The 50,392-nt window shown below is 63.0% G+C and carries 45 protein-coding genes; 27 read left to right on the top strand and 18 right to left on the bottom strand.

Features of this window, described 5'->3' with window-relative positions; all coding sequences use genetic code 11:
- Positions 1–92: 92 nt before the first annotated feature.
- From msrQ to FFS13_RS18010, 6 genes are all read right to left on the bottom strand, one after another.
- Positions 93–719 (bottom strand): protein-methionine-sulfoxide reductase heme-binding subunit MsrQ, encoded by a 627-nt coding sequence (gene msrQ / locus FFS13_RS18035; protein ID WP_137820434.1) that lies wholly within the window; start codon positions 717–719, stop codon positions 93–95.
- Positions 719–1,726, bottom strand: coding sequence for a protein-methionine-sulfoxide reductase catalytic subunit MsrP (msrP, locus tag FFS13_RS18030; RefSeq protein ID WP_137820433.1), 1,008 nt, complete (start codon positions 1,724–1,726; stop codon positions 719–721). The genes msrQ and msrP overlap by 1 nt, the downstream gene beginning before the upstream one ends.
- Before the next feature lie 65 nt (positions 1,727–1,791).
- Entirely contained in the window at positions 1,792–2,607 is an 816-nt protein-coding gene (gene pssA, locus FFS13_RS18025) for a CDP-diacylglycerol--serine O-phosphatidyltransferase (protein ID WP_137820432.1), read from the bottom strand.
- A gap of 152 nt (positions 2,608–2,759) precedes the next feature.
- On the bottom strand, positions 2,760–3,776 hold the full coding sequence (gene ilvC / locus FFS13_RS18020) for a ketol-acid reductoisomerase (RefSeq protein ID WP_119956150.1): 1,017 nt from the start codon (positions 3,774–3,776) through the stop codon (positions 2,760–2,762).
- A gap of 46 nt (positions 3,777–3,822) precedes the next feature.
- Complete coding sequence (gene ilvN / locus FFS13_RS18015; protein WP_108099957.1) at positions 3,823–4,314, bottom strand: acetolactate synthase small subunit; 492 nt, start codon at positions 4,312–4,314, stop codon at positions 3,823–3,825.
- Between the two features lie 3 nt (positions 4,315–4,317).
- A complete protein-coding gene (locus FFS13_RS18010) occupies positions 4,318–6,042 on the bottom strand; it encodes an acetolactate synthase 3 large subunit (RefSeq protein ID WP_137820431.1) in 1,725 nt (574 codons plus the stop codon).
- Positions 6,043–6,446: 404 nt separating this feature from the next.
- Between FFS13_RS18010 and FFS13_RS18005 the strand changes: the two genes are divergently transcribed.
- Complete coding sequence (locus tag FFS13_RS18005; protein ID WP_137820430.1) at positions 6,447–6,884, top strand: DUF4124 domain-containing protein; 438 nt, start codon at positions 6,447–6,449, stop codon at positions 6,882–6,884.
- An 18-nt stretch (positions 6,885–6,902) separates the two neighbouring features.
- On the opposite strand, the gene FFS13_RS18000 is transcribed toward FFS13_RS18005, so the two are convergent.
- The 3 genes from FFS13_RS18000 to mrcB are packed head-to-tail and all read right to left on the bottom strand — an operon-like array spanning position 6,903 to position 10,300.
- Positions 6,903–7,232, bottom strand: coding sequence for a YqcC family protein (locus FFS13_RS18000; RefSeq protein WP_137820429.1), 330 nt, complete (start codon positions 7,230–7,232; stop codon positions 6,903–6,905).
- Complete coding sequence (locus FFS13_RS17995) at positions 7,232–7,957, bottom strand: M48 family metallopeptidase (protein WP_137820428.1); 726 nt, start codon at positions 7,955–7,957, stop codon at positions 7,232–7,234. The genes FFS13_RS18000 and FFS13_RS17995 overlap by 1 nt, the downstream gene beginning before the upstream one ends.
- Positions 7,958–7,972: 15 nt before the next feature.
- Complete coding sequence (gene mrcB, locus FFS13_RS17990) at positions 7,973–10,300, bottom strand: penicillin-binding protein 1B (RefSeq protein WP_137820427.1); 2,328 nt, start codon at positions 10,298–10,300, stop codon at positions 7,973–7,975.
- A gap of 118 nt (positions 10,301–10,418) precedes the next feature.
- On the opposite strand from mrcB, the gene FFS13_RS17985 reads away from it, so the two are divergent.
- From FFS13_RS17985 to FFS13_RS17965, 5 genes are all read left to right on the top strand, one after another.
- Complete coding sequence (locus tag FFS13_RS17985; RefSeq protein ID WP_137820426.1) at positions 10,419–11,981, top strand: AAA family ATPase; 1,563 nt, start codon at positions 10,419–10,421, stop codon at positions 11,979–11,981.
- 89 nt (positions 11,982–12,070) lie between these two features.
- On the top strand, positions 12,071–12,415 hold the full coding sequence (locus FFS13_RS17980) for a pentapeptide repeat-containing protein (protein ID WP_137820425.1): 345 nt from the start codon (positions 12,071–12,073) through the stop codon (positions 12,413–12,415).
- Between the two features lie 4 nt (positions 12,416–12,419).
- Complete coding sequence (locus FFS13_RS17975; RefSeq protein ID WP_137820424.1) at positions 12,420–13,172, top strand: class I SAM-dependent methyltransferase; 753 nt, start codon at positions 12,420–12,422, stop codon at positions 13,170–13,172.
- 36 nt (positions 13,173–13,208) lie between these two features.
- Positions 13,209–13,481 carry a TfoX/Sxy family protein gene (locus FFS13_RS17970; protein ID WP_137820423.1) on the top strand — a complete coding sequence of 91 codons (273 nt, stop codon included), beginning with the start codon at positions 13,209–13,211 and terminating at the stop codon, positions 13,479–13,481.
- A 105-nt stretch (positions 13,482–13,586) separates the two neighbouring features.
- The gene (locus FFS13_RS17965; protein WP_137820422.1) at positions 13,587–14,387 is read left to right on the top strand and encodes a cyclic nucleotide-binding domain-containing protein; all 801 of its coding nucleotides are present in this window, start codon (positions 13,587–13,589) and stop codon (positions 14,385–14,387) included.
- Between the two features lie 296 nt (positions 14,388–14,683).
- On the opposite strand, the gene FFS13_RS17960 is transcribed toward FFS13_RS17965, so the two are convergent.
- The 6 genes from FFS13_RS17960 to FFS13_RS17935 form a co-directional block, all read right to left on the bottom strand.
- The gene (locus FFS13_RS17960) at positions 14,684–15,580 is read right to left on the bottom strand and encodes a ChaN family lipoprotein (protein WP_137820421.1); all 897 of its coding nucleotides are present in this window, start codon (positions 15,578–15,580) and stop codon (positions 14,684–14,686) included.
- Positions 15,581–15,589: 9 nt separating this feature from the next.
- Positions 15,590–16,357: a heme ABC transporter ATP-binding protein gene (locus FFS13_RS17955; RefSeq protein WP_137820420.1), complete on the bottom strand. Its 768-nt coding sequence runs from the start codon at positions 16,355–16,357 to the stop codon at positions 15,590–15,592.
- Positions 16,357–17,340, bottom strand: a complete 984-nt coding sequence (locus FFS13_RS17950) for an iron ABC transporter permease (RefSeq protein ID WP_171006512.1) — start codon at positions 17,338–17,340, stop codon at positions 16,357–16,359. Before FFS13_RS17950 ends, FFS13_RS17955 begins: the two co-directional genes overlap by 1 nt.
- Positions 17,341–17,390: 50 nt before the next feature.
- The gene (locus FFS13_RS17945) at positions 17,391–18,290 is read right to left on the bottom strand and encodes a hemin ABC transporter substrate-binding protein (protein WP_137820418.1); all 900 of its coding nucleotides are present in this window, start codon (positions 18,288–18,290) and stop codon (positions 17,391–17,393) included.
- 90 nt (positions 18,291–18,380) lie between these two features.
- Positions 18,381–19,451, bottom strand: coding sequence for a hemin-degrading factor (locus tag FFS13_RS17940; protein ID WP_137820417.1), 1,071 nt, complete (start codon positions 19,449–19,451; stop codon positions 18,381–18,383).
- 22 nt (positions 19,452–19,473) lie between these two features.
- Positions 19,474–20,166 (bottom strand): energy transducer TonB, encoded by a 693-nt coding sequence (locus FFS13_RS17935; protein ID WP_137820416.1) that lies wholly within the window; start codon positions 20,164–20,166, stop codon positions 19,474–19,476.
- Between the two features lie 137 nt (positions 20,167–20,303).
- Between FFS13_RS17935 and FFS13_RS17930 the strand changes: the two genes are divergently transcribed.
- Together FFS13_RS17930 and FFS13_RS17925 are read left to right on the top strand one after the other, a co-directional pair.
- The gene (locus FFS13_RS17930; RefSeq protein WP_137820415.1) at positions 20,304–22,499 is read left to right on the top strand and encodes a TonB-dependent hemoglobin/transferrin/lactoferrin family receptor; all 2,196 of its coding nucleotides are present in this window, start codon (positions 20,304–20,306) and stop codon (positions 22,497–22,499) included.
- 53 nt (positions 22,500–22,552) lie between these two features.
- Positions 22,553–22,876: a Rieske (2Fe-2S) protein gene (locus FFS13_RS17925; protein WP_137820414.1), complete on the top strand. Its 324-nt coding sequence runs from the start codon at positions 22,553–22,555 to the stop codon at positions 22,874–22,876.
- Between the two features lie 48 nt (positions 22,877–22,924).
- Here the strand turns inward: FFS13_RS17925 and sfsA are convergent, their stop codons facing one another.
- Together sfsA and FFS13_RS17915 are read right to left on the bottom strand one after the other, a co-directional pair.
- Positions 22,925–23,632, bottom strand: coding sequence for a DNA/RNA nuclease SfsA (sfsA, locus tag FFS13_RS17920; protein ID WP_137820413.1), 708 nt, complete (start codon positions 23,630–23,632; stop codon positions 22,925–22,927).
- On the bottom strand, positions 23,632–24,804 hold the full coding sequence (locus FFS13_RS17915; protein WP_137820412.1) for a pyridoxal phosphate-dependent aminotransferase: 1,173 nt from the start codon (positions 24,802–24,804) through the stop codon (positions 23,632–23,634). The genes sfsA and FFS13_RS17915 overlap by 1 nt, the downstream gene beginning before the upstream one ends.
- Before the next feature lie 196 nt (positions 24,805–25,000).
- Between FFS13_RS17915 and dksA the strand changes: the two genes are divergently transcribed.
- From dksA to FFS13_RS17820, 19 genes are all read left to right on the top strand, one after another.
- The gene (gene dksA / locus FFS13_RS17910; RefSeq protein WP_137820411.1) at positions 25,001–25,441 is read left to right on the top strand and encodes an RNA polymerase-binding protein DksA; all 441 of its coding nucleotides are present in this window, start codon (positions 25,001–25,003) and stop codon (positions 25,439–25,441) included.
- A 52-nt stretch (positions 25,442–25,493) separates the two neighbouring features.
- The gene (gene gluQRS, locus FFS13_RS17905) at positions 25,494–26,381 is read left to right on the top strand and encodes a tRNA glutamyl-Q(34) synthetase GluQRS (RefSeq protein WP_137820410.1); all 888 of its coding nucleotides are present in this window, start codon (positions 25,494–25,496) and stop codon (positions 26,379–26,381) included.
- Positions 26,382–26,534: 153 nt separating this feature from the next.
- Positions 26,535–26,711, top strand: a complete 177-nt coding sequence (locus tag FFS13_RS17900) for a hypothetical protein (protein ID WP_137820409.1) — start codon at positions 26,535–26,537, stop codon at positions 26,709–26,711.
- The gene (locus FFS13_RS17895; RefSeq protein WP_137820408.1) at positions 26,695–29,667 is read left to right on the top strand and encodes a sensor histidine kinase; all 2,973 of its coding nucleotides are present in this window, start codon (positions 26,695–26,697) and stop codon (positions 29,665–29,667) included. Before FFS13_RS17900 ends, FFS13_RS17895 begins: the two co-directional genes overlap by 17 nt.
- Before the next feature lie 4 nt (positions 29,668–29,671).
- Positions 29,672–31,099, top strand: coding sequence for a sigma-54 dependent transcriptional regulator (locus FFS13_RS17890; protein ID WP_137820407.1), 1,428 nt, complete (start codon positions 29,672–29,674; stop codon positions 31,097–31,099).
- Between the two features lie 711 nt (positions 31,100–31,810).
- Complete coding sequence (locus FFS13_RS17885) at positions 31,811–33,217, top strand: polynucleotide adenylyltransferase PcnB (protein ID WP_137820406.1); 1,407 nt, start codon at positions 31,811–31,813, stop codon at positions 33,215–33,217.
- Positions 33,217–33,696, top strand: a complete 480-nt coding sequence (gene folK / locus FFS13_RS17880; protein ID WP_137820405.1) for a 2-amino-4-hydroxy-6-hydroxymethyldihydropteridine diphosphokinase — start codon at positions 33,217–33,219, stop codon at positions 33,694–33,696. Before FFS13_RS17885 ends, folK begins: the two co-directional genes overlap by 1 nt.
- Before the next feature lie 134 nt (positions 33,697–33,830).
- Positions 33,831–34,631 carry a 3-methyl-2-oxobutanoate hydroxymethyltransferase gene (gene panB, locus FFS13_RS17875; RefSeq protein WP_137820404.1) on the top strand — a complete coding sequence of 267 codons (801 nt, stop codon included), beginning with the start codon at positions 33,831–33,833 and terminating at the stop codon, positions 34,629–34,631.
- Positions 34,628–35,488: a pantoate--beta-alanine ligase gene (gene panC, locus FFS13_RS17870; RefSeq protein WP_137820403.1), complete on the top strand. Its 861-nt coding sequence runs from the start codon at positions 34,628–34,630 to the stop codon at positions 35,486–35,488. The genes panB and panC overlap by 4 nt, the downstream gene beginning before the upstream one ends.
- A gap of 83 nt (positions 35,489–35,571) precedes the next feature.
- Positions 35,572–35,952 carry an aspartate 1-decarboxylase gene (panD, locus tag FFS13_RS17865; protein ID WP_119956178.1) on the top strand — a complete coding sequence of 127 codons (381 nt, stop codon included), beginning with the start codon at positions 35,572–35,574 and terminating at the stop codon, positions 35,950–35,952.
- Positions 35,953–36,038: 86 nt separating this feature from the next.
- On the top strand, positions 36,039–37,703 hold the full coding sequence (pgi, locus tag FFS13_RS17860) for a glucose-6-phosphate isomerase (RefSeq protein ID WP_137820402.1): 1,665 nt from the start codon (positions 36,039–36,041) through the stop codon (positions 37,701–37,703).
- A 307-nt stretch (positions 37,704–38,010) separates the two neighbouring features.
- The gene (acs, locus tag FFS13_RS17855; protein WP_137820401.1) at positions 38,011–39,948 is read left to right on the top strand and encodes an acetate--CoA ligase; all 1,938 of its coding nucleotides are present in this window, start codon (positions 38,011–38,013) and stop codon (positions 39,946–39,948) included.
- 109 nt (positions 39,949–40,057) lie between these two features.
- Positions 40,058–40,936 carry an oxygenase MpaB family protein gene (locus FFS13_RS17850; protein WP_137820400.1) on the top strand — a complete coding sequence of 293 codons (879 nt, stop codon included), beginning with the start codon at positions 40,058–40,060 and terminating at the stop codon, positions 40,934–40,936.
- Positions 40,937–41,036: 100 nt separating this feature from the next.
- The gene (locus tag FFS13_RS17845; protein ID WP_137820399.1) at positions 41,037–42,218 is read left to right on the top strand and encodes an acetyl-CoA C-acetyltransferase; all 1,182 of its coding nucleotides are present in this window, start codon (positions 41,037–41,039) and stop codon (positions 42,216–42,218) included.
- 130 nt (positions 42,219–42,348) lie between these two features.
- Positions 42,349–43,365, top strand: a complete 1,017-nt coding sequence (locus tag FFS13_RS17840) for a class I SAM-dependent rRNA methyltransferase (RefSeq protein ID WP_137820398.1) — start codon at positions 42,349–42,351, stop codon at positions 43,363–43,365.
- An 82-nt stretch (positions 43,366–43,447) separates the two neighbouring features.
- Positions 43,448–46,408, top strand: a complete 2,961-nt coding sequence (locus FFS13_RS17835) for a DUF748 domain-containing protein (RefSeq protein WP_137820397.1) — start codon at positions 43,448–43,450, stop codon at positions 46,406–46,408.
- A 188-nt stretch (positions 46,409–46,596) separates the two neighbouring features.
- Positions 46,597–46,902, top strand: a complete 306-nt coding sequence (locus FFS13_RS17830) for a DUF2845 domain-containing protein (protein WP_137820396.1) — start codon at positions 46,597–46,599, stop codon at positions 46,900–46,902.
- Positions 46,903–46,963: 61 nt separating this feature from the next.
- Positions 46,964–47,266, top strand: coding sequence for a DUF2845 domain-containing protein (locus FFS13_RS17825; protein WP_256657942.1), 303 nt, complete (start codon positions 46,964–46,966; stop codon positions 47,264–47,266).
- Between the two features lie 28 nt (positions 47,267–47,294).
- Positions 47,295–48,749 (top strand): rhomboid family intramembrane serine protease, encoded by a 1,455-nt coding sequence (locus FFS13_RS17820; protein WP_137820394.1) that lies wholly within the window; start codon positions 47,295–47,297, stop codon positions 48,747–48,749.
- 44 nt (positions 48,750–48,793) lie between these two features.
- Here the strand turns inward: FFS13_RS17820 and FFS13_RS17815 are convergent, their stop codons facing one another.
- The gene (locus tag FFS13_RS17815; RefSeq protein ID WP_137820393.1) at positions 48,794–50,209 is read right to left on the bottom strand and encodes a hypothetical protein; all 1,416 of its coding nucleotides are present in this window, start codon (positions 50,207–50,209) and stop codon (positions 48,794–48,796) included.
- Positions 50,210–50,392 lie beyond the last annotated feature (183 nt).

The raw sequence follows: 50,392 nt of genomic DNA, 5'->3' as shown, positions 1-50,392 counted from the left end.
AAAGCTAACTTCTTGTTATCTAAGAAGTTTTCCGAGAGGTCTGCGCCGGAAGTGGTGCGCATTATAGGCCCAGCAAATTAACCGTCAAGCACTTATTGAAAGCTTTTTGTCATTTTTTCCTGAGCCCGTAGTGAAAGCCTGGGAAGTCGCCTCGCAATGGCCGGCATCCGCAGCATTAGCAGAAGCGCAGCAACGACCGCACACCAAAGCCATTCCTCCAAATCAGCCCGCACTACCCAGAGCATGTGCAGTAGAACCAGGCCCAATACCGGGTAAACCGCACGATGGAGCGCTTTCCAGCGCTTACCAAGCTTACGGATACTAAAGCGATTAGAGGTCACGGCCAGAGCTAGAAGCCCAATAAAAGCCAGCGCTCCCACAAAGATGTAAGGCCGCTTGCGCAGATCGATCAGCAATTGCGCGCCATCCAGCCCCAGAACGAACACCGCATAGGCGCAAAGGTGAAGGGCGACATAGCTAAAGCACCACAAACCCAACTGGCGGCGGACAGCGATCCAACCACCCCACCCCGTCAAACGCTGCAGCGGCGTCATCGCCAGCGTGATCAGCAGAAGCGTCAACGCCCCCAACCCCAAGCGATCGACCAGAACTTTGCCAGGGTCTGCGCCGAGGGCGAAACTCCAGCCCTGATACAGCCAGAACAGCGGCGGCAATAGCGCCACGGTGAAGACCGCTATGCGCCAGAGTCGATAACGCATCAGTAGTTTTCCCGCAGGTCGAGTCCACTGTAGAGGCTTGCAACCTCGTCATAACCGTTGAACAGGCGCGTCGGGATGACATTGGGGCTGAACAGACCGCTTGGCAGGCGCCGCTCGCGGGCCTGAGTCCAGCGCGGGTGATCCACCGCCGGATTAACGTTGGCATAAAAACCATATTCACTCGGTGCCAATGCCTGCCAGGTGTTCTTCGGCTGCTCGCGGGTCAAGCTGATACGGACTATCGACTTGATACTCTTGAATCCGTATTTCCAGGGCACCACCAAGCGCAACGGCGCACCATTCTGATTGGGCAGCACCCGCCCATACATCCCCACGGCGAGAATGGCCAGCGGATGCATCGCCTCATTCAGGCGCAGCCCTTCCACATAAGGCCAGTCGATCAGGGAAAAGCTCGAACTCTGGCCAACCATGCGCTCCCGATCGACGACCGTTTCGAAACGAACGAACCTGGCCTGGCCAGTCGGCTCGACCCGTTTGAGCAGATCACCCAGCGAAAAGCCCAGCCAGGGAATGACCATAGACCAGGCCTCAACGCAACGCAGCCGATAAATGCGCTCTTCGAGTTGCTGCGGTTTGAATAAATCATCCAGAGAGTAACGACCCGGCTTCGCGACCTCGCCATCCACCAACACAGTCCAGGGCTCCGCCTTGAATTGCGCGGCATTGCGCGCGGGATCGCCTTTATCAGGCCCAAACTCATAGAAGTTGTTGTAGTGACTGGCATCTTTGAACGGCGTCAGCGCCTCACCCCCCGCGGTCACTGCTTGCCAGCGAGTGCCCGCCAGCTTTTCTCCGAACCAGGCCGGAGCGGCTGCGGGCTCGACATCGGCATAGCGGGATACCGCGGCCCGGGCAGCGCCCGGCCAGACCACCGCAGCCGCCAGGCCACCGGCAGCGGCCAACAGGCTACGGCGTGACAGATAAACAGATTCGGGAGTGACGTCAGATTCGCGAGACGATGAGGCGGGAGGGATCTGGATCAGCATTGAAACTCCGCGGCTATTTAGGTGACTGGTGCGCCAATAGACCGCGGAGCCAGGGGGAAATTACATCACTCGACGGTTTTGCGGCGACGCAGTTGCAACAGGTATTGCACCGGCCCGGAAGCCGCATAGGCGAGGAAGATCAGCAGCAGGATACGCGGCGGGTCACTGAAGACCACTGCGAACACCAACACCACCGCGAGGATCGCCACAAAAGGCACGCGCCCCTTGAGGTCGAGATCCTTGAAGCTGTGGTATTTGATATTGCTGACCATCAGCATGCCTGCGCCCGCTACCAGCAAGGCAACCACAAAGGACATGTTGGAGCCCTGGATACCGAAATCACTGAAAGCCCACACCGTCCCCGCTACCACACCCGCAGCCGCCGGACTCGCCAAACCAATAAAGAAGCGCTTATCCGCCGTACCCACCTGGGTATTGAAGCGCGCCAACCGCAAGGCAGCGCCCGCGACATAGATGAAGGCCACCATCCAACCGACCTTGCCCATACTGCCCAGCGCCCACTCGAACGCGAGCAATGCCGGCGCCACGCCGAACGCGACCATATCGGACAGCGAATCGTATTCGGCACCAAAGGCACTCTGGGTATTGGTCAAGCGCGCCACCCGACCATCCAGGCTATCCAGCACCATGGCGACGAAGACCGCAGCCGCAGCAACGTAGAAGTTGCCGTTCATGGCATTGATGATGGCGTAGAAGCCAGCGAACAGATTTGCCGTGGTAAAGAGGTTGGGCAGCAGGTATATGCCACGGTGCCGGACTTTGCGCCCTTCGGCGTCATGCCCTTCTTCAACATGCTCATCAACTGGCAGCAGGCTTTCTGCGTCGGAGGCCGGTTTCGGCTCCTCGGGACGTTCGTTCATGAACAATACCTTGCAACGGTTCGGAAAGTTTTCGACAAAAATGGCGATTCAGGCTTCACAACCCCGCCACAGCACCCTGGCTTTATACCAGAAGCCTCAGTCTAGAATGAAAAAACGCGGCCATGGCCGCGTTTTTTCTCACATCGCAGACCTTAGTTCTTGGTCTTGTCGACGATCTTGTTGGCAGCGATCCACGGCATCATGGAACGCAGCTTCTCACCAATCACTTCGATACCGTGGGCGGCGTTGTTGCGGCGCTTGGCGGTCATCGATGGATAGTTGGTCGCGCCTTCGCTGATAAACATCTTGGCGTACTCGCCGTCCTGGATGCGCTTCAGAGCATTGCGCATGGCCTGGCGGGATTCGGCGTTGATGATTTCCGGGCCGGTCACGTACTCGCCGTATTCGGCGTTATTGGAGATCGAGTAGTTCATGTTGGCGATACCGCCTTCGTACATGAGGTCAACGATCAGTTTCAGTTCGTGCAGGCACTCGAAGTAAGCCATTTCCGGCGCATAGCCGGCTTCAACCAAGGTTTCAAAACCGGCTTTGACCAGCTCGACGGTGCCGCCACACAGGACTGCCTGCTCGCCGAACAGGTCGGTTTCGGTCTCGTCCTTGAAGGTGGTTTCGATGATGCCGGTACGGCCACCGCCGACGCCACTGGCGTAGGACAGGGCAACATTCTTGGCGTTGCCGGAAGCATCCTGATAGATCGCGATCAGATCCGGGATACCGCCGCCTTTGACGAACTCGGAACGCACGGTGTGACCCGGAGCCTTAGGCGCGATCATGATCACGTCGAGGTCGGCACGCGGTACGACCTGGTTGTAGTGAATCGCGAAGCCGTGGGAGAAGGCCAGGGTCGCGCCTTTCTTCAGGTTCGGCTCGACTTCGTTCTTGTACAGCTGCGACTGGAACTCGTCCGGGGTCAGGATCATGACCAGGTCGGCAGCAGCAACGGCGGACGGCACGTCGGTTACTTTCAGACCGTGCGCTTGGGCCTTGGCCACAGTGGCGGAACCAGGACGCAGGCCAACGGTTACATCGACACCGGAATCTTTCAGGTTGCAGGCCTGGGCGTGACCCTGGGAGCCGTAACCGATGATGGCGACTTTTTTGCCCTGGATGATCGAAAGGTCGCAATCTTTATCGTAATAAACTTTCATGAATTTCCCCTATTTACTGAGGCCGCTCGGGCCGCTCGCTAAATGTTTAGATGCTCAGCACTTTGTCGCCACGGGCGATGCCGGTGACGCCACTGCGTACGGTTTCCAGGATTGAGCTAGTGCCCACGGCCTGGATGAAACTGTCTAGCTTGTCGCTGGTTCCCGCAAGCTGGATGGTGTAGACGCTACTGGTCACGTCGACAATCTGCCCACGGAAGATGTCGGTAGTGCGCTTGATCTCAGCACGCTGAGCACCGGTAGCCTTGACCTTGACCAGCATCAACTCACGCTCGATGTGCGCGCTTTCCGACAGGTTCACCAGCTTGACCACTTCGATCAGCTTGTTGAGGTTCTTGGTGATCTGCTCGATCACCTCATCGTGGCCGACTGTGGTCAAGGTCAGACGCGACAAGGTCGGGTCTTCGGTCGGCGCCACGGTCAGACTTTCGATGTTGTAGTTACGTTGCGAGAACAGACCGACCACGCGGGACAATGCGCCGGGCTCGTTTTCCAGCAGCAGGGAGATGATGTGTCGCATGGTTTAAGTCCGCTCCGTCTTGCTCAGCCACATGTCACGCATGGCGCCATCTTTGATCTGCATCGGGTAGACGTGTTCGCTGGTGTCCACCTGAATGTCGAGGAACACCAGGCGATCTTTCATCGCGAAGGCTTCTTCCATTTTCGGCTTCAGATCTTTCAGCTCGGTGATGCGCATGCCGACATGACCATAGGCCTCCGCCAGCTTGACGAAGTCCGGCAGCGACTCCATGTAGGAGTGCGAGTGACGGCTGCTGTACATCATGTCCTGCCACTGGCGCACCATGCCCAGCGCGCCGTTGTTCAGGTTGACGATTTTCACCGGCAGGTCGTACTGCAGGCAGGTCGACAACTCCTGAATGTTCATCTGGATGCTGCCCTCGCCCGTTACGCAGGCGACGTCGGCATCCGGGAAGCTCAGCTTTACGCCCATCGCCGCCGGGAAACCAAAGCCCATGGTGCCGAGGCCGCCTGAGTTGATCCAGCGATTGGGTTTGTTGAAGCGGTAGTACTGCGCCGCGAACATCTGGTGCTGGCCCACGTCGGAAGTGATGAAGGCATCGCCATGGGTCACTTCGCTGAGGGTTTCAATCACCGTCTGCGGCTTGATGATGCTGCCGTCGCCCTTGTCATAAGGGAAGGTGCCATGACCGGCACGCCATTCATCAACCTGCTTCCACCAGCTGGCCACCGCGTCTTTATTCGGGGTTTCGCCGATTTCCTTGAGGATCGCGACCATCTCGGTCAACACGCTATCCACCGGACCAACGATCGGCACGTCGGCCTTGATGGTCTTGGAGATCGAAGCAGGGTCGATATCGATGTGGATGATCTTGGCGTTCGGGCAGAACTTGGCTGGGCCATTGATGACCCGGTCATCGAAGCGCGCGCCGACGGCGAGAATCACATCGGCATGATGCATCGCCAGGTTGGCGGTGTAGCTGCCGTGCATGCCGAGCATGCCGAGGAACTGACGATCGGTGCCCGGATAGCCGCCAAGGCCCATCAGGGTATTGGTGACTGGCAGGTTAAGCATCTGCGCCAACTCGGTCAGCGGCGCCGCGGCGCCACCCATGATCACGCCACCACCCGAATACAGAATTGGCCGTTTGGCCGCCAGCAGCATCTCGGCCGCCTTGCGGATCTGCCCCGAATGGCCACGCACGGCCGGGCTGTAGGAACGCAGCTTGGCTTTCTTCGGATAGACGTACTCGAACTTCTCGGCCGGGTTGGTCATGTCCTTGGGAATATCGACTACCACCGGGCCTGGGCGGCCGGACTGGGCGATATAAAAGGCCTTCTTCATGACCTCGGGGATTTCCGACGGGTGCTTGATCATAAAGCTGTGCTTCACGATCGGCCGGGAGATACCGATCATATCGGTTTCCTGGAACGCATCGGTACCGACCATGTTGCTCGGCACCTGCCCCGACAACACGACCATCGGGATCGAGTCCATGTAGGCGGTGGCAATCCCGGTGATGGCGTTGGTCGCGCCAGGACCGGAGGTCACCAGGACCACACCGGCCTTACCGGTAGCACGGGCATAGCCGTCGGCCATATGGGTAGCCGCTTGTTCGTGACGAACCAGGATGTGGGTCACTTCCGGTTCTTTGAACAAGGCATCGTAAATATGCAGGAGGGCACCACCGGGGTACCCGTAAATATGCTTAACGCCTTCGTCACGCAAAAAGCGGACGACCATTTCAGCGCCAGATAAAAGCTCCACGTTGTTCACCTCTAAAACGCCAGAGAACCGCCCACAACTGAACGGTCTGAATAGGTTTACTGCCAAGCAGAGCATGAGCGACGGTGGTCGCCGACTACGTCAGCTACTACTGAGCAAGTATTGGGAATGCCCCAAAGTGTTGCGGGGTTTTCCCACCCAGCGCGAGGTAACGCGTTGCGGGTGTAACAGGTCGGCGCGGGTGTGCGCCTCATGTCTACTGAGCTAAAGCCTGCTTGCGGCGGACTCCACTACAGCGAACGTTGAATTGTTCGGATTAGGCCGCAGCAAGTCAAGTCATCCGTAGCGGATTCTTCAATCTACTGCTGTGACCTAACGCAGGATGACGATTCACGACTTTTGGTTATAGTAGGTGCCAGGTTCCGCAGCTAACAAAAGGACACAGTATGCGACGCATGATTCTCACGGGCAGTTTGCTGCTCGCCCTAAGTGCCACGGCCATGGCCAGCCAGGTCTACAAATGGGTCGACGCACAAGGCATTACCCACTTCGGTGCGCAACCACCGCAAGACCAGGACGCCACCTCGATCAACACCGTCGCAGCGCCGCCCAAACCACCAGCTCCGCCAGCACCGCCCAAGCTCGACAGCCAAATCGAGGCCGACAAGCAAAAAGCCATCGATGACAAAGTCAAAAAGGATGTGGCAACCCAGGAGACCGAGCGCAAGAAGTATTGCGAGACCGTGCGCACCAACTTGGCTCAGCTACAGAACAACCCGCGGCTCCGCGCTGAGGTCAATGGCGAAACCCGCCGGCTGACCGAAGAGGAGCGCCAGGGTCGTATCACGGAAAGTGAAAAAGCCATCGCCGAAAACTGCAAGTGATCCGCCCCGAGGTGCGGCCTACGCCGCACCTCCGATCAAGCGATCGAACTCGCCGAGTATCTCCAACAAGGTCTTGGCCTTAGCGCTGCGCTCGCTATAGACCACCTCCGCCATCGGCCGGATGCCTGAAGTCGTAGGCAGTGGCTTGCCACACTCCACGATCAGCTTCATTCGCGGCAGGAAAACCCACTGCAGCCACTCCTCGAAAGCCAGGCTATCGACGCAAAATGGCTGCTCGCTAGCCAGGGCTTCAGCGCTAGGTGGCGTTGCTGCCCACCAGCCTTGCAGGCGCAGCTCACGCTCAATCAGCAGCAACTGCTCGGCCAACAGCGGCAGGCGAGCATCCATCAGAGATTGACTCGGGCACGCTCGCGGGCTTGTAGCGCACCCGCCGCATTGCCCTGCCGCTCACGGGCTTGCGCGATCAGCCCCCACAGGCTCGCCTGCAAGGCTGGACGACCATTCGCATAGGTCAGGCCACGCTGGGCGAATTGCTCCGCCTGGGACGCATCCCCTTGTGCCAGACGCACCTGGGCCAAGCGGTAGAGCACCTGCGGTTCACGCGGAGCGATACGTTGGGCGCGCTCCAGGCTGGACGAGGCGCCGTTCAAGTCGCCATTGCTCTGCTGTTGCTGAGCGGTAGTCAACAGTGCCAGCACCGGCCCATCGAGTTGCTCATCCGCCGCCAAGCCGCCGGCGGCAGGAATTCCGCTCGGCAGCACAGGCGCCGGCACCGTATAGCCACCGCTGGTCAGCGGCGCAGTGCTGATAGGGCCGGGGCTAATCGGCGCACTACCGCTCGAGCCGCCCATCGGCGCACTGGTTGCCGGGAAGGTCTGGATTGGCGCCGAGCTACCGCCCGCCCCTGGCACCATCACCACGACCCCGGAGTCCTGTGGAACCGCTTGCGGCTGCGCGGGACCTGGGCGATAAACACCGCCACCACCGACAGCAGGCCTATCGGCGGACAGCGGCGCGCCGGAGTCCACGACCGGAATAGCGCCGCGCGGCACATTGGCACAACCCGTCAGCAGGGCGGTGGCCGCTAACGCTGGAATCAACCACTTATTCACTGAGCACCTCTTCACTTAATTCATCCAGCCGCGCACCCAGTCCATGACTTCGTCCACTGGCGCCTGGATACCGCAGGCAGCCCCAGGGGGCGGTTCACTACCGCGAATATACGGCATCTGCACGGCATTCGGGCAGCTCGAATCGGAGCCCTGACCGCTATTGGCATCGACCCAAGCCTGAACGACATTATCCGGCAACGGCATGTTCAACGGCAGCGGATCGGCCTTACGCATGAAGCCGGTCCAGACCTGCAACGCACCGGTAGCGCCCGTCAGTGGCGTCGAGCCGTTATCGTCGCGTCCGAGCCAGACCACCGCGAGCAGATCCTGGCTGAAGCCGGCGAACCAGCTATCTCGCGAATCGTTACTGGTGCCGGTTTTGCCGGCCAGATTCAGCGAACTGGGTAGCTGGCTGTAGACCGAGCGCCCGGTGCCTTCGCGCATCACGCGCTGCATGGCGTTTTGCACCAGATAAATCGCGCCCGGATCGAAACGCTGCTGAATCTGGAACGGATAACGCTTCAGCGGCTCCCCTTCGGCAGTCAAGACACTGCGAATGCCACGCAGCGGGGTGTTGAAACCGCCGTTGGCCAGGGTCTGATACATGGTCGCCACTTCGATCGGGCTCAGCGCACCGGCGCCGAGCAGCATCGAGGGATAGGCCGGCCACTCGCGCGAGACGCCAAGCCGTTCCAGGGTTTTCAGCACCGTCGGCACGCCCAACTCCAGGCCGAGCTTGGCCGTGGACAGGTTGTAGGAGTTGGTCAGGCCCTGATACAGGTAAATAGTGCCATGCGCCTTGCGATCGTAGTTTTGCGGGCGCCACACCTGGCCATCCTGACCTTTCACCGAGAACGGTTCATCGACCAGCCAACTGGTCAGGGTGTACTGACTCGGGCGTTCCAGCGCGGTCAGGTAAACCGCCGGCTTGATCAGCGAGCCAATCGGCCGTACCGCATCCAACGCCCGATTGAAACCGGCGAAACGCGGCTGACGGCTGCCAAGCATGGCTTGGATTTCACCGCTTTCGGGGTTGGTCACGACCATCGCCGCTTCCACCTGATCGACCCCCTTGCGCCCAGACAGCCCCGTCAGCGTCGAGTTGAGCGCGCCTTCGGCCTTTTGCTGGAGGATGGGATCGAAGCTGGTGAAAATGCGCAGACCTTCCTCGGTCAAGTCCTCGTCCCGATAGTCCTGACGCAACTGACGCTTAACCAAGTCGAGGAACGCCGGGTAAGAGCTGTCGGCCAGACTGCCGCGCTTGGTCACCCCCAGCGGCATCTTCTTGGCTGCGGCGGCCGCCTCTGGAGTCACCACGTTCTGCGCCGCCAACAGGTCAATGACCAAATTACGCCGCTCCAACACCCGCTCCGGAAAGCGCCGCGGGCTGTAGTAGGACGGCCCCTTGACGATACCGACCAACAGCGCCACTTGATGCAATTTCAGCTCGGCCAGCGGCTGGCTGAAGAAATATTGGCTGGCCAGGCCGAAGCCATGCACCGCGCGCTGGCCGTCTTGACCAACGAACACCTCGTTGAGGTAAGCCTCGAGAATCTCCTGCTTGTCGTAATGCAGCTCGAGCAGCAACGCCATCAGCGCCTCGGTGGCCTTACGGCTAAGGCTGCGCTCGCTGCTCAGGTAGAAGTTCTTCACCAACTGCTGGGTCAGCGTACTGCCGCCCTGGCGCATTTCCCCGGCACTGGCATTGACCCAGAAGGCGCGGGCGATGGACTTCGGTGACACCCCGAAGTGATGGAAGAACTCCCGGTCCTCCACCGCCACCAGGGTTTCCACCAGATAGGGCGGCACCTGATCCAGCTTGATCAGGATGCGATCCTCGTGGTGCGCCGGATAGAGGCCGCCGATCAGCAACGGCTCCAGCCGCGCCACGGCGAGCTCCTTACCGCTGGCCTGGGTAAGTCCTGCAACATAGTCACCGGAGAACTTCACCCGAATTCGTTGGGCCGGCTCGGCACCTTCATAAAACTGAAAGCCGCGAGTATTCAGCTCGACGTTATTGCCCGCCACCGCCGCCGCGCCCGGGCCATTGGCGGCGCTTTCGCGCCGGTAGCCAAGGGCGTCCAACTCCGTCAGGAAGTCGTTCTTGGCCAGCTTCTGACCGACGAACAGCTCCAACGGGCGAGCGTAAACCTTGGCCGGCACCGTCCAGCGCTTGCCGGAGAATTTCTCCTGCACCACGGCATCCAGATAAACGGCGAAACCGGCCAACACCACTAGGCCGACCAGGCTGAGCTTTAGCAGCCAACCAAGCCACGGGCGCATGCCGCCAGAACGGTGTTTGCGGCGCGAACGAGAAGAACGAGGGGATCGAGTACGAGTCATGGCGGCGCATTATACGCACTTTAACTAGCGCAGGCAGGCGCCTCCTGGCGGTTTGCAGAGCCGCGCACAGCCGCCATAATGACGGCCTTCTAACCCATCCGTAATTCAAGGATAGACCGTGAGCCAGCCCCTGATCGCCGCCCTGCAGAACCCGGCCCTTTACCCACACCCGGTGGACGGTTTCCAGGTCATCGAGACGCATATCTCCTGGGTGCTGCTAACCGGCCCCTATGCCTACAAGATCAAGAAGCCGGTGAATTTCGGCTTTCTCGACTTCACCGACCTCAGCGCGCGTCAGCACTTTTGCAACGAAGAGCTGCGCCTTAATCAGCGCCTGACCCAAGGCCTGTACCTGGAAGTCCTGCCGATCAGCGGCAGCCTCGAGGCGCCACAGCTGGGCGGTGATGGCCCGGTCATCGAATATGCCCTGAAGATGCGCCAGTTCCCGCAGAGCCAACTGCTCGGCGAAGTTCAGGCCCGCGGCGAACTGACCACTGCGCATATCGACGCCCTCGCCCGGCAGATCGCCAGCTTCCACCTGGTCGCCCCACGGGTCGCCCTCGAGCATCCGCTCGGCACCCCGACCGCGATCATGGCGCCGGTCACCCAGAACTTCGAACAGGCCCGCGCCATGCTCTCCGAAAAGGCCGACCTGCAGCAGTTGGATGCCCTGCAGGCTTGGGCCGAAAGTAGCTTCGCGCGGCTCGAGCCGTTGCTTGAACGGCGCAAGGCCGAAGGTTTCATTCGCGAATGCCATGGTGACATCCACCTGGGCAATGTCACCCTGCTCGATGGCGAAGTGGTGCTGTTCGACTGCATCGAGTTCAACGAACCGTTCCGCCTGATCGACATCGCCTCGGATGCCGCCTTTCTCGCCATGGACCTGGAGGACCGTGGCCTCAAGCCGCTGGCGCGGCGCTTCGTCAGTGCCTGGCTGGAACAGACCGGTGACTACGCCGCACTGGAGTTGCTGAACTTCTACAAGGCCTACCGCGCCATGGTGCGCGGCAAGGTCAGCCTGTTCCGCCTCGGCCAGGAACAGGATGCCGTGCAGCGTGCGGTGATCCTGCGCCAGTACCGCAGCTATGCCGCCTTGGCGGAAAGCTACAGCGCAATTCCTTCGCGCTTCCTCGCCATCACCCACGGGGTTTCCGCCGTCGGCAAAAGCCATGTGGCCATGCGCCTGGTCGAAGCACTCGGCGCCATCCGCCTGCGCTCGGATGTGGAGCGCAAGCGTTTGTTCGGTGAGCAAGCCGTCGTTGACCAAGGCCAACTGACCGCCGGCATCTATAGCCAGAACGCCGGTGTGGCCACTTATCAGCGCCTGCACCAACTGGCTGATGCCGCGCTGCATGCCGGCTTCCCGGTGGTGATCGACGCCACCTACCTAAAGCACGCTCAGCGCGAAGCCGCCTGGCAGGTCGCGGAGGAAACCGGCGCGCCATTCCTGATCCTCGACTGCCAGGCCCCGGAAAGCGTTATCACCAACTGGCTGGCACAACGCCAGAGCGCCGGTCAGGACCCGTCCGATGCCACTTTGGAAGTCATCCAGGCCCAGCAGGCCAGCCGCGAGGCCCTCGATGCCGAAGAGCTGGCCCATAGCAAGCGCGTCGAGACCCATGAGAGCGCCAGCCTGGACAGTTTGATCGCGCGGATTCGCCAACGCCTGCCGGGGCTCTAAGCAGTCCCGGGGTTAGCCAGAAGAGCCGCGGCGAGCAGAGCGCGCCGTGGCCTCTATACTGCCGGTGAACCCGTCACCGGAAACCCGCCATGAGCCAGCCGCGTCAGCTTGATCATCCGCTTTACCGTTTCCTGCATGACGAAGACATCCCCGGCCTCAACGCGCACAAGCCCCAGAGCGGCGAAATCGACCTCTCCAATGGTGATTTCCGCGGCCTCGATGTGCGCGCCTTGAACGCCGATGGCATTAACTTTACCGATGCCTACTTTCGCGCTGCCGACTTGCGCGGTCTCGACCTCCGGCAAGCCCGCATGGAAGGCGCGAGCCTGGCGCACGCACAGATCTCCGGGGCTTATTTTCCGCTTGAGCTGAGCGCCGACGAGATCCTCATGTCGCTCAACTTCGGCACCCGCATGCGCTACCGAGCGACCTAATCGCATGAGTGAAATTGCCCGTTTATTCGGCGCCCGAGCGGGCGCTTACGCCAGCTTCCGTCCGGAATATCCGGCCGAACTCTTCGCCTGGCTGGCCGAACACAGCCCCGCACGGCAACACGCGCTGGATATCGCCTGCGGCAACGGCCAAGCCAGCCGCCCACTGCTCGCGCATTTCGAGCAGGTACTCGCCTGCGATGCCAGCGTCGAGCAACTGGCGGCCAGCCAGGAGCTGCAAGGAGTTGAGCTATTTGCCGCGAATGCCGAGGCACTGCCCTTAGCCGCCAGCAGCCTGGACTTGATCGTAGTCGCACAAGCCCTGCACTGGTTCGCCACCCCCGTGTTTTTCACCGAGGTACGCCGCCTCCTCAAGCCCGGCGGACTGTTCTGCGCCTGGTGTTACAGCTTGATGCGCATCGACCACGCACTCGATGCGGTGATCGACGAGTTCTACCACAACAGGCTCGGCGGCTATTGGCCACAGGGGCGCGCCAGCGTAGATGTCGGTTATCGCGACCTGCAGGCACCCTTCCCCCTCACCCAGCTGCCGCCTTTCGCAATTGCAGTGGAATGGAGTTTCGAGCATCTGGCCGGCTATCTGCGCACCTGGTCGGCCGTCCAGCGCTGGGAGCGTCAACACGGCCGCGACCCGGTGGCCGAACTGACGCCGGCGCTGCAACAGGCCTGGGGCGATGTCGATCAGCCACGCTTTGTCCGCTGGCCGCTACACTTTCTTGCAGGCTTCCCGACTCACTAAATCTTGGGTAGCAATGCCCCATCGCAAGGAGGCAGGATGAACGACGAACTGCAGCACCTGAAGAACCTGGGCAAAACCTCGGCGCAGTGGCTGCACGCCGTCGGTATCCACAGCGCCACCGACTTGCGCCGGCTAGGTGCGGTCGGCGCCTACCGAGCGGTGCAGGCACGCGGCTTTCGCGCCTCGAAAGTCTTGCTGTATGCGATCGAAGGCGCGTTGCTCGATGTGCATTGGAATGAGTTGCCTCCCGCCCATAAAGCGGCGTTGAATGGCCAGCTGGATGCCACGCTGTCGCACAATAAGAGCTAGCTCACAACCTCTGCGCGCGGTGATTTACGTAAGTCTTGGCGCAACCTATTGTCTCAGGGACGTTCGTGCGTTCTCGTCAGCCCAGCCAGCTCAAGGAATTACTCTATGTATCTACTCGGGGAGCAACCGGCCTACGCCGATCAGCTGATCAACCGACTGCAAGGCATCCCCACCCAGCTGCTGGAGGGCCTGGAACCTAGCGGTGCCCCGCTGCGCCTTGAGCGGGTCGAAGACCTGGCGCAGATACTGCCGGGCAAGCAGCTGTTTATTATCGAAAGTGGTTTGCTGCATGGGCTGGTTGACGAGCGCCCGCTGTTCTACCTGCAGGAAGGTGACTTGGTTGGCCTGCGCCAGGGCATCGAACTGCCCCGCTGCCGTTACAGCAGCGAAGAACCACTGAGCCTGACTCCGTATCTGCGCGCCGATGTGTTTAAGCACATCTATGCCAGCGAGCATCGCCAAGAGCTGTTCATCCAATACCTGATCGGCCATACCGCCCTGCTCTCTGACGCTCTAGCGCGCCTGAAGCAGCCGGAAATTCGCCCGGCTACGGGCTTCCAGCATTTTGCCGCGGGCGAAGAATTGATCCACCAAGGCGACGAGGCCGATCACGTCTTCATCATTATAGAGGGCCGCGCCGAAGCCTATGTCGACGGGCACAAAGTCGGCGATGTACAGAAGGATGAGATCTTCGGCGCCATGGCCGTGTTTACCCGCGAGAAGCGCAGCGCCACGGTATTGGCCAGTGAGCCCTGTACCGTGATGGCGATTCCCAAAGAGCAATTTCTCAGCCTGATGCAGAGCAACCCGCGGATCGCCCACAGCCTGGTCGAGAGCATGGCGCGCCGCATCGACCTGCTAAACAAGGAAGTCACCCGGCTGCGGCTACCGCGCAGCGAGACGTAGAGCCCGCTCTGCCCACCAAGAACCCGGCCCTGCGCCGGGTTCTTGGCTTCTGTGAGCCGGATTGAGCCGAGTTAGAAAAAGTTGCAAACGGAGTGTTGACATACAAATGAGAATTGTTATTATTACCACAGCTGGTCGCGAGATCAGCCGGTAAGCTGAGAGACCATTCAGTCGGACTTTTCAGATTATCTCCTCATCAGGCTAATCACGGTTTTGACCCGGCTCTGCCGGGTCTTTTTTTGCCCGCAGATTTTACCGCGACAGCGACGGGTAAGAAAAAGCCGCCCGAGGGCGGCTCAGTTCTGACTCGACGACTGACGCCGCAGTTTGGCGCAGTGGTCCTGCTCCGGCTGCGCCGCGCTGTACCAGACAAAATCGGCGGTCCCGGCAGCCACCGGTTTACCGACCTCAGCCAATATCAGCACCAGGCTGCCCTGCGCGGCGCCCAGATCGGCCAGGTGCAGCGGCACCCCCAGATCACGCCGCACATGGAAGGCGCCGGCGAACAAGATCGCCGGCTCTAGCGCAGCCAACAGCCGCTCGGCCATCCGCCGATCGCGCCGTTGCTGCACGGCGAGCATGGCCGGCAACTGATCCTCAGGCAGTAGCCCGCAATGCGACTCGCGAATTTGCGCCAGCAATGCGGTGCGCACCGCCGCCGCGGTCGAGGCCGTGCCACTGAGCGCCGGCCGCGCGGCGTAGATCTGCATGATTTCACTGCGGTCCAGATTGGCCGACAGCACCGGATAAGGCTGAGCCAAGGCATAACGCAGGATCGGCCCGTACAACGCCCAATCCCAGTTCTGCTGCCAAGCTAAGGCGCCCGGCAGATCGGCCAGCGGCTGGCCTGCCGCCATGGCCGCCCGTGCCTGCTCGACCTTGGTCTGCTGGTCCGGATTGAGCATTTCCAGCAACAGGCTGCCTTGCGCCCGCTGCGCCGCCAGCGCCTGCAACAACCACAATTGCAAAGCATGGTGATCCGGGTTGTCGTGCTGCTCGCCGACCAACACCCGCGGAGCTTTTGCCAGACGCTCGAGCAGTTGCCGTGGGGTCAGTTGCTCACCACTGCGCAGATCGCGGATCACGCCGAGGTCGGCATGTTCAAGCCCTTCGGGACTCTGCCAGGCCGGCAGCGGCGGCACCGACTGGCAGGCCGCCAACGCCAGCAAACCCAGCAATACAATGAAGCGCATCGAATTTCCTTAGCGGGCAATGATCAGGGGATGACCCCGTTCCGGGTGGCGCTGCACCAGCACCTCCAGGCCGAACACCGCTTGCAGCGGCTCGGCCCGCAGCACCTCATCCGGGCAACCTAGCGCATGCGGACGGCCACGCTCCAGCAGCAGCACGCGGTCGCAATAACGCGCCGCCAGGTTCAGGTCATGCAGAATCACCAGCACCGCCGCACCGCGCTCGGCAAAGGTGCGCGTCGCCTGCAGGGTGGTGTGTTGATGCAAGGGGTCGAGCATCGAGGTCGGCTCATCCAGCAACAGGCTCTGCCCCGCCGCACCGGGCCACAGCTGCGCCAGGACCCGGGCCAGATGCACGCGCTGGCGCTCACCGCCGGACAGTTCCAGATAGCTACGCCCGGCCAGGTGCATGGCATCCGCCGCGACCAATGCTGCATCGATGATCTGCGCATCCCTCGCACGGCCACTGGCGTGCGGCAGGCGGCCCATGCCGACCACCTCCTCGACCCGGAAAGCAAAGTTCAGGGTCGAACTCTGCGGTAACACGGCCAAGCGCCGGGCGCGCTCGGGGCCGGGCCACTCGGCGAGCGGGCGCCGATCCAGCAGAACCTGCCCATGGGTCGGGCTCAATTCGCCAGCCAGCGCGTCGAGCAAGGTGCTCTTGCCCGCGCCATTCGGGCCGAGCACTCCGAGCACTTCGCCCGGCTGTAGTTCGAGGTTGATATCCGTCAGCACGAGCTTAGCGCCACGCCGCACTGCCAGACTTTCTGCACGCAGCATCAGGCACGTCCTCGCAGCAATAGATAAAGGAAGAACGGCGCACCCAGCAGCGCGGTGACAATCCCGATCGGCAACTCCGCTGGCGCCAGGGCCAAGCGCGCCAGCACGTCCGCGAAGAGCAACAGGCTTGCCCCCGCCAATGCCGAGGCAGGCAGCAGCACGCGGTGATCCGGCCCGACCAGCAAGCGCAACAGGTGCGGCACCACCAGGCCGATAAAGCCGATCATCCCCGCCGCCGCCACCGCGGCGCCGACGCCCAGCGCGGTACAGAACACCAACTCGCGCTTCAAACGCTCGACCTCGAAGCCCAGATGGCGTGCCTCGGACTCACCGAGCAGCAAGGCATTCAAGGCCTTGGCCCGGCGCGGCAACCACAGCCCGACACCGGCAGTGACCAGCAACAACGGCCACAGCCGCGCATAGCTGGCGCCGTTGAGGCTGCCGAGGTTCCAAAAGGTCAGGGTGCGCAGCGTCGCGTCATCGGCCAAGTAGGTGAACAGGCCGATGGCCGCGCCAGCCAGGGCCGTCAGGGCGATACCGGCCAGCAGCATGGTCGCGACGCTAGTCTGGCCATCCCGACGACCGAGGCGGTAGACCAGCGCGGTCACACCCAAGCCGCCAGCGAAAGCACAGAGCGACAGCAGATAGGGCGCGACAGCCTCCGGCAGACCGCCGAACGCGGCGCCACCGACTATGGCAAGCGCCGCACCGAGGGCCGCGCCACTGGAGACACCGACCAAACCGGGATCCGCCAAGGGATTGCGAAACAACCCCTGCATCGCCACCCCGGACAACGCCAGCACCGCGCCAACAGCCAAGCCCAACAGGGTTCGCGGCATACGGATTTGCCCGAGGATCAACTCGGCCTGCTCCAGCCCCAGGCCAGACAACGGCACGCCAAGCAGACGTAGCGCGGCGCGCAGGGTGTCGGCCAGCGGCAAGCTGACCGGCCCCAAGGCCAGCGACAGCCAGAGCGCGAGCACCAGCAACAAGCCCAGGGCGATAAACAGTGAGCGCGATTGAACTACAGGATTCATGGTTGCGGCTTAGCTTCGGCGGTCAGGGCTTGCGCGGCAGGATAGAAGGCTGCGCTCAGCACTGCCAGCCCAGCGGGAATCCGCGGGCCCAGCCCGCCGACCAGCAGGGTCGGATCCAGCTCCAGCAAGCGGCCAGCGCGCGCCGCGCGGGTCGCAGCCAACGCCGGGTTGTGTTTGAGCAGTGCCTGCTTGGCGGCAGCCCCGGCCAAGCCGCGATCGGCGAAGATCAGCACCTCCGGGTCCAGTGCCAGCAGCGCCTCGGTCGACAGCGCCTTGTAGCCGGCATGCGTGGTCACATTGCGCCCACCGGCCTGCTCGATCAGCCAGGCCGCAGCGGTATCGCGCCCCGCCGCCAGCGGGCTACTGCCCGCGTGACCGAGCAGCAACAGGACCCGCGGCGCCGGCTGGCTGCGCTGTGCCGCCGCAACCCAGCGCGCCTGCGTCTGCAGACGCTGCCGGTAGGCGGCCAGCACCTGAGCCGCACGCTGCTGCGCGCCGAGCAGCGCCCCGATACGCGTCAGGCTGTGCTCCAAGGTCGGCAAATCGGCCTGGGTCGACAGTGCCTCGATACGCACCCCGGCCCTCTTGACCTGCTCCAGTACCGGCGGCGGGCCCACTTCCTCACTGCCCAGTAGCAGGTCAGGCTTCAGGCTGAGGATGCCCTCGGCGGCCAGTTGCCGCTGATAGCCAAGGCTCGGCAGGGCTTTCAATCGCGCAGGGTGCTGACTGGTGGTATCCACGCCGACCAGCTTGGCTTCACCGCCCAGCTCGACTATCCATTCGCTCAGCGAGCCCCCCGCGCTGACCCAGCGTTGCGGCAAGGGTTCGGCGGCGCAGGCCAACTGACTCAGCAGAAAACCGCCGCAAAGGCTGGCAAGACAGGCTGTAAGGCGCATGGCAAATCGACTCCATCAACATTCGATATCCCGCTGGGCCTGCCGTTGGAGCAGAGCCAGCGGGTTGAAAACAACCTAGGTGAGCGGCGCTTAGGCATCCAAGGCCGCGGCGGTTTCGGCCAGCGTGCGCCAGTCGTCCCGCTCCGGGATGCCCGGCTTGCGCACGCCGAAGAGCTGGACGATCAACTCGCCCTCCGCATCGAAGGCTTCCCAACTGGTGATCACGCCATCCGTGCTCGGTTTGCGCACCCGCCACAACTCGGCCACCGACGGGCTCTTGAGGTGCAGATTGAACTCGGGGTCGAGCACGTTGAACCAGCTGTCCAGCCAGCGCAGGTTGCGCACCGGGCCGCTGTGGATCTGGATGCAGTGGCGGTTGCCGACAAACAGCATCAGCGGCACTTGGGCCGCGCCCGCCGCCTCCAGCAACTTCGGCAGCTCGGCCGGTGCGAGGGGTTCGGCCCAGTCGCGCCCGGCCAGCCGCAACGCCTGGGTGCGTGTCGCGCCGTGCTGTTTCAATAGCGCAAAGAAGTGGTGAGTGTCTTTCAAGGTCGACCAGCCGACGCGCAGCGAATTGACGTCGATCAAGCCGTCCGCCGTCGGCGCCGCGCGCACCGGTTGCGGTTGCAGGTCGAGTTCGGCGCTCTGCTCGGCCGCGCGAAAGCGCTCGAGCAGCGGCGCCCAGGCCTTGAGCTCGCTGTCCTCGGTGAGAAACACCTTATGCACCGCCACGCCCTGGCGGTCAAAGACCTGGATACTGCGCTGGACGCCTTTGCCGGTGGGCTCCTCGATGGCAAACACACTGGCCCAACCAGCGAGGAACAGCCGCAGGTCGATGTCGGCCGACACCACCAGGCCCATCTGCCCATTCGGCGTCACCGTCACTTCGCGGTAATAGCCCTTGCGCTCATGCACGCAGTGCTCGTTACGGGTCAGCGCCATCACATAGCCCAGCTCGCCGAGGGCTGGCAACAGCGCCGGCCAGTCGGGTTGCAGCCGCTGGGTATCGACGCCCAGCCGGCTGGCGATCAGCTCCGCCTCGCTGACCGCCAGACGCTCGGCGGCATCCCGCGCGCGCAGACGTGGCTGCTCGGTGCGCAGCACCTGCCAGGCCAGGTAAAGGTCATTGGCCACCGCGGCGGCTTGGGTCTGAGTGCTCATGGATGGAACTCCTTCATCACAATCAACGGCTCGCCGTCAGGGCGAACTCGACAGGTATTTGTACGCGGCTGGGTACGGCGCGGCCGTCCTCGGTTTCCGGGCGGAAACGCCAGGCGGCGACGGCCTGCACAGCGGCCGCATCCAGGCTGGCGACCCCAGAAGAACGCAGCACCTGCAAGGCCCGCTGCCGGCCTCGTTCGTCCAGCCGCACTTCGAGCAACACCACGCCCTGCTGATTTCGTCGCTTTGCCTGCGCCGGGTAACGCGGCGGAACGGGCGACTGCAGAAATGCCGGCGCACTACTGAACACTTCTCGGCTGGCCGGCTGCATCGGCACCGGTGCCGCCGCGGCCGTCAACGCCAGAGTTGCACGCTCACCGCGGCTGACCGCCGGCGCGGTTTTCGCCGCCAGCCGCACGGGCTTGGGCGGCGCCGGTGGCCGCTGCGGCGAGGCTTTTGCCGGCACTCGCGCCGGCACCTTGGCGCGCGCCAGTGCAGCTGGTGCCACGGCTGCAGGCGCTTGCACAACAGGCGCCGGCGGCGTAGCCGATGGCGCTAGCGAAAGCATTCGGGGCGCTGCCTGCAACTGAATCGTCATCACCGCCACCTCCGCCACCTGCGGCCGCCCCAGACCGAGAGTCGAGTCGCGCAGCAGCAGGCCCGCGAGTGCATGCAGCGCCAGCGACAGCAGGAAATACAGCGAGAAACGCAACATCGAAGGGCTGACCTTATCAAAACAAATCTATTTGATAATTATTTGCATCTGCATGTCAATCTCGCTACCGTCTGCCGCCGATGCCAAACCGGTGGCCACCGAAGTCACCTGCACGTTCTCGCTTCAGGAGCCCGTCCATGTCCAAACACCCACCCTTCTCCCGCCGTTCCTGGCTCGCACTGCTTCTGCTGTCGCCATCAATGGCCTCTGCTGCAGAAAAAGCCGCGACCCAGTTCGATACCGTCACGGTCACCGCTACGCGTAACGAGCAGACCCTCGATCAGGTGCCGAGTACCGTTTCGGTGCTGACCGAGCGCGACATCGACCAGCACAACGTGAAGAACATCAAGGATCTGGTGCGCTATGAGCCGGGGGTTTCGGTGGGCGGCAGCGGCAGCCGCTTCGGCCTGTCGGGCTTCACCATTCGCGGCATCGGCGGTAATCGGGTGTTGACCCAGGTCGATGGCGTGAGCCTGCCGAACACGTTTTCCTTCGGCGGCTTCCTCAGCGCCCAACGCGACTACGTCGACCCGAATAGCGTGAAGCAGGTGGAAATCATCCGCGGGCCCGCCAGCTCGCTGTATGGCAGCGATGCCATCGGCGGCGCGGTGAGTTTTCTGACCAAGGATGCAGCGGACTACCTGGAGGACGGCAATGACACCTACGCTCGCCTGAAAACCGGTTACGACGGCTCGGATGACAGCTGGCTGCGTAGCACCACCCTGGCCGGCCGCCAGAATCAGGTCGACGTGCTGCTGCATCTGGGCCGACGCACCGGCCAGGCGCTTGACACGCACGGCGGCAACGACGGGATTGGCAGCGCACGCGAGGAGGCCAATCCGCTCGACTACAGCACCGACAACCTGCTGGGCAAGCTGGGCTGGGACTACGCCGAAGGGGCGCGCCTGCAACTGACCTACGAGCGCTATCAGGATGAGGTCGACACCCGGGTGCTGAGCAATTACAGCTCCAGCGCCACCATTCGCACGCAGGACGCCAGGGACAGCGTCGACCGCGAGCGCTTCTCGCTCAATCACAGCCTGCAACTCGACAGCCCGCTGGCTGACCGGGTGCAATCGCAGCTCAGCCATCAAGACAGCCAGACCCGCCAGCGCACCTACGAAAACCGGATCGTCGGCGCACAACCGCGCTTTCGCACCCGTGATTCGCACTACAACGAGAAGCTCTGGGTGTTCAACAGCCAACTGGACAAAGGCTTTGCCCTGGGTTCGAGCCAGCATGACCTTACCTATGGTGTCGACCTCAAGCGCTTGAACAACTCCGATCTACGCGAAGGCGGGGAAACCGTGCTGGCTACCGGCCGCACCACCCCGGTGCTGCCCACCAGCGACTTCCCCGACCCGACCACCAATGAGTACGCGCTGTTCGTCCAGGACAGCATCGCCATCGGCCGCTGGACCCTGCTGCCAGGGGTGCGCTATGACCGCTACGAGATGCAGCCACACGTCACCGACGAGTACCTGAACAGCCAAGCGACCGATGCCAACCCCAGCGATTTCAGCGACTCGGCCATCTCGCCGAAATTCGGCGTGACCTACCAGGTCGACGACTTCCATAGCCTCTACGGCCAGTACGCAGCCGGCTTCCGCGCCCCCCAGGCGGTGGAAATTTTTGGCGAGTTCGTCAACCCCGGACTGTATCGCACCCTCGCCAACACCAACCTGAAAGCCGAGAGCAGCGACAGTTACGAGCTGGGCTTGCGCGGCCAATACCACGTCGGCAGCTTCGGCGTGGCGCTGTTCTATAACCGCTATGAGGACTTCATCGAACAGATCAACCGCCCCTCGACAGTGTCCGGCTTCCCCTTCGGCGAGTTCCAGTACATCAACCGCGATCGCGTGACCATCCGTGGCGCCGAGGCCAAGGGCGAGCTGTTCCTCGATCAACTGGGGCTGCTACCGGACGGCTGGAAAGCCATGGGTGCCGTGGCCTATGCCCGCGGCAAGGATGAAGGCAGCGGCGAGCCGATCAACAGCGTCGACCCGCTCAAAGGCGTATTCGGCCTCGGCTATACCGCACCGAACAGCCAGTATGGTGGCGATCTGAGCTGGACTCTGGTGGCCGCCAAACAACGGGTGGACGAAACCCAGACTGCCAACCAATTCCAACCCTCCGGCTATGGCCTGCTCGACCTCAACGGCTGGTGGCAAGTGACCGATGAGTTTTCGCTCAACGCCGGCTTGTTCAACCTCACCGACAAGGAGTACTGGCAGTGGGGCGATGTGCGCGGCCTGACCTCCCTCAACCCAGGCATCACCCGTTTCTCGCAACCGGGCCGACACGCGGCGATCAACCTGATCTGGGAAATCTGACTTTCGCCCAACCCACGCGAGCGGGATAATCCGCCGCTCACGTGGAGGCGACCATGGCATTTCTCTGCGCCCCGGAACAGCTGGCTGAAGGCCAGAGCCGGGGCTTCTTACTGGCTGGACTCAAACTCTTGGCGGTGCGCAAGGACGGCCAGGTGTATGCCTATCAGAATCGCTGCCCGCACCGCGGTGTGCCGCTCGAATGGCTGGAGGATCAATTCCTCGACCACAGCGGTAGCCTGATCCAATGCGCCACCCACGGCGCACTCTTTCTGATCGACTCCGGCGAATGCGTGGCCGGCCCCTGCGCCGGGCAAGCGCTCGACGCACTGGCCTGTCACGAGGACGCCGCCGGTATCTGGGTCGAATTGCCGGCATAGGGCAGTACCGCGTTGGGCTGGCTCGAGCCGTTTGCGCAGAAATCCAGCTTACAGCCGCACCTCGAGCCGCCGGGTGAGGCGAATCTCTTGCGTCGACAACTCGGCGGCATAAGCCAGCACCTCGACGCCCGCCGCCTGCGCCTCGCGCAACGCGGCGGCGTAAGCCGGGTCGATTTCCGCCGCCGGACGCACCGCGTCGATCCCCGACAGGTTCACGCAATACAGCTGCACCGCGCGCACGCCCTGACGCGCCAGGGCCGCCAGCTCGCGCAGGTGCTTGGCACCGCGTTCGGTGCGCGCGTCGGGGAAGGCTGCGAGCGCCGAACCCGTAAAACCCAAGGTGACGCTCTTCACTTCGACGAAGGCCGGGCCGCTCGGGTAGTCCAGGCGAAAATCGATCCGGCTGTTTTCCTGGCCGTAGGCCACCTCACGCTTGAGCGCGGTGAAGCCGGCCAGCTCGGCAATCACGCCAGCCTTCAGCGCCTCCTCGACCAAGGGGTTGGCCCGTGCGGTATTCACACAGGCCAGCCGCCCTTGCGGGGTTTCGCTGAGCTCCCAGGTACCCGGCAGCTTGCGCTTGGGATCATTCGAGCGACTGAACCAGACCGCCCCGCCCTCGACCATGCAATTGAGCATCGAGCCGGTGTTCGGGCAGTGGATGGTCAATGGCTCGCCATCGGCGGTTTCGATATCGGCGAGGAAACGCTTATAGCGGCGCAACAGCCGGCCTTGCTGCAGCGCCGGAACGAAACGCATCAGGGCCGCCAGCTCTTCAGGCCGCGGGCAATCCGCTCGACCGCCTCCTGTAGCCGCGGCAGGCTCTGGGTGTAGGCGAAACGCACATGATGACCGGCCTGGTAGCGACCGAAATCCAGCCCCGGGGTAAAGGCGACATGTTCGGTTTCCAGGAAGTGTCGGCAGAAGGCAAAGGCATCACCGCCGAAAGCGCTGATGTCCGCATATAAATAGAAGGCGCCCTCCGGCTCGACCGCGATAGCGAAACCCAGCTCGCGCAAGGCCGGCAGCAGGAAGTCGCGCCGCCGGGCGAACTCGCCGCGGCGCTCTTCGAGGATCGCCAAAGTAGCGGGCTCGAAGCAGGCCAGCGCCGCATGCTGGGCCATGCTCGAGGCGCTGATATAGAGGTTCTGTGCCAGCTTCTCCAACTCCGGCACCGCTGCCGGTGGCGCCACCAGCCAGCCGAGGCGCCAACCGGTCATGCCGAAATACTTGGAGAAGCTGTTGAGGACGAACGCCTCGTCATCCACTTCCAGCACGCTGGCCGCCTCTACGCCGTAGGTCAGGCCGTGGTAGATCTCGTCCACCACCAGGTGGCCGCCGTGCCCCTTCAACGCGCTGGAGAGCGCGGCCAGTTCGTCGCGCTGTAGCAGGGTACCGGTCGGGTTGGCTGGCGAGGCGACCAGCGCACCGACACTGTCATGATCCCAATAGCGCTCGACCAGCGCCGGGGTCAATTGATAACGCACCTCTGGCCCCACCGGCACCAACTGCGCGGCGCCTTCGACCAGACGCAGGAAATGCCGGTTGCAGGGATACCCTGGATCGGCCAGCAACCAATGCTTACCGGGGTCGACCAACAGGCTGGTGGTCAACAACAAAGCACCGGAGCCACCGGGAGTAATGAGAATGCGTTCGGGGTCTATGCTTAACCGATAGCGTTGCGCATAGAAGCCGGCGATGGCTTCACGCAGCGCCGGCAAACCCCGCGCCGCGGTGTAACGGGTATGCCCAGCGGCTAGCGCGGCTTGGCCCGCGGCGATGATCGGCGCGGCGGTGGTGAAGTCCGGCTCGCCGATCTCCAGGTGGATGACGTCGTGACCATCCGCCTGCAATTGATTGGCCCGAGCGAGTAGTGCCATCACGTGAAAGGGTTCGATCGCGCGGCTGCGAGCACTGTAGGACGGGATCATGAACCTTCCTTTATATGAGTTAAGAAGGCGATTCTAACCAACCATCCGGGTAAACAGCAGCAACCACGACATCCGGGAGTGGCGCGGCCGGGGGCGATCTGGTAAGTTCGCCCGCTTGCAGCCGCAGGGCCGGCAAAATGACGGCAATGGACATCATCCTGCGCAGTGGATTAGAGAGATTAAGAGGCGGTCATCCATGCCCACCAAAGCAAAAGCAAAGAACGACCTGAATCGTGGCTTCGAACCCTATAAAGAAGTGAAGGGCGAGGAGTACATGAGCGACCCCATGCGCGCCCACTTCACCAATATCCTGGAGAAGTGGAAGCTGGAGCTGATGCAGGAAGTCGATCGGACTGTGCATCATATGCAGGACGAAGCCGCCAACTTCCCGGACCCGGCCGACCGCGCGAGCCAGGAAGAAGAGTTCAGCCTGGAACTGCGTGCCCGTGACCGTGAACGCAAGCTGATCAAGAAGATCGACCAGACCCTGCAGTTGATCGAAGACAACGATTACGGCTGGTGCGACTCCTGCGGCGTCGAGATCGGCATCCGTCGCCTGGAAGCCCGTCCTACCGCCACCCTGTGCATCGACTGCAAAACCTTGGCGGAAATCAAAGAAAAGCAGATCGGTTCCTGATCTCTGAACGGGGCGCTCAAGCGCCCCGCTTCGTTTCTAGCAGTCCCTGCGCATGAACACGCCTGCCTATATCGGGCGCTTCGCCCCGACTCCCAGCGGTTACCTGCACTTCGGCTCTCTGGTCGCGGCGCTGGCGTCCTATCTCGACGCCAAAGCCTGTGGCGGCACCTGGCTACTGCGCATGGAGGATCTCGACCCGCCCCGGGAAGTGCCGGGCGCGCAGGCGGCCATCCTGAAAACCCTGGAAAGTTACGGCTTCGAGTGGGACGGCGAACTGATCCGTCAAAGCGAACGGTATGCGGCCTACACCGCGGTACTCGATCGCCTGTTCAGCCAGGGCCTGGCTTACGCCTGCACCTGCTCACGTAAACAACTGGCAGACCATCACGGCATCTACCCCGGCTTCTGCCGCACTGCCGGGCATTCCCGGCACGACGCGGCTATCCGCCTACGCGTACCGGAGCTGGAGTATCACTTTGCCGATCGCGTGCAGGGCGAGTTCCGCCAGCATCTCGGCCGCGAGGTCGGTGACTTCGTGATCCGTCGCCGCGACGAGCTCTACGCCTATCAATTGGCCGTGGTCATCGACGATGCCTGGCAAGGCGTGACCGATGTGGTCCGCGGCGCCGATCTGCTCGACTCGACACCGCGACAACTCTACCTGCAGGAACTGCTCGGCCTGCCACAACCGCGCTACCTGCACATACCGCTAATTATCCAAGCGGACGGCCATAAGCTCGGCAAGTCCTACCGCTCACCGCCGCTGCCCGCGGATCAGGCCGCACCGCTGTTGATCCGCGCCCTGCACAGCCTCGGCCAAAGCGTCCCTGGCGAGTTGAGTGACGCCCGCCCCCATGAGCTGCTGAGCTGGAGCATCCAGCATTGGGACGCCAGCCGCATTCCGCGCAGCCGCACCTTGGCCGAAGCGCAGTTGCACTGACGCTGTCGGTTGCATACCGCAACCTGTTACGAGCCATCGCCCTAACCAAGGACGAATCAATCCCGGCACGATTTATCCGCCCTACTGCGCCAATGCTTCCAGCTTCCAGCGTCCTTCCGTTAACATCGCAGCATCCCTGACACGAGACACGGCATGTACATCTACCGATTGGTCTTACTTCTGGTGGTGGGGATCTATCTGTTCTCCCCCGCCATCATGGACTGGTGGATCGACCCTACCGGTGCCTGGTACCGCCCCTACCTGCTGTGGCTGATCCTCATCGTGGTGACCTTTATCCTGCAGAGCCAACCCGATGCTGACGAGCTTTAGCCTAAGTCAGCTGATTCTGATCAGCGCCGCCTATCTGCTGGTGCTGTTTGGCGTCGCCTGGACCAGTGAACGCGGGCTGATACCGCGCTGGGTCATCACTCACCCGCTGACCTACACCCTCTCGCTCGGGGTCTACGCCAGCGCCTGGGCCTTTTATGGCACCGTGGGCCTGGCCTATCAGTACGGCTTCGGCTTCCTCGCCAGCTACCTCGGGGTGTCCGGCGCCTTCCTGCTGGCGCCGGTACTGCTCTACCCGATCCTGCGCATTACCCGCACCTATCAACTGTCGTCACTGGCCGACCTGTTTGCCTTTCGCTTTCGCAGCACCTGGGCCGGCGCACTGACCACGCTATTCATGCTGATTGGGGTATTGCCGTTACTGGCGCTGCAGTTCCAAGCGGTGGCCGACTCGATCGGCATTCTCACCCGCGAACCGGTGCAGGCGCGCGTGGCCCTGAGCTATTGCGCGCTGATCACGCTGTTCACCATTTTGTTTGGAGCCCGGCATATCGCCACCCGCGGCAAGAACGAAGGCCTGGTATTCGCCATCGCCTTCGAATCGGTGGTCAAGCTGGTGGCCCTCGGCGGCATTGGCCTCTACGCACTCTATGGAGTGTTCGGCGGGCCGCATGAGCTGGAGCTCTGGCTGCTGCAGAACCAGGCCACCCTCGCCGCCCTGCACACGCCGCTGCAGGAAGGCCCCTGGCGAACCCTGCTGCTGGTGTTCTTCGCCTCGGCCATAGTGATGCCGCACATGTATCACATGACCTTTACCGAGAATCTCAACCCGCGCGCCCTGGTCAGCGCCAGCTGGGGGCTGCCGCTGCTCCTGCTGCTGATCAGCCTGGCGGTGCCGCTGATTCTCTGGGCCGGACTGAAACTCGGCGCCACCACCAATCCCGAATACTTCACCCTCGGCATCGGCATCGCGGTGAACAACGACACCCTGGCCTTGCTCGCCTATGTCGGGGGCCTATCGGCGTCCAGCGGGCTGATCATCGTCACCACGCTGGCGCTCTCCGGCATGGCGCTCAACCATCTGGTGCTACCGCTGTATCAACCGCCTGCCGAAGGCAATATCTATCGCTGGCTGAAGTGGACGCGACGCGCGCTGATCATTGCCATCATTGCCGCCGGCTACGGTTTCTATCTGCTGCTCGGCGCCGAGCAGGATCTGGCCAACCTCGGCATAGTCGCCTTCGTCGCCACCCTGCAATTTCTTCCCGGCGTGCTCTCCGTGCTGTATTGGCCGACCGCCAACCGCCGTGGTTTTATCGCCGGTCTGCTGGCTGGGATCGCCGTGTGGCTGACCAGCATGCTGCTACCGCTGATCGGCAACCTTCAGGGCTTCTACCTGCCGCTGTTCAATGTCATCTACGTGCTCGACGACACCAGTTGGCACCTGGCGGCGATTGCCTCGCTGGCCGCCAACGTGCTGGTCTTCACCCTGGTCTCGCTGTTCACCGAAGCCAGCCCCGAGGAGGTCAGTGCCGCCGAGGCCTGTGCGGTGGATAACGTGCGCCGCCCACAACGCCGCGAACTGCTGGCCGTGTCGCCACAGGAATTTGCCACCCAACTGGCCAAGCCGCTGGGGGCAAAAACCGCCCAGCGCGAGGTCGAACAGGCCTTGCGCGACCTGCACCTGCCCTTCGACGAAAACCGCCCCTACGCCCTGCGCCGCCTGCGCGACCGTATCGAGGCCAACCTCTCCGGCCTGATGGGGCCGAGCGTGGCCCAGGACATAGTCGAAACCTTCCTGCCCTACAAATCCGGCAGCGAAAGCTACGTGACCGAAGACATCCACTTCATCGAGAGCCGCCTGGAGGATTACCACTCGCGCCTCACCGGCCTGGCCGCCGAGCTGGACGCGCTGCGCCGCTACCACCGGCAGACCCTGCAAGAGCTGCCGATGGGCGTGTGTTCGCTGGCCAAGGATCAGGAAATTCTCATGTGGAACCGCGCCATGGAGGATCTGACCGGGATCGCCGCGCTGCGCGTGGTCGGTTCGCGCCTCTCGACCCTCGGCGAGCCGTGGAAAGACCTGCTGGAAGGCTTCATCAATCTGCCGGACGAGCACCTGCACAAACAACGCCTGGCGCTCGACGGCCAGATCCGCTGGCTCAACCTGCACAAGGCCGCCATCGACGAACCGCTGGCGCCCGGTAACACCGGCCTGGTGCTGCTGGTCGAAGACCTCACGGAAACCCAGATGCTGGAAGACAAGCTGGTGCACTCCGAGCGCCTGGCCAGCATCGGCCGCCTGGCCGCCGGGGTCGCCCACGAGATCGGCAACCCGATCACCGGCATCGCCTGCCTGGCGCAGAACCTGCGCGAGGAACGTGAAGGTGACGGCGAGCTGAGCGAGATCAGCAGTCAGATCATCGAACAGACCAAACGCGTCTCGCGCATCGTGCAATCATTGATGAGCTTCGCCCACGCCGGCGCCCGCCAGCAGGCGGAGGAGCCGGTCTGCCTGGCCGAAGTGGCGCAAGACGCCATCGGCCTGTTGTCGCTCAATCGGCGCAGTGTCGAAGTGCAGTTCTTCAACCTCTGCGATCCCGAGCACTGGGCCGAGGGCGATCCGCAACGCCTGGCGCAAGTGCTGATCAACCTGCTCTCGAACGCCCGCGACGCCTCGCCACCGGGCGGCGCTATCCGGGTCAAGAGCGAGGCCTGCGAGCATACCGTTGACCTCATAGTCGAGGACGAGGGCACGGGCATTCCGAAGGCCATCATGGATCGCCTGTTCGAACCCTTCTTCACCACCAAAGACCCAGGCAAAGGGACGGGCCTGGGCCTCGCACTGGTCTATTCAATCGTGGAAGAGCATTATGGGCAAATCACCATCGACAGCCCGGCCGATCCCGAGCACCAGCGCGGCACCCGTATTCGGGTAACTTTACCGCGGCATGTCGAAGCGACGTCCGCAGTGACCAGAGACCGTCGAGAGAACTGAATTAATGCCACATATTCTGATCGTCGAAGACGAGACCATCATCCGCTCGGCCCTGCGCCGCCTTCTGGAACGCAACCAATATGAGGTCAGCGAAGCCGGTTCGGTGCAGGAAGCACAAGAGCGGTTCAGCATCCCCAGCTTCGACTTGATCGTCAGCGATCTGCGCCTGCCCGGCGCCCCCGGCACCGAGCTGATCAAGCTCGGCCAAGGCACCCCGGTGCTGATCATGACCAGCTACGCCAGCCTGCGCTCGGCGGTGGACTCGATGAAGATGGGCGCGGTGGACTACATCGCCAAACCCTTCGATCACGATGAAATGCTCCAGGCTGTCGCCCGCATTCTGCGCGACCGGCAAGACGCCAAGAGTGTGCCGAGCGAACGCAGCAGTGCCAATGGCAGTCGCACTAGCGAAAAAGCCGCGAACACTAGCAACGGCGAGATTGGCATCATCGGTTCCTGCACCCCTATGCAGGAGCTGTACAGCAAGATCCGTAAAGTCTCTCCGACCGACTCCACCGTGCTGATCCAAGGCGAGTCCGGCACCGGCAAGGAACTGGTCGCGCGCGCCCTGCACAATCTCTCCAAACGCGCCAAGGCACCGATGATCTCGGTGAACTGCGCGGCGATCCCGGAAACCTTGATCGAGTCCGAACTGTTCGGTCACGAAAAAGGTGCGTTCACCGGCGCCAGCGCCGGACGTGCCGGGTTGGTGGAAGCCGCTGACGGCGGCACCTTATTCCTCGACGAGATTGGCGAACTGCCACTGGAAGCCCAGGCCCGCCTGCTGCGCGTGCTGCAGGAGGGCGAGATTCGCCGGGTCGGCTCGGTGCAATCGCAAAAGGTCGACGTGCGTTTGATCGCCGCCACCCACCGCGACCTCAAGACCCTGGCCAAAACCGGGCAGTTCCGTGAGGATCTGTTCTACCGCCTGCATGTCATCGCCCTGAAACTGCCCGCCTTGCGCGAGCGCGGCGCCGATGTCAGCGAGATCGCCGGCCTATTCCTGGCCCGCCAGTCCGCGCGGATGGGTCGCAGCGAGTTGCGCTTCGCCCACGACGCGGAACAAGCCATCCGGCATTACCCCTGGCCGGGTAACGTGCGCGAGTTGGAGAACGCCATCGAGCGCGCAGTCATCCTCTGCGAGGGTTCGGAGATCTCCGCCGAGCTGCTGGGTATCGATATCGAACTGGATGACCTGGAAGACGACGACTTCCTCGGCGCCCCCGTGCAGCACAACAACAGTAATGCTCACGAACCCACGGAAGATTTGTCCCTGGAGGACTACTTCCAGCATTTCGTCCTCGAGCACCAAGACCACATGACCGAGACCGAGTTGGCGCGCAAACTCGGCATCAGCCGCAAGTGCCTGTGGGAGCGCCGCCAGCGCCTGGGCATCCCGCGCCGTAAAACTGGAGCGGTGATCGGCAACTAAGGCGTAACGGTGGTGACAGCTGCGCGACTTTTTGGTTCCACGCACTGTTACCCCCTCAACATCTCGTAACAAAAGCCGGGTCTTATGGTAACGAGAACCCGGCTTTTTTATGCCTGCCAGCCACCCCTAAAAACGCTCAAGCCCTTGTTTTACAAGGAATCACAAAAACTGGCACGGCTCCTGCTATATGTTTGGTACAACAACAATAACAAGCACTGTAAAAGACAATAAAAATAAGACGTACCGACTCCAGCACAACAAAAACAATACCGCGGGGGGGCGCAGCTAACTGATTCTTTTGGAGAGGAATTGCCTTTGGGGCTTGCCCCACAACCAGGCCGAGAATAACAAAACTGCCCCAAGGCAGAGCCCGAACTGGTTGGATCACATGATCATGGCTGCATCAGCATCCAAAGCAATCCGTTTGCTATTGACTTCCACATTGGGAGTTTTTCCTGAAGCCACTAGGCCGACGGAACGGGGCAATCAACAAAAACAACAAGCCCGACATAATAATAAAAACAAAGCACGCACCTACTTGGGGGGGAGCCTCGGCTCCCCCAGTAGCTTCGCCCTCCCAAGCGCTGACAGCTCCCGCTTTGACAGCCCTTCGCAGCTTCCTACACCATCCCCCGACTCAATGCTAGAATCCGCGCCTATCATGCGGTCATTTCCTATTCTGGCCGACCATTCCGTCAAACAGTGCATCCCATGCTGAAAAAGCTGTTCCAGTCTTTGCGTTCCCCCCTGCGCCGCGCCAAACACCTGCGCAGCACCCCTGAAGTGCTGACTAATCGCCAGCATCCGTTACGCCGCGGGCAAATCAGCCGCTACGCGGTCAGCGTCGTGGAGCGTCTGCAAAACGCCGGTTACCAGGCCTATTTGGTCGGTGGTTGCGTACGCGACCTGCTGCTGGACATCGAACCCAAGGATTTCGACGTCGCCACCAGCGCCACGCCCGAGCAAGTGCGGGCCGAGTTCCGCAACGCGCGGGTGATCGGCCGTCGGTTCAAATTGGTGCACGTGCATTTCGGCCGCGAGATCATCGAGGTCGCGACCTTCCGCGCCAATCACCCGCAGAGCGAAGACGATGAAGACAGCAACCAGTCTTCGCGCAATGAGAGCGGCCGCATCCTGCGTGACAATGTCTATGGCAGCCTGGAGGACGACGCTCAGCGCCGCGATTTCACCATCAATGCGCTGTACTACGACGTTACCGGCGAGCACATCCTCGACTACGCCCGTGGCGTGCACGATATTCGTAACCGCTTGATCCGCCTGATCGGCGACCCCGAACAACGCTACCAGGAAGACCCGGTACGCATGCTGCGCGCCGTGCGTTTCGCCGCCAAGCTGGACTTCGACATCGAGAAGCACAGCGCCGCGCCTATCCCGCGTCTGGCCGCGATGCTGCGGGAAATCCCCTCGGCGCGCCTGTTCGATGAAGTGCTCAAGCTGTTCCTCGCCGGCTATGCCGAGCGCACCTTCGAGCTGCTGCTCGAGTACGACCTGTTCGCCCCGCTGTTCCCGGCCAGCGCCGCCGCACTCAAGCGCAACCCCGACTATGCCCACAGCTTGATCAGCCAGGCACTGGCCAACACCGACCTGCGGATCCAGCAGGGCAAACCGGTAACCCCGGCATTCCTCTTCGCCGCCCTGCTCTGGCCTGCGTTACCCGCACGCGTGGCGCAACTGCAGGAGCGCGGCATGCCGCCGCTCCCGGCCATGCAGGAGGCCGCCCATGAGCTGATCAGCGAGCAGTGCCAGCGTATTGCCGTGCCGAAACGCTTCACCATTCCGATCCGCGAAATCTGGGATATGCAGGAACGCCTGCCACGCCGTAGCGGTAAACGCGCCGACTTGCTGCTGGAAAACCCACGTTTCCGTGCCGGTTACGACTTCCTCTTGCTGCGCGAAAGCGCCGGCGAGAAAACCGGCGGCCTGGGTGACTGGTGGACGGATTATCAGGACTGTAGCGACAGCGAACGCCGCAGCATGATCCGCGACCTCAGCAGCAACCAGGACGAAAGCAACGCAGCACCGCGTAAACGTCGGCGCGGCGGTAACCGCCGGCGTGGGCCGCGCAGCGACGGCGCTCCGACCCCAGCGGGCGAATGATGGAACGGGTGTATATAGGCCTCGGCAGCAACCTGGCCGAGCCGCTTGACCAATTGCGCGACGCCCTCGGCGCGCTGGCGCAACTACCGCAGTCGCAACTGGTCAACGTATCGTCATTTTATGCCAGCGACCCGCTCGGTCCGCCCGAGCAACCGCGCTATGTCAATGCCGTGGCCGCACTGGATACCAGGCTCATGCCGTTGCAGCTGCTCGACGCCCTGCAGGCCATCGAACTGAACCAGGGTCGACAGCGCAAGGCCGAGCGTTGGGGACCACGCACACTGGACCTGGACATCTTGCTGTTTGGTCAGCGTCTGCTCGACGAACCCAGGCTCAAGGTGCCGCACTACCATATGCACGCCCGGCCGTTTGTCCTCTACCCCTTGGCCGAGCTTGCTCCAGACCTGCAGCTGGCGGATGGCCGGCGGCTCAGCGAGCTGCTTAGTGCCTGCCCGTTCCAGGGCCTGGAGCGCCTTTAAGTCGCCGTGACTATGGCGGTAACGCCAGTAACAACTCGGTAACACCTGCAATTGACTTCACCCCGCCCCATCAGGACTATAGGCGTCCCGTTGCCCCGCTCCGATGCGCGCGAGGCGCCAAGAGGACGACTGTGATGCCTGACGTTACCCTGACCACCCTACAAAGCCTCAAGCAGAGCGGCGCGAAAATCGCCATGCTTACCTGCTATGACGCCACCTTCGCCCAGGCCGCTTGCCAGGCCGGAGTCGAAGTACTGTTGGTAGGCGATTCCCTCGGCATGGTTCTGCAAGGCCACGACAGCACCTTGCCGGTTAGCGTCGCCGATATGGCCTACCACGTTGCCAGCGTCAAACGCGGCAATCAGGGCGCGCTGATTCTTGCCGATCTGCCCTTCATGTCGTACGCCACCCTCGAACACACCTTCAACAATTGCGCCGCGCTGATGCAGGCCGGTGCGCATATGGTCAAGCTGGAAGGCGCCGCCTGGCTGGCCGAGCCGATCCGTCAGCTGGTCGAGCGTGGCGTGCCGGTATGCGCCCACCTTGGCCTGACACCGCAGGCGGTGAACGTCTTCGGCGGCTACAAGGTCCAGGGTCGCAGCGAAGCCCAGGCCCGCCAGTTGCGCTGCGATGCCATGACCCTGGAACAAGCCGGCGCGGCCATGCTGCTGCTGGAGTGCGTGCCGAGCGAATTGGCGGCGGAAATCACCCAGGCGGTGAAGATTCCGGTGATCGGCATTGGCGCCGGTAACGCCACCGACGGCCAGGTGCTGGTTCTGCACGACATGCTCGGCCTGTCCCTGAGCGGCCGCACCCCCAAGTTCGTGAAGAACTTCATGGACGGCCAGCCGAGCATCCCGGCAGCCCTCGCCGCCTACGTCAAGGCCGTCAAAGACCTGTCCTTCCCCACCGCCGAACACGGATTCTCTGCATGAACACGGTTACCACCGTCCGCGAGCTGCGTGCCGCAGTCGCCCAAGCCCGCGCCGAAGGCAAGGATATCGGCCTGGTGCCGACCATGGGCAATCTGCACGCCGGCCATGCAGCGCTAGTGGAGAAGGCTGCCCAACGCGTCGATTTCGTGGTCGCGAGCATCTTCGTCAACCCGCTGCAATTTGGCCCGAAGGAAGACCTCGCGAGCTACCCGCGCACCCTCGCCGCGGATCAGGAGAAACTGATCCAGGCCGGCTGCCACCTGCTGTTCGCCCCCAGCGTCGAGGAGATGTATCCCGACGGCATGGCCGGACAAACGCTGGTCCACGTGTCCGGTGTGTCCGAAGGACTCTGCGGCGGCAGCCGGCCAGGCCATTTCGACGGCGTCGCCACGGTGGTGAGCAAGCTGTTCCAGATGGTGCAGCCGGATCTGGCGGTGTTCGGCCAGAAGGACTACCAACAACTGGCGGTGATTCGCACCCTGGTGCGTGACCTGAATATGCCGGTCCAGATCATTGCCGAGCCGACCGTGCGGGCCGAGGATGGTCTGGCCCTGTCTTCGCGCAATGGTTATCTGGACGACGCCCAGCGCGCGGCGGCACCGGCGATTTATCGCTGCCTGAAGCAGATGGCCACGGCGATCAAGGCCGGCGAGCGCGACTTCGCCAAGCTGATCGCGCAAGGCAAAGGCGAGCTGGCGCATGCAGGCTTTCGCCCCGACTATCTGGAAATCCGCAGAGCCGACAACCTGCGCCCAGCCGAGGCCAACGACCGCCAGCTGGTGATTCTCGCCGCAGCGTTTATTGGCAGTACCCGGTTGATCGACAACCTCGCGTTCGACCTCGAAGAATCCGCCTGAAGGCACACCGCCCGCGGCCTTGATCGCCCCTCAGGGTTCGGGCAAACTCAGCCGCCGTTTATGGCCCCGCTAAGGAAACCACCATGCACGCCATCATGCTCAAGGCCAAATTGCACCGCGCCGAAGTCACTCACGCGGTGCTCGATTACGAAGGTTCCTGTGCCATCGACGGTGAGTGGCTGGACCTTTCCGGCATCCGCGAATACGAGCAGATTCAAATCTACAACGTCGACAACGGCGAGCGCTTCACCACCTACGCCATCCGTGGCGAGGAAGGCTCGCGGATCATCTCGGTGAACGGCGCGGCGGCGCACAAAGCCAAAGTCGGCGACCGCGTGATCATCTGCGCCTATGCGCACTACAGCGAGGCCGAACTGGCCAGCTTCAAGCCGCGCATGCTGTATATGGCGCCCGGCAATGAACTCAGCCATACCAGTAATGCCATTCCGGTGCAGGTCGCTTAAGACCAGCGCCGCTAAACTGAAAGCCCGGAACGCTCCGGGCTTTTTAGTGTTCAAAGGTTCTTCACGTTAGAAGGAAGTTGCAGGCCATGGCGTATTACCAACACCCGCTCGACGTTACTACCCTGCCCGCCTGGCAGGCGCTGAGCCAGCATCGCGCAGCCATGCAGGACTTCAGCATGCGCGAGGCGTTCAATGCCGACGCCCAGCGCTTTAGCCAGTTCTCCCTGAGCAGCTGCGGCCTCTTCCTCGATTACTCGAAAAACCTGATCGACGCGCAGACTCGCGATCTGCTGGTCGGCCTGGCGCGCGAAGCGGGCCTGGAGCAGGCCATTCGCGCGCTGTTCGACGGCGAGCTGGTCAACGCCTCGGAAGGCCGTCCGGCCCTGCACACGGCGCTGCGCCGGCCCGTCGGTGAACGCCTGATAGTCAACGGCGTCAATGTGATGCCCGAAGTCCACCGCGTGCTCAATCAGATGACCGAACTGGTGGTGCGCATCCACAACGGCCTGTGGCGCGGCTACACCGAGAAGCCGATCACCGACGTGGTGAATATCGGCATCGGCGGCTCCTTCCTCGGCCCGCAACTGGTCTCCGAAGCCTTGCTGCCGTTCGCCCAACAGGGCGTGCGCTGCCATTACCTGGCGAATATCGACGGCAGTGAATTCCACGAACTGTCGGAAGGCCTGCGCGCCGAGACCACGCTGTTTATCGTCTCGTCGAAGTCCTTCAACACCCTGGAAACCCTGAAGAACGCCCAGGCCGCACGCAGCTGGTACCTGGCCCAGGGCGGTTCGGAGGGCGAGCTCTACAAGCACTTCATCGCGGTATCCAGCAACCGTGAGGCGGCGATGGCCTTCGGCATCCGCGAAGAGAATATCTTCCCGATGTGGGACTGGGTCGGCGGCCGTTACTCGCTCTGGTCGGCGATCGGTCTGCCGATTGCCCTGGCCATCGGCATGTCCAACTTCAAGGAGCTGCTGTCCGGCGCCTACAGCATGGACCAGCACTTCCAGAGCACGCCCTTCGAACGCAACATGCCGGTACTGCTGGCGCTGCTCGGGGTCTGGTACGGCAATTTCTGGGGTGCGCAAAGCCACGCCATCCTGCCCTACGACCACTACCTGAGAAACATCACCAAGCACCTGCAGCAGTTGGACATGGAGTCCAACGGCAAGAGCGTGCGCCAGGACGGCAGCCCGGTGACCTGCGACACCGGCCCGGTGATCTGGGGTGGGGTCGGCTGTAACGGCCAGCACGCCTACCACCAGTTGCTGCATCAGGGCACCCAGCTGATTCCGGCGGACTTCATAGTGCCGGTGGTCAGCTACAACCCGGTCGCCGATCACCATCAATGGCTGTATGCCAACTGCCTGTCGCAGAGCCAGGCGCTGATGCTCGGCAAGAACCGCGACGAGGCCGAGAGCGAGCTGCGCGCCAAGGGTCTGCCCGAAGACGAAGTGCAGCGCCTAGCGCCGCACAAGGTGATCCCCGGCAACCGCCCGAGCAACACCCTGGCCATGGAGCGCATCAGCCCGCGACGCCTGGGCGCACTGGTGGCGCTCTACGAACACAAGGTGTTCGTGCAGAGCGTGCTCTGGGGTATCAACGCCTTCGACCAATGGGGTGTGGAGCTGGGCAAGGAGCTGGGCAAAGGCGTCTATCAGCGCCTGACCGGCGGCAACGAGCAACCGGCCGAGGATGCCTCCACTCAAGGACTGATCGACTACTTCCGCGGCCGTCATCGCGGCTAAGGCTCAAGCCCCATGCAAGCACACGAAGCCGGCCTGGTAACTCCACGCCGGCTTCGTGCTGCCTGGACCCGCCACGCACCAGCGCTGGACTCGACAAAGCCCGTCGCGGCCCTGGATCGCGCGCTAAGCGCTATAGACAGCGCGTACGGCAGCGCCACCGTAACCTTCGTCACTCGGCAATTGGACTATCCACAGACTATCCTTCAGCCGCTGCCGCACTAACAGCAGGCGGGGAAGCACTTGAACCAGGCAGCGGCCTGGGTGCACCCTTACGGGCATTGCGGCAACACAACAAAAAGGACCCGCTATGTTCGAGATCACCGCCCACCCCGTCGCCGATGCCGTGCGCCAACGCGCGCACCTGAACAGCGACGACTATCAGCGCCTGTACCGGCAGTCCATCGACCACCCCGAGACCTTCTGGGCCGAACAGGCAAGCGCCTTCCTCGACTGGTTCAAGCCTTGGCACAGCGTGCATCACGGCGACCTGAAGCAAGGCCAGGCCACCTGGTTCAAGGACGGCAAGCTGAACGTCAGCTACAACTGCATCGACCGCCATCTGCAACGACGCGGCGAGCAGATCGCGATCATCTGGGAAGGCGATAATCCGGCCGAGTCGGCCCATATCACCTACAAGAAACTCCATCACCACGTCTGCCGCCTGGCCAACGTGCTGAAGAGCCGCGGCGTACAGAAGGGCGACCGGGTCTGCATCTACATGCCGATGGTGCCGGAAGCGGCCTACGCCATGCTCGCCTGCGCCCGAATCGGCGCCGTGCACTCGGTGGTGTTCGGCGGCTTTTCCCCGGATGCCCTGCGTGACCGCATCCTCGATGCCGACTGCCGTACCGTGATAACCGCCGATGAAGGCGTGCGCGGCGGCAAGTACATCGGCCTGAAAAACAATGTCGACAAGGCGCTGCTGAGCTGCCCGGACGTTTCCACCGTGATAGTGGTCGAACGTACCCAGGGCGAGATCGGCTGGGTCGCAGGCCGCGACCTCTGGTATCACCAGGCGCTGCACGGCACCAGCGACGATTGCCCGCCCGAGCCGATGGACGCCGAAGACCCGCTGTTTATCCTCTATACGTCAGGAAGCACCGGCAAACCCAAGGGCGTGCTGCACACCACCGGCGGCTACCTGCTGATGGCCGCCATGACCCACAAGTACGTGTTCGACTACCACGACGGCGATGTCTATTGGTGCACCGCCGACATCGGCTGGGTCACCGGCCATAGCTACATCGTCTACGGCCCGCTAGCCAACGGCGCGACCACCCTGGTGTTCGAAGGCGTACCGAACTACCCGGACAGCTCGCGTTTCTGGCAGGTGATCGACAAACATCAGGTGAATATCTTCTACACCGCGCCGACCGCTCTGCGTGCGCTGATGCGCGAAGGCGAAGGCCCGGTGCAGAAAACCTCGCGCAACAGCCTGCGCCTGCTCGGCAGCGTCGGCGAGCCGATCAACCCGGAAGCCTGGGAGTGGTACTTCAATGTGGTCGGCGAGCGACGCTGCCCGATCGTCGATACCTGGTGGCAGACCGAAACCGGCAGCATCATGATCACCCCGCTGCCCGGCGCCAGCCTGCTCAAACCCGGTTCGGCGAGCAAGCCGTTCTTCGGCGTGCAGCCGGCCCTGCTGGACGAGCAAGGCCAGGAAATCCAGGGTGCCGGCTCAGGCGTACTGGCGATCAAGGCCAGCTGGCCAAGCCAGATCCGCAGCGTTTACGGCGATCACCAGCGGATGATCGACACCTACTTCAAACCCTACCCCGGCTACTACTTCACCGGTGACGGCGCGCGCCGCGATGAAGATGGCGACTACTGGATCACCGGCCGCGTCGACGACGTGATCAACGTCTCCGGCCACCGCATCGGCACCGCCGAAGTGGAGAGCGCCCTGGTGCTGCACGATGCCGTGGCCGAGGCCGCGGTGGTCGGCTACCCGCATGACATCAAAGGCCAGGGTATCTATGCCTTTGTCACCCTGATGAATGGCATTGAAGCGAACGAGGCCCTGAAGACAGAGCTACTCGCGCTGGTCAGCAAGGAGATCGGCGGCTTCGCCCGGCCGGAACTGATCCAGTGGGCCCCCGTCCTGCCGAAGACCCGCTCGGGCAAGATCATGCGGCGCATCCTGCGCAAGATCGCCTGCAACGAGCTGGACACCCTGGGCGATACCTCGACCCTGGCCGACCCATCCGTGGTCGACAGCCTGATCGACAAGCGTCTGAATCGTTGACACGGCAACGCTCCGCGGGCTTCTCGACTCACTGAACCCAGGCCGGATTTCGCCAAGAGGCGCTACCCGGCCTGGGCTTTTCGCCCTTGGAAACACCCGGTCCACCCTTATGGAATTTATCCGCCGCCGTATCGAAAGCCAGGTTCTTGGCCTCACCGGCCTGGCCTTGGGCCAGATCGACTTCGAAAACCCCCAAGGCGACCCCGGCCTGTTCGGCCCCGACACCATCTGCTGGCAGGTGCATGGCGACTTCACCAGCATGCTGATCGGCGGCATCGGCGCGTTGATGTTGCAGGCGCTGCATCCCCTGGTGCTGGCCGGCGTCTGGGATCACTCCAACTTCCGTGCAGACCTGCTCGGCCGCCTGCGCCGCACCGGACAATTCGTCTCCGGCACCACCTATGGCTCGACCCAGGACGCCAACTGGCTGATCGACAAGGTACGCACCATTCACCTGCAGGTGACGGGCACCGCGGCGGACGGCCGCCCTTATGCGGCCAGCGATCCGGCGCTGCTGACCTGGGTGCATGTCGCCGAAGTCAGCAGCTTTCTCGCCGCCCACCTGCGCTATCGCAACCCACAGCTGTCCGGCGCCGATCAGGATGCCTACTACGCCGAGACCGCGCTGATCGCCGAACGCCTGGGGGCGCAGGCGGTGCCGCGCTCACGGCAAGAGGTCGCCGACTATCTCGAACAGATACGCCCGCAATTACTCTGCGATCAACGCAGCGAGGAAATCCTCCGCGTCCTGTTCAACGCCCCGGCGCCGAGCGCCCTGGCCAAGCCGGTCGGCGCACTGATGCTGCACGCCGGTATCGACCTGTTGCCAGAGTGGGCCGCACAGATGCTCAGCCTAGGTTTCAACCCCCTGCAGCGCCGCTTGATTCGCAGCGGCGTCAAGCACACCGCACCACTGCTGCGCTGGGCGGTGCGCAACGGCTCCGTAACCCGCGCGCGCCGACGCCTGGGGCTGCCGCCGCTGCGTTGAACGACCGCTCGGCTCGGCATCTGGCCGCCAGCAAAGCCTCTGTGCCAACATACGCCCCCGCCGCGGCTTGCCGCGCCCACTATTCGTGAGGAACTGCGCCATGCAAGAAGTCGTTATAGTCGCCGCCACCCGTACCGCCGTTGGCAGCTTCCAGGGCTCGCTGGCGGGCATTCCTGCCGTCGATCTGGGGGCGGCGGTGATCCGCAGCCTGCTCGAGCAGACCGGCCTGAATGGCACCGAAGTCGACGAAGTGATACTCGGCCAGGTGCTGACTGCCGGCGCCGGCCAAAACCCGGCGCGCCAGGCCGCGATCAAGGCCGGCCTACCCCATGCGGTACCGGCGCTGACCCTGAACAAGGTCTGCGGCTCCGGCCTGAAAGCCTTGCACCTGGGCGCCCAGGCGATCCGCTGCGGCGACGCCGAGGTGATCATCGCCGGCGGCCAGGAGAACATGAGCCTCTCCACCTACGTCATGCCGGGCGCCCGCACCGGCCTGCGCATGGGCCACGCGCAGGTCATCGACACCATGATCAGCGACGGCCTGTGGGATGCCTTCAACGACTACCATATGGGCATCACCGCGGAAAACCTCGTCGAGAAGTACGGTATCAGCCGTGAGGCCCAGGATGCCTTCGCCGCCGCCTCGCAGCAGAAAGCCGTGGCCGCCATCGAAGGCGGGCGCTTCGCCGAGGAAATCACCCCGATCCTGATTCCGCAGCGCAAGGGCGAGCCCCTGGCCTTCGCCACCGACGAGCAGCCACGCGCCGGCACCACGAGCGAGGCCCTGGGCAAGCTCAAGCCGGCGTTCAAGCAGGACGGCAGCGTCACCGCCGGCAACGCCTCCAGCCTCAACGACGGCGCCGCCGCCGTGCTGCTGATGAGCGCCGCCAAAGCCCAAGCCCTCGGCTTGCCGGTGCTGGCGCGCATCGCCGCTTACGCCAATGCCGGCGTCGACCCGGCGATCATGGGCATCGGCCCGGTCTCGGCGACCCAGCGTTGCCTGGCGAAGGCCGGCTGGACGCTGGAGCAGCTGGACCTGATCGAAGCCAACGAAGCCTTCGCCGCCCAGGCCCTGGCGGTCGGCAAAGAACTCGGCTGGGAGGCCAGCAAGGTCAACGTCAACGGCGGCGCCATCGCCCTCGGCCACCCCATCGGCGCATCGGGTTGCCGGGTACTGGTGACCCTGCTGCACGAGATGATCAAGCGCGATGCCAAGAAAGGCCTGGCCACCCTGTGCATCGGCGGCGGCCAAGGCGTGGCGTTGGCGATCGAACGCGAGTAACGCGACAGGGCTGTAGCGCGGATAAATCGCTGCAGATTTATCCGCCGTCTCGGTCCCGTCCGCAGGGTAACGCTATGCGTTATCGCCCTGCGCCCTGATAAACTGCCCCGCCCAGTCCAAGGCGCTGCGCATGCCCCTTTTGAACCAGGCGCTGCGCGCCGCCCTCGACACTCGTCAGTCGCTGTTGGCCGAACTGCATGCGCAGGGTACCGACTGCTACCGGTTGTTCCACGGCAGCCAGGAAGGCGCTGCCGGCCTGACTATCGATCGCTACGGCCGGCAACTGTTGGTGCAGAGTTTCCACAGCACACTGGAACACGCGGCCCTGCTGGAACTGCACGCGGCCATCAACGCGCGCCTCGGCCTGGAGACCTTGCTGGTCTATAACGACCGCTCGCGCGGCAACTCCCGCATCGATCGCAGCGACCCGGTTTACCAAGCCAGCGCAGCCGCTCTGGAAGACCTGATCGGCCACGAATGGGGGCTGAAATATCGCGTGCGTGGCCGCCACGCCGGTCAAGACCCGCTGCTGTTTCTCGACCTGCGCAATGCGCGGGGCTGGGTGAAAGCCCACAGCGCCGGTAAAAGCGTGCTCAACCTGTTCGCCTACACCTGCGGCGTTGGCCTGTGTGCGGCGGCCGGCGGCGCCCACGAGGTATGGAATCTGGATTTCGCCGAGGGCAATCTGGCGGTCGGCCGCGAGAACGCCGCGCTCAACCCCGAACTGCCGGCGATGGAATTTATCCAGTCCGACTATTTCCCCGCCATCCGCCAGTTGGCGGGGCTACCCATCGCCCAGCGCCGCGGGCAGAAACTGCCGAGCTACCTGCGCCTGCAACAACGTCAGTTCGATCTGGTGCTGCTCGACCCGCCGGCCTGGGCCAAAAGCGCCTTCGGCACCGTCGACCTGCTGCGTGACTACCAGAGCCTGCTGAAACCCGCGTTGCTGGCCACCGCCGAGAATGGCGTGCTGATTTGCTGCAACAACCTGGCGAAAGTGGCCCTGGAAGACTGGCGTGAGCAGGTGCTGCGCTGCGCCGACAAGCTCGGCCGGCCGGTGCGCGACTGCCAAGTGCTGGCGCCCGCCGCCGACTTTCCCTCGGCGGACGGCCGCCCACCGCTGAAGACCCTGATTCTTCAGCTCTAGGAAACAGCGCAGATCACGCGCTGAACCCGAAGCGCGTGCCATACTCCAAACCACTTCTTGCCAGGAAAGATGAAGCCTCACCATGCCCAAAGGATTGAAACGCGCCGGTGGCGCCCTGCTGATTGCCTTCGCCCTCTATAGCCTCCTCGGCTTCCTGATCCTCCCAGGCGTAGCCCTGCGTATCGCCAATCAACAGCTGGCCGAACTCGCCAGCGTGCCGGCCAGCCTCGAGCGTTTGGAGCTCAACCCCTTCAGCCTGGAACTGACCCTCTGGGGCCTGCAGTTGGGCGAGCCGGGTGCCGAACAGCTGACCTTCGAACGCCTGCACGCCAACCTGCAACTGGACAGCCTGTGGAGCGGTGCGCTGCACCTGGCGGCTGTCGAGTTGGAGAAGTCCCACACCGAGGTCCTGTTCGCCAAGGACGGCACGCTCAATCTGACGCAGCTGTTCAAACGGCCGGCGAGCCCTGAGACGCCGGCCGAGGAGACGCCGAGCGAGCCGTTTCCACTGCGCATCGATCGCCTGCAACTGATCGAAGGCGGCCTGCACTTTGCCGACCGGCGCCCCAGCGAGCCGGTCGAGTTCATCTACGACTCGCTCAATCTGGAGCTGAAAAAACTCAGCACCCTAGCGGACGACAACTCCGAGATGAGCCTGGTCGCCAAGGGCCCGCACGGTGGACGCATCGACTGGAGCGGGCAGATCAGCCTGACGCCCCTCACCTCCAGCGGCCAGTTGAAGATCACCGAAGGCAAGATGAAAGCCTTCTGGCCCTATGTCCGCGACGCCGTGCCCTTAGTGTTGGAGGATGGCGTCATCAGCCTCTCCACCGACTACAGGCTGGATCTGAGCAAAAGCACCGAGCTACTGCTGAACAATACTTCCGCCAGCATCGCGCCGTTCGCCATCAAGGCAACCGATGGCCGCCCGCTGGTACGCCTGGAGCGCTTGGAAGTCAGCGAGACCTCGCTAGACCTGGCTAAACAACAAGTCATAGTCGGCAAGATCCGCAGTCAAAACCTGGAAACCTGGGTTGCCCGCGAGAAGGACGGCGAACTGGACTGGCAAAAACTGTTCGCCTCGCCCCCCTCCGCACCACCGGCCAAGCCGGCCCCAGTCGCAACGCCAGCAGCCGACAGCACGACTGACGCGCAAGCACTCGCCACTGCCGACGCCACAACGCCAGCCGCCGCACAGGCAGAGCCGAGCAAACCCTGGCAAGTCTTACTGCGCGATACCCAGTTGCGTGGCTACCAGATCCACCTGGCCGATCGCCTGCCCGAGCAGGCCGTCGCCTTGGAGCTCGGCCCACTCAATCTCGACCTGCAGGACTTCGACAGCCTCAACCAGTCGCCTTTCACCTTGAGGCTCGATACCGGCCTCGGCAAACAGGGCAAGCTCAACCTCGCCGGCCAGGTCAACCTGAGCCCGATCAGTGCCAAATTGCAGGTCGCCACCGAGGATATCGACCTGCGCGTGGCTCAAGCCTACCTGGCCCCCTTGGTCCACCTGGAGTTGCGCAGCGGTCTGCTCGGCAGCGACCTCGCCGTCGACCTGAAAAGTACCGAGCCACTGGCCTTCAGCATCGCCGGGCGCGCCGAAGTCAACCAGCTGCACAGCCTCGACACCCTTAAAGAACGCGACTTCGTCAAATGGCAGCAGTTGCTGCTCGACGGCCTGAACTACCAGCATGGCGACAGCCTGGAGATCGCCAAGGTCAGCCTGGCCCAGCCCTATGCACGCTTTCTGATCAACGAGGATCGCAGCACCAATGTCAGCGACCTGCTCATTCCACAGCCAGCCGATCCCCAAGCCCAACCCGCAGCGGCCGGCAAGCCACTGGGCATCCACCTTGGCGAAATAAGCATCAATGACGGCTCGGCCAACTTCGCCGACTTCAGCCTGACGCCCAACTTCGCCACCGCGATCCAGCAACTCAACGGCCAGATCGGCCCCCTCGATAGCCGCAACCCGAAGCCGGCGAAAGTCGACATCAAGGGCAAGGTCGACCGCTATGCTCCGGTCAGCATTCTTGGCAACCTCAATCCCTTCGAGCCGCTGGACAGCCTGGACCTGACCACCAGTTTCAAACATGTCGAACTGACCACGCTGACGCCCTATTCCGGCAAGTTCGCCGGTTATCGCATCCGCAAGGGCCGGATCAATCTGGACCTGCATTACCGCATCGAGAAAGGCCAGTTGACCGCCGAAAACAAGCTGGTGGTCGAGAAGCTGCAACTCGGAGAACGGGTCGACAGCCCGGACGCCGTCGACCTGCCGGTACGCCTGGCCGTCGCCCTGCTGAAGGACTCGGAAGGCAAAATCGAGATCGAGCTGCCGGTCTCCGGCGATCTCAACAACCCCGAGTTCAGTGTGATGCCGATAGTCTGGCAAACCCTGCGCAACCTGGTGTTGCGCGCCGCACAGGCGCCCTTCAAGTTCATCGGCGGACTGGTCGGCGGCGGTAGCGCTGTCGACCTCAGCACAGTGCAATTCGCCGCCGGCAGTGACGAGTTGGACGGCAACGCCGAGAGTGCCCTGAGCACACTCTCGGCGGCTCTTAAAGAGCGCCCGAGCCTGCGCCTGGAAGTAGAAGGCCTGAGCGCCGCCAAGAGTGACGGCCCACTGTTGGCTCAACAGCGTCTGCAGCGCGAATACCAATACATTTACTACAAGATCCTGCAGCGCCGCGGCGACAAGGTGCCGGCCGAGGCCAGTCAACTGGAAGTGCCCGAAGATGAGCAGGCGCCGATGCTGGAAGGCATCTACCGCACTCGTCTGAAACAGCAACCACCGGCCGACTGGACCGAGCTGGGCGATGACGAGCGCAGCGCCAAACTGCGCGAGGGGGTCCTTAACTTCTGGGGCCAAAGTGAACTGCTGCTGCGCCAACTGGGCCAGGCGCGGGCCGCTAGCATCAAGGACTATCTGGTGGCTAAGGGTGGGCTGGCGGACGAACGCATTTATCTGCTCGACGTCAGCCTCGGCGAGCCGGGAACCGACGGTCGCGTGGCCTCACCCCTGCACCTGGATAGCGAATAAGGCCACGGCTGCAGCTGACCTGCGCAGCTCAGGGCAAAACCCTGCGCTGTGCAGGTTACGTGGTTAGCTCGACGATGAGCGCCGCCCCCTTGCCGGCAAGCGCCTGAAACCTATCGCGACTCGGCGCCACTGACAGCCCTCCGGCGCGGGTGTAGGCTGATCTCACCGCACCCGCTTCGGACCGTCCCGTGAAAGTCCCCGTCTTGCTTGGCTTGTCGTTTCTGCTCTTGACCGGCCCCGTCTCGGCCGCCTCCACCCTGCGCTGTGGCAGCGAGTTGATCAGCCTCGACGATCACAGCGGCGAGGTGCAGAGCAAATGTGGCGAACCGCTCAGCCGCGACTTCCTCGGCTACCGGGTGATCGTCGGTTACTACGGCGAGCGCAGCGAAGTGCAGGTCGAGGAATGGGCCTACGGTCCGCGCAACGGCATGTACTACTACCTGCGTTTCGAAGCTAATCGCCTGGTCAAGATCGAGAGTAAACGCGGCAACTGACAGGCCTTGGCAGCCAATGCTAGGCTGCCTCCCTCCCCCATAGGACAGGATGCCCACTTCGATGAAAACACGTCTTACCCTGCTCGGTCTGCCACTGCTCCTGCTGGCCGGCGAAAGCTTCGCCTCGCTGCGCTGCGAAAAGGGTATCGCCAGCGAAGGCGACCGCATGGTTGAAGTACAGAGCAAATGCGGCGAACCGGTCAGCCAGAACGTCATTGCCTATTCCAAGACCCGCACCGGTAACCGTAGCGTGGAAGTCGAAGTGCAGGAGTGGGTCTACGGCCCCCGGAGTGGCGGCATGCTGTACTTCCTCCGGTTCGAAGGCGGTATCCTGAAGCGCATCGAGAGCAAACGCGGCAGCTGAACCACACCCTCGCCAAGGAAGGCCGTAGATGCTGATTCTCCCTGCCGAACACCCGCTGGACTGGAAAAAGCCGCCAGTCATCACCCTGCTGCTGATCCTGCTCAATGTGCTGATTTACTTCGGCTACCAGGGCGGTGATAACGCACGCGAAGCCACTGCGGTAGAGACCTACCTCGATGGCGGCCTGCTCAACCGTGAGCGCAGCCTGTTTCTCGACGCATTCAGTGCCCGCCACGAGCTCGACGGCGGGCAACAAAAAGCCCTCGGCGCCATGCGCCGGCCGGAACTCGCCGAGCTGATCCTCGGCGACCTGCAGTTTGAAAACAGCCTGCATCACAATCCCGCCTACCTAGCCGATCCGGCCTGGCAGGCCGCACGGCAGAAGGCCGAGGCCGCGCGCGACCAACTGAGTAACATGCGCTTCGGTTTCATCCCGGCGAAATTCAGCGTCCAAGGCCTGTTCGGTGCGATGTTCCTGCATGCCGACTTCGGCCATCTGGCCGGCAACATGCTGTTTCTGTTCATCTTCGGCTTCGCCCTGGAAATCGCCCTGGGCCGCGGGGTCTACCTGGGGTTGTATCTGCTCAGCGGCGTGGCCTCGCACCTGCTGTGGTGGATCATGGACCCGGTATGGGTCAGCGGGATTGGCGCCTCGGGGGCGATCTCCGGGCTGATGGGCATGTACCTGGGCATCTACGGGTTGCGGCGAATCAACTTCTTCTACTGGTTGGGTCCGCTGTTCGGCTACTTTCGCGCGCCTGCCCTGTGGATCCTGCCGGTGTGGATGGGTAAGGAGCTGTATGGCCTGCTACTCGCCGACGACCATGTGAACTACTACGCCCACCTCGGCGGCATGGGCGCCGGCTTTCTCGCCGTCTGGCTACCACGCCTGGGCGGCCAGCTAAAAGTCGACGATGCCTATCTGCACAAGGAAGACCCGGACGCACCGTTCAAGCGCGAGCTGGCTGGGCTGGATCAACTGATCGGACGCTTTGCCCTGGAGCAAGCCGCACCCCGCGGGCTGGATTTGCTGGCCCGCTACCCCGGGCGGCTGTTGCTGCTGGAACGCCTCTACCCAGTGGCGAAGAGTCGCCAGGACCACGCCCTGATGAGCGCTCTGCTAAAACAGTTCTTCCTCCTGCCGGCACAACCGGCCTGCCTGCCGCTGCTACAGCGTTTGGCCGACGACAGCAGCGACCCGCAGCAGCGCCTGCTGCAACATCCCGCCGTGCAGTTACACCTGCTGCAACGTCTGCTGCGCGTAACCGAGGCCCCACGCGCCCTGGCCGCCTGGCGCAAGCTGAGCCAGGCCAAAGCCCACCCGGCGCAACTGCCGGCGCTGACCCTGCAACTGGCCAAGCTGCTGGGGCAACGCGGCGATCTACAGGGCATTGCCGAGCTGAGCCGCTTTCTCCACGGCGCTTACCCGCAAGCCGAACAGACCCAGCAACTGAGCCTGTACCGGCAGCACCTGGCCCGCTGAATGCAGCAGGCCCGCTCCAACCGTAGTCGTGACCGGCGGCCGACTCAGGCGTTGGCCGCCAGCCGGGCGACTGTTGCCTCGAGAGCTGCGACTTCACTCAGCAGCGGTGATTGCGGGTAACGCGCGCGCACGAAGGCCAGCAGCTTCTGCGCCGGCTCCAATTGCCCCAGGCCCTCGGCAAAGCCTCGCGCCGCCAGCAGGTAAGCCCGGGGGATGTGTGGATAATCGGGAAAGCGCTGGTGCAAATTGCGCAGCAGGCTCAGGCCTTCGCGGGTCTTGTGCCGGTCCAGCAGCGCCCCGGCCAGTCGCTCGCACACCAGCGCATCCTCGGGCAGAAAGTCCGCCTTGAACTGGCGCGCATTGAGCAGTGCGGTAGCCGCTTGCGCCGGGTTGATCCGCGCAGCCAAAGGCAGGTAGTGCGCCAGATGACGCAGGCACCGCTCACGGGCATTCAAGCCATACAGCAGCTGATGAAAACGCTCATTCAACTTGAGGTCGTCTGGATCACGCTCCAATGCGGCGGCCAGCGTTTCCAGGGCCTGCTCGCTCTGGCCTTCCTTCAGACGAATCTCGGCCTCGGCCAAAGCGCGACGACGTAGATACTCGGCTGTCGGAAAGCCGAGCTGGCTGTCTTCCTCGGCCATCGCATAACCAAGAGCGCCCTGATACTGGAACACCGCGTAGCCCATCATGGCGCACATCACCACGCCGAAGTAACCGAAGAGGAAGGCCGCCACCGGCACCAGCACCACTCGTGGCAAGCCATGGGAAAGCATGTAGGTCACCCAGCTCGGCGATTGCCAGAGGATGAACAAGAAGGCGCAGAGGATCAGATAGCGCCAGCCCATGGCCTTGATCACCTGCCCCACCTCGTCCGGGCTCAACGCCGCACTTAAGGTCTTATCCAAAGCCAGGCGAATGATGCTGGCCGGCAGCGCCAACAACAGGCCGATATTCACCGCCCAGTACAGTGCCTCGCTGTCGAAGTCGGCCGCCAGCCACAGCGCAGCGAAAGACAGGAAGAACACCACCAACTGCTTGAAGAACAGCCCGAAACCCTCGCCGACAAAGGCGCTAAGCAGACTCGGCGCCTGCTTTTGCGCCTCACTGTTGGCCTCGATCACGCTGTAGAAATACTTGGTGGCGATGCTGAACAGCACGACCCAGAGCAGAATCGAATGCGGCATAAACAGGCTGGCCAGCGCCAGTACCGCACTGAACGCCAGAGGCCCGGCTTGCAGGCCATAGGCGAAGAAGCGCGGAATCCGCTCCCAGAAGGGCTGGGCGCTGTTGGCCGCGCCGAGAAAGTCGAGCTGGCTCCGGCACAAGGGGCAGGCAGGTGTCTCATCCGGAGCATCGGCATTCAGCGGCATGCAGCAGTCGCCAAAATACCGCTGACAGGACAGGCAGTGCCAGGTGGCGGGTTGTGCCGGGTGATAGCGGCAGAGGGTCTTATCCATGAACGGTGCATTCCTTGTCGAGCACGGCGGGCGATGCCTATTCTCCAGGCAAAAAAAGAGGGCCCGCAAGGGCTAATGCCAGTCAGTTAAGCCCTTTCGCTTGACCTTGGGCCGCAAGAAATCAAAATCCGATGCCTGAATTGGCATCGGATTTTTTATGCGTCTCGCTCGGGCACTGCAACT

This window comes from Pseudomonas sp. 2FG, assembly GCF_005502935.1.
Classification (GTDB): domain Bacteria; phylum Pseudomonadota; class Gammaproteobacteria; order Pseudomonadales; family Pseudomonadaceae; genus Aquipseudomonas.
Note: the sequence above shows the minus strand (reverse complement) of the source record. Positions and strands in the feature narration are given on the sequence as shown.

Bases quoted from the DNA above. Each gene is read 5' to 3' on its own strand.
- msrQ (WP_137820434.1), bottom strand. From the start codon at position 719: ATGCGTTATCGACTCTGGCGCATAGCGGTCTTCACCGTGGCGCTATTG.
- msrP (WP_137820433.1), bottom strand. From the start codon at position 1,726: ATGCTGATCCAGATCCCTCCCGCCTCATCGTCTCGCGAATCTGACGTC.
- pssA (WP_137820432.1), bottom strand. From the start codon at position 2,607: ATGAACGAACGTCCCGAGGAGCCGAAACCGGCCTCCGACGCAGAAAGC.
- ilvC (WP_119956150.1), bottom strand. From the start codon at position 3,776: ATGAAAGTTTATTACGATAAAGATTGCGACCTTTCGATCATCCAGGGC.
- ilvN (WP_108099957.1), bottom strand. From the start codon at position 4,314: ATGCGACACATCATCTCCCTGCTGCTGGAAAACGAGCCCGGCGCATTG.
- FFS13_RS18005 (WP_137820430.1), top strand. From the start codon at position 6,447: ATGCGACGCATGATTCTCACGGGCAGTTTGCTGCTCGCCCTAAGTGCC.
- FFS13_RS18000 (WP_137820429.1), bottom strand. From the start codon at position 7,232: ATGGATGCTCGCCTGCCGCTGTTGGCCGAGCAGTTGCTGCTGATTGAG.
- mrcB (WP_137820427.1), bottom strand. From the start codon at position 10,300: ATGACTCGTACTCGATCCCCTCGTTCTTCTCGTTCGCGCCGCAAACAC.
- FFS13_RS17980 (WP_137820425.1), top strand. From the start codon at position 12,071: ATGAGCCAGCCGCGTCAGCTTGATCATCCGCTTTACCGTTTCCTGCAT.
- FFS13_RS17975 (WP_137820424.1), top strand. From the start codon at position 12,420: ATGAGTGAAATTGCCCGTTTATTCGGCGCCCGAGCGGGCGCTTACGCC.
- FFS13_RS17970 (WP_137820423.1), top strand. From the start codon at position 13,209: ATGAACGACGAACTGCAGCACCTGAAGAACCTGGGCAAAACCTCGGCG.
- FFS13_RS17965 (WP_137820422.1), top strand. From the start codon at position 13,587: ATGTATCTACTCGGGGAGCAACCGGCCTACGCCGATCAGCTGATCAAC.
- FFS13_RS17960 (WP_137820421.1), bottom strand. From the start codon at position 15,580: ATGCGCTTCATTGTATTGCTGGGTTTGCTGGCGTTGGCGGCCTGCCAG.
- FFS13_RS17955 (WP_137820420.1), bottom strand. From the start codon at position 16,357: ATGCTGCGTGCAGAAAGTCTGGCAGTGCGGCGTGGCGCTAAGCTCGTG.
- FFS13_RS17945 (WP_137820418.1), bottom strand. From the start codon at position 18,290: ATGCGCCTTACAGCCTGTCTTGCCAGCCTTTGCGGCGGTTTTCTGCTG.
- FFS13_RS17940 (WP_137820417.1), bottom strand. From the start codon at position 19,451: ATGAGCACTCAGACCCAAGCCGCCGCGGTGGCCAATGACCTTTACCTG.
- FFS13_RS17935 (WP_137820416.1), bottom strand. From the start codon at position 20,166: ATGTTGCGTTTCTCGCTGTATTTCCTGCTGTCGCTGGCGCTGCATGCA.
- FFS13_RS17930 (WP_137820415.1), top strand. From the start codon at position 20,304: ATGTCCAAACACCCACCCTTCTCCCGCCGTTCCTGGCTCGCACTGCTT.
- FFS13_RS17925 (WP_137820414.1), top strand. From the start codon at position 22,553: ATGGCATTTCTCTGCGCCCCGGAACAGCTGGCTGAAGGCCAGAGCCGG.
- sfsA (WP_137820413.1), bottom strand. From the start codon at position 23,632: ATGCGTTTCGTTCCGGCGCTGCAGCAAGGCCGGCTGTTGCGCCGCTAT.
- FFS13_RS17915 (WP_137820412.1), bottom strand. From the start codon at position 24,804: ATGATCCCGTCCTACAGTGCTCGCAGCCGCGCGATCGAACCCTTTCAC.
- dksA (WP_137820411.1), top strand. From the start codon at position 25,001: ATGCCCACCAAAGCAAAAGCAAAGAACGACCTGAATCGTGGCTTCGAA.
- gluQRS (WP_137820410.1), top strand. From the start codon at position 25,494: ATGAACACGCCTGCCTATATCGGGCGCTTCGCCCCGACTCCCAGCGGT.
- FFS13_RS17900 (WP_137820409.1), top strand. From the start codon at position 26,535: ATGTACATCTACCGATTGGTCTTACTTCTGGTGGTGGGGATCTATCTG.
- FFS13_RS17895 (WP_137820408.1), top strand. From the start codon at position 26,695: ATGCTGACGAGCTTTAGCCTAAGTCAGCTGATTCTGATCAGCGCCGCC.
- FFS13_RS17890 (WP_137820407.1), top strand. From the start codon at position 29,672: ATGCCACATATTCTGATCGTCGAAGACGAGACCATCATCCGCTCGGCC.
- FFS13_RS17885 (WP_137820406.1), top strand. From the start codon at position 31,811: ATGCTGAAAAAGCTGTTCCAGTCTTTGCGTTCCCCCCTGCGCCGCGCC.
- folK (WP_137820405.1), top strand. From the start codon at position 33,217: ATGGAACGGGTGTATATAGGCCTCGGCAGCAACCTGGCCGAGCCGCTT.
- panB (WP_137820404.1), top strand. From the start codon at position 33,831: ATGCCTGACGTTACCCTGACCACCCTACAAAGCCTCAAGCAGAGCGGC.
- panC (WP_137820403.1), top strand. From the start codon at position 34,628: ATGAACACGGTTACCACCGTCCGCGAGCTGCGTGCCGCAGTCGCCCAA.
- panD (WP_119956178.1), top strand. From the start codon at position 35,572: ATGCACGCCATCATGCTCAAGGCCAAATTGCACCGCGCCGAAGTCACT.
- pgi (WP_137820402.1), top strand. From the start codon at position 36,039: ATGGCGTATTACCAACACCCGCTCGACGTTACTACCCTGCCCGCCTGG.
- acs (WP_137820401.1), top strand. From the start codon at position 38,011: ATGTTCGAGATCACCGCCCACCCCGTCGCCGATGCCGTGCGCCAACGC.
- FFS13_RS17850 (WP_137820400.1), top strand. From the start codon at position 40,058: ATGGAATTTATCCGCCGCCGTATCGAAAGCCAGGTTCTTGGCCTCACC.
- FFS13_RS17845 (WP_137820399.1), top strand. From the start codon at position 41,037: ATGCAAGAAGTCGTTATAGTCGCCGCCACCCGTACCGCCGTTGGCAGC.
- FFS13_RS17840 (WP_137820398.1), top strand. From the start codon at position 42,349: ATGCCCCTTTTGAACCAGGCGCTGCGCGCCGCCCTCGACACTCGTCAG.
- FFS13_RS17835 (WP_137820397.1), top strand. From the start codon at position 43,448: ATGCCCAAAGGATTGAAACGCGCCGGTGGCGCCCTGCTGATTGCCTTC.
- FFS13_RS17825 (WP_256657942.1), top strand. From the start codon at position 46,964: ATGAAAACACGTCTTACCCTGCTCGGTCTGCCACTGCTCCTGCTGGCC.
- FFS13_RS17820 (WP_137820394.1), top strand. From the start codon at position 47,295: ATGCTGATTCTCCCTGCCGAACACCCGCTGGACTGGAAAAAGCCGCCA.
- FFS13_RS17815 (WP_137820393.1), bottom strand. From the start codon at position 50,209: ATGGATAAGACCCTCTGCCGCTATCACCCGGCACAACCCGCCACCTGG.